Below are 57671 nucleotides of genomic sequence, written 5' to 3' on the forward strand. Positions count from 1 at the left end.
TGGTTCCACCACCGCCCCGACGGCACCATCGCCTACGCCGAGAACCCGCCGAAGAAGTACCAGGACATCTACCCCATCGCCTTCGACGCCGACATGGACGGCCTCATCGCCGAGACCGTGCGGGTGCTGCGGCACTGGATGGACAGCGGCGTGCGGATCTTCCGCGTGGACAACCCGCACACCAAGCCGGTGGTGTTCTGGGAGCGGGTCATCGCGGACATCAACCGCACCGACCCCGACGTGATCTTCCTGGCCGAGGCCTTCACCCGCCCGGCGATGATGGCCACCCTGGCCCAGATCGGCTTCCAGCAGTCCTACACCTACTTCACCTGGCGCAACACCAAGCAGGAACTGACCGACTACCTCACCGAACTCTCCGGCGAGTCGGCCAGCTATATGCGGCCGAACTTCTTCGCCAACACCCCCGACATCCTGCACGCCTACCTCCAGCAGGGCGGCCGCCCCGCCTTCGAGGTGAGGGCCGTCCTCGCCGCGACCCTCTCACCGACCTGGGGCATCTACTCCGGCTACGAACTGTGCGAGAACACCCCCCTCAGAGAGGGCAGCGAGGAGTACCTGAACTCGGAGAAGTACCAGCTCACCCGCCGCGACTGGGACGCCGCCGAACGCGAGGGCCGCACCCTCACCCGGCTGCTGACCAGGCTCAACACCATCCGGCGGGAACACCCGGCCCTTCAGCAGCTGCGCGATATCCACTTCCACGACGCGGACCAGGAGGCGGTGATCGCCTACTCGAAGCGGAAGGGTTCGAACACGGTTCTGGTGGTCGCCAACCTCGACCCCCACCACACCCAGGAGGCGACGGTCTCGTTGGACATGCCGCAACTCGGCCTGGACTGGCACGAGTCGGTGCCGGTGCGGGACGAGCTCACCGGCGAGACCTATCACTGGGGCAGGGCCAACTACGTGCGTCTCGAACCGGGCCGGAGCCCCGCGCACGTCTTCACGGTGCTGCGACCGTCCACCCCGCAGATCGGAGGGTCACCCACAACATGATCGTCAACGAACCCGTTCAGGACACCTTCGAGGACACTCCTGCCAGGGACCGCGACCCGGAGTGGTTCAAGCGCGCCGTCTTCTACGAGGTGCTCGTCCGCTCGTTCCAGGACAGCAACGGCGACGGCGTCGGTGACCTGAAGGGCATCACCGCCAAGCTCGACTACCTCCAGTGGCTCGGCGTCGACTGCCTGTGGCTGCCGCCGTTCTTCAAATCCCCGCTCCGGGACGGCGGCTACGACGTCTCCGACTACACGGCCGTGCTGCCGGAGTTCGGGGACCTCGCCGACTTCGTGGAGTTCGTCGACGCCGCCCACCAGCGCGGCATGCGCGTGATCATCGACTTCGTCATGAACCACACCAGCGACCAGCACCCCTGGTTCCAGGAGTCGCGCAAGGACCCCGACGGGCCCTACGGCGACTACTACGTGTGGGCCGACGACGACAAACAGTTCCCGGACGCGCGGATCATCTTCGTCGACACCGAGGCCTCCAACTGGACCTTCGACCCGGTCCGCAAGCAGTACTACTGGCACCGGTTCTTCTCCCACCAGCCGGACCTCAACTACGAGAACCCGGCCGTGCAGGAGGAGATGATCTCCGCGCTGAAGTTCTGGCTGGACCTCGGCATCGACGGATTCCGGCTGGACGCGGTGCCGTACCTGTACCAGCAGGAGGGCACGAACTGCGAGAACCTCCCGGAGACGCACGACTTCCTGAAGCGGGTGCGCAAGGAGATCGACGCCCAGTACCCGGACACCGTGCTGCTGGCCGAGGCCAACCAGTGGCCCGAGGACGTCGTCGACTACTTCGGCGACTACCCGAGCGGCGGCGACGAGTGCCACATGGCCTTCCACTTCCCGGTCATGCCGCGCATCTTCATGGCCGTACGGCGGGAATCCCGCTACCCGGTCTCCGAGATCCTGGCCAAGACCCCGGCCATCCCCTCGAACTGCCAGTGGGGCATCTTCCTGCGCAACCACGACGAGCTGACGCTCGAGATGGTCACCGACGAAGAGCGCGACTACATGTGGGCCGAGTACGCCAAGGACCCACGGATGCGCGCCAACATCGGCATCCGGCGCCGTCTCGCCCCACTGCTCGACAACGACCGCAACCAGATCGAACTGTTCACGGCCCTGCTGCTGGCCCTGCCGGGCTCGCCGATCCTCTACTACGGCGACGAGATCGGCATGGGCGACAACATCTGGCTCGGCGACCGGGACGCGGTGCGCACGCCGATGCAGTGGACGCCCGACCGCAACGCGGGCTTCTCCTCCTGTGACCCGGGGCGGCTGTTCCTGCCGACGATCATGGACCCGGTCTACGGCTACCAGGTCACGAACGTCGAGGCGTCGATGTCCTCGCCGTCGTCACTGCTGCACTGGACCCGGCGCATGATCGAGATCCGCAAGCAGAATCCCGCCTTCGGACTCGGCACGTACACCGAGCTGCCGTCGACGAACCCGGCGGTGCTGGCGTTCCTCAGGGAGTACGAGGACGACCTGGTGCTGTGTGTGAACAACTTCTCGCGGTTCGCCCAGCCGACGGAGCTGGATCTGAGCGCCTTCGAGGGCCGGCACCCGGTGGAGCTGTTCGGCGGGGTCCGTTTCCCGGCCATCGGCGAGCTGCCGTACCTGCTGACGCTGGGGGGCCACGGTTTCTACTGGTTCCGGCTCCGCGGCGACGCGGTGTAAGGACCCCTGAGGCCTGAAACGGGCCGCTGAGGCCTGATCCGCGGGGCAGGCCGCAAACCCCCGTGGCGGGGCGTTTCTCCCGCCCCGCCCGGGGCACGCATGAAGAACACCCCACCCGCCCGCGTGAGCCGGAGGGGCGCCGCCGGAGCCGGCCGAAGGCGACGGAGGCGCACCGAGAATGGGTGAAAGGACGCGACGCCATGTCGGAAGCCGTCACACGCACCGTCACCACCCCGCCCGGCCTTCTCGCCTCCCTCGATCCACTGCTGCGGGAATGGCTGCCACGGCAGCGCTGGTTCGCGGGCAAAGGACGTCCGGTCAGCGGATTCACGCTGGTCGAGGCCACCGAGCTGCTCCCCGCCAGTGGCAAGCTGGGGCTGTACCACCTGCTCGTCCGCGCCCATCAGCCGCTCGTGCCGTCCCACGGCGCGCCCGGCCATCCCGGCGACTGCTACCAGCTCCTGATAGGCGTGCGCGAGGCGCTGCCGCCTCGGCTGGCGCCCGCGCTGATCGGACATGTGCCGACGGGGCCGCTGGCCGGCCGCACGGTCTACGACGCCCTGCACGACCCCAGGCCCGCCGAACTGCTCCTGGAGGCGCTGCGCACCCAGGCCCGTATCGGCGGGCTCCGTTTCGAGCGGGACCTCGGCCAGGACATCCGGTCCGGGCTGGTGCCGCGCGTGGTGACGGCGGAGCAGTCCAACTCGTCGGTCGTCTACGGAGATACGTTCATCCTGAAGCTGCTGCGCCGGATCGTGCCCGGGGTCAACCCCGATCTGGAGCTGCCGCTGGCGCTGGCTCGCGAGGGCTGCCCCCGGGTGCCCGCGCCGACGGCCTGGATGGTCGCGGACATCGACCCCACGGCGGACCCGGTGATCTCGGCGGGTCCGGCGGACCCCGCCGGCCAGCCGTACGTGCTGGGAGTGCTCCAGCCGTTCGTGCAGGGCGCCTCCGACGGCTGGGAGCTGGCGCTGCGCGAACTGGCCAAAGGCGAGGACTTCGGCGCCGAGGCGCGGGCGCTGGGGCGGGCCACCGCCGAGGTGCACACCGCGCTAGCCCGCGCGCTGCCGACGGTCACGCTCGGTCACATGCAGCTCCAGCTCATGGTGGACGGCATGGTCGAGCGACTGGAGGCGGCCGTCCAGGCGGTGCCCGCGCTGCGGCCCTACGCCGACGGACTGCGGTCGGCGTTCACGGCGCTGGGCGATCTGGCCGCCGAGGGCCGCACCTGGACCGCGCAGCGCGTGCACGGCGATCTGCATCTCGGGCAGTGCCTGCGCTCACCGGCCGGCGAGTGGTGGCTGATCGACTTCGAGGGCGAGCCGGCCCGGCCGCTGCCCGAGCGGCGTATGCCGCAGCCGGCGGTGCGGGACGTCGCTGGCATGCTGCGGTCCTTCGACTACGCGGCCCGCTCGGCCGATCCGCCCCAGCCGGACTGGGCCGAGACCTGCCGGTCCGCGTACTGTTCCGGCTACGCGGAGGCCTCCGGCCGCGATCCGCGCACCGACCCGGTGCTGCTGCGCGCCTACGAGACGGACAAGGCGATCTACGAAGTGGTGTACGAGGCCCGGCACCGCCCCGACTGGCTGCCGGTGCCCCTGGCCGCCATAAGCCGGCTCTCCTCGTCCGGCCACCTGACCTGACTGACCCACCTGCGCCCAGGAGGCCCCGCCCGTGACCCCCCGCTCCGAGTCCAGCGGTTCGCATCCGAAGAAGACGGCCGGGGAGAAGATCCCCGAGCAGCCGACGGCCGCCCAGCAGAAGAGCGCCGCGAAGAAGACGGCGGTGCCGAAACAGGCGGCGAAGAAGACGACCGCCGCGAAGAAGGCTGCCGCCAAGAAGACGGCCTCCGCTCAGTCACCTGCGACGAAGGCCGCTGCCAAGAAGGCGGCCCCGGCGAAGACTGCCGCCGCCAAGAAGGCGACGTCGGCGAAGACTGCCGTCGCCAAGAAGGTGACGCCGGCGAAGACTGCCGCCGCGAAGAAGGCCGTCGCGAAGAAGGCCGCTCCCGCGAAGGCGACCGCGGCGAAGTCCACCGCCAAGAAGGTGGCCGCGACCAAGACAGCCGCCAAGAAGACGGCCACGAAGACGGCGACAGCCACGAAGACGGCCGCCAAGAAGGCCACGACGGCGAAAGCGGCGGCCACCCGGACCACCGCTGCCAAACCCCCCGCGAAAAGGGCCCCGGCCAAGAAGGCCGCCACCGGGAAAGCCCCCGCGAAGAAGGCCACCCCCGTCCAGACGGTCCCCCCGGAGATGGAGATCGCCGTCTCGCCCGCCGTCGGCGCGGCGGACCGGGACCGGCTGCTCAACGGTACGCATCACGACCCGCACGCCGTGCTCGGCGCACACCTCGTGCCCGGCGGGGTCGCGTTCCGGGCGTTCCGGCCGTACGCCCTGTCGGTGACCGTCGTCGCCGGCGAGGTGCGGGCGGAGCTGCAGGACGACGGGGAGGGGTTCTTCTCCGGACTGCTGCCGCTGCGGGAGGTCCCGGAATACCGGCTGCTCGTGGGGTACGAGGGCACGGTCCTGGACACCGAGGACGCCTACCGCTTCCTGCCCACGCTGGGCGACCTCGACCTGCATCTGATCGGCGAGGGCCGGCACGAGGAGCTGTGGACCGCGCTGGGCGCGCACCCGACGATCCACGAGGGCGTGACCGGCACCCGTTTCTCGGTGTGGGCGCCGAACGCGCGCGGCGTGCGCGTCGCCGGCACCTTCAACTTCTGGGACGGCACCGGCCACGCCATGCGGTCGCTGGGCTCGTCGGGCGTGTGGGAGCTGTTCCTGCCGGACATCGGCGAGGGCGAGCTGTACAAGTTCGAGATCACCCGCCACGACGGGTCGAAGACGCTGCGCGCCGACCCGATGGCCCGCCGCTCGGAGGTACCGCCCGCGACCTCGTCGGTCATCACGTCCTCGCGGTACGAGTGGGGCGACGCCGAGTGGCTGGACCGGCGCGCTCAGACCCCGGCGCACGAGGCGCCGTTCTCGGTGTACGAGGTGCATCTGGCCTCCTGGCGCCCGGGACTGACGTACCGGCAGCTGGCCGATCAGCTCCCCGGGTACGTGAAGAACCTGGGCTTCACGCACGTCGAGCTGATGCCGGTCGCGGAGCATCCGTTCGGCGGCTCCTGGGGCTACCAGGTCACCGGCTTCTACGCGCCGACGGCCCGGCTGGGCACTCCCGACGACTTCCGGTACCTGGTCGACGCGCTGCACCGGGCCGGCATCGGCGTACTGATGGACTGGGTGCCGGCCCACTTCCCGCGGGACGACTGGGCGCTGGCCGAGTTCGACGGGCGGCCCCTGTACGAGCACGAGGATCCGCTGCGGGCCGCGCATCCCGACTGGGGCACGCTGGAGTTCGACTTCGGGCGGCGGGAGGTGCGCAACTTCCTGGTCTCGAACGCCCTGTACTGGTGCGAGGAGTTCCATATCGACGGGCTGCGGGTGGACGCGGTGGCGTCCATGCTCTACCTCGACTACTCGCGCGAGGCGGGGCAGTGGACGCCCAACGAGCACGGCGGCCGGGAGAACCTGGACGCGGTGGCGTTCCTGCAGGAGATGAACGCGACGGTGTACCGCAGGGTGCCCGGCGTGGTCACGATCGCCGAGGAGTCGACCGCCTGGGACGGCGTCACCCGGGCCACTCACCACGAGGGCCCGAGCGGCTTCGGCGGGCTCGGGTTCGGGCTGAAGTGGAACATGGGCTGGATGCACGACTCGCTCCAGTACATGAGCCACGAGCCGGTGCACCGCAAGTACCACCACCACGAGATGACCTTCTCGATGGTGTACGCGTACAGCGAGAACTACGTCCTGCCGATCTCCCACGACGAGGTGGTGCACGGCAAGCGGTCCCTGGTGTCGAAGATGCCCGGCGACTGGTGGCAGCAGCGGGCCGGGCACCGGGCCTACCTCGGCTTCATGTGGGCCCACCCGGGCAAGCAACTGCTCTTCATGGGGCAGGAGTTCGCACAGGGCGCCGAGTGGTCGGAGGCGCACGGCCCGGACTGGTGGCTGCTGGACCCGGGCTACGGGGCCGAGCCCGACCACCGGGGCGTGCGTGACCTGGTCCGCGACCTCAACACCGTCTACCGGGCCACCCCGGCGCTGTGGCGCCTCGATACCGACCCGGCCGGTTTCGAGTGGATCGTCGGGGACGCCGCCGACGACAACGTCCTCGCGTTCCTCAGGCTGGATCCGGAGGGCACCCCGATCCTGGCGGTGTCGAACTTCGCGCCGGTCATCCGCCAGGACTACCGTCTGGGCGTGCCCGAGGACGTCCCCGCCTGGCACGAGGCCGTCAACACCGACGCGGCCCGCTACGGCGGCAGTGACGTCACCAACCCCGACCCGGTCAAGCCCGAGGCCCAGCCCTGGCACGGCCGCCCGGCCAGCATCCGCCTGACCCTGCCGCCGCTGTCGACGGTGTGGCTGTGCCCGGCGTAGGCGGCCACTGCCCGCTGTGACACCTCTGTGACGGGAGGTGTGGCTTCCGCCACAGCCCTTCCCGTCCGGCCCTGGTGGGGTGGCGGCATGCGCCGTGCCACCCCACCGGGCCGTGGGGGTCCGCCCGCGCGGGAGGGGGTGACGGCGTGCTGATCGGTCTCGGCATCTCCGCCGTCTGTGCCTTCGGCGCGCTGATCGCGGCCGCGGGAGTCGTGGCCATGGCCTTCCCGGGCCGTCCCGAACCCTGGTTGCCGCTGCTGCTGCGCCGTGCGGCGACGACGGCCGCCTGGGCGGCCGCGTCCGTCTACTCCCTGGGGTTCTTCGCCGTGCTGCAATCGGAGTGGGAGTTCGGCCAAGGCGCGTCCTCGGTCCCGGCCCGGGCCTGCCTCGACGGCTTCGCCCCGCACACGATCGAGGGCCTGTCCCACCACCGGCCCTCGTATCTGCCCCTGCGCTTCGACTGCGTCCGCGAGGACGGCACCGTCTACGCCGCCGACTCCTCCTACGTGTGGATGAACTGGGCGAGCGTGTCCTTCGCCCTGTCCGCCGCCGGGCTCGCCATCGGCGCGGGTTACGCGACCGAGCTCCGCGCGCGGAAGGCCGCGCCGGACTCATGACGCTGCTTCCCGTCTTCGTCGGCCTCGTGGTGGTCCTGGTCGCGCTGCGCGGGCTGCTGGCGCATCCGCTGCTGCCGCTGTGGGTGCGGACCGCGGTGTTCTGGGCGGTGCCGTGCGGTGCCGTCACCTGGGTACTGATCATGACGGCGGACGATCCCACCCTGTTCCCGGAGACGGCCCCCTGCCCCGCAGAGCCGATGCGGGAGGGCTTCCTCGGGAGCGGAAAGGCCTGGGGAGTCTCCACGCCGTTTCCGCCGCGGGCCTACTGTGAGTGGGAGGACGGCACCACCTACGACCTCGCGTCCGGCACCGAGTTCGTGTTCTGGGTCTTCTTCGCCCTGACCGTCGTCCCACTCGCGGCCGGGCTGTGGCACGCCCTGCGGGATCCCGAGTCGCTGTTGCGGTAGGCCCGTTCAGGCCTGAGTCCGGAACATCAGTCTCCTGAGCCCGGCCAGCAGGCCCGTGGTCTGGCGGTCCGTCTCCTTGAGGGTGTCACCGCGGTGCTGTCGTGCGGGCCGGTTCAGTTCGTAGCGCACCGGCAGCAGCCGCAGGCCCCGGACCACCGGGCCCGCCCGCCAGGGCAACTGGTCGGGCGGGAGGGCGAGTTCCACGGTCGCGAAGTGGTCGAGGATCCGGCCGACCGCGTGGGTCACGAGCAGCCCGGCGAGTTCGCGCGCGGCCGCGGGGCACTGGTGCTGGCCGGCGCCCCAGCCCAGATGGGAGCGGGCGCTGAAGGCCGGGTCGACGAGCGTGGTGCTGCCGATCGCCAGCAGGTCCTGGTGGGCCGCGGCGGCGGACGGGGAGACGGCGTCCCCGGACCTGATCCAGTAGTCACCCAGCGGGACGTCCCGCGCGGCGAAGCGGAAGCACATGTTGGCGACGGGCGGGTTGGCGAGGGCGGCCCGGTCGACCGTCTCGCCGAGCTGCCCCGCCGACACGCTGCGGCGCACGGTGGCGTTGCCCCGGATGACCTCCAGCAGGGTGTTGAGGACCATGTTGCCGGTGATGTCGTTGAGGTAGACCGCGTTCATGAACAGCTCCCGGCCGAGCTGTTCATCGGACAGGTGCGGGTCGGCCAGCAGCATGTACGAGGTGAGGTCGTCGCCCGGGCGGGCCCGGCGGTGGACGGCGAGCCGGGTGAAGGCCGCCAGCGCCCGGGCGGTGGCGGGCTCGGCGCCCAGGCCGCCGTCGAGCATCCGCCACAGGTCCATGACCAGTTCGTCGCCCAGCTCCACGGGGCAGCCGAACAGCCTGGTGGTCACCATGAGCAGCAGCGGCCGGGTGTACTGGGCGCCCAGGTCGGCGAAGCCGGCCGAGCCGGACTCGGCGGCCAGCAGCGCGACGAGGTCGTCCGCGTAACGGGAGACGGCCGCCCGCAGCTCCCAGCCCTGCGGGCCGCGCGCCTCCTGGAAGGGCCGCAGCGCCGCGTGCAGGGTCTGCCGGGCGGCGCGGTGCTCCTCGTCGTCCATGAACATCGTCTGCCGCACCTCGTACCCGGCCAGCAGCGGCCAGCCGGGCGGCAGTTCACCCTGGGCACGGGCCCGCCAGTAGCGGATGTCGCGCCGCCACTGGCCCTCGCCCCGCAGGACGTCGAGCACCTCGCGGTAGTCGAGCACCAGCCACACGGGCACGCCCATCAGCCCGACCGGTGCCACGGGCCCGTGCAGCCGGCGCAGCCGCCGGTACACCGCGCCGGGGTCGGCGTCGAACTCAGAGGTGAGCAGCGGCTCGACAGGCAGAGAGGCGAGCACCGGGCTGTCGGCCGGCGCGGCCGCGTAGGGCTGGGCTTCCATACGGCAACGCTTATCGCACCGGCCGTGCACAGGCAGTGACTACGACACGAACTGTTACCTCTCCTACACGAAGGATTCGGACAGGGCCTTCGGAAGTTCTCCGGTGTGCAGCACGCCGAGCCGCTGGGTGGCCCGGGTCAGGGCCACGTACAGGTCGCTGGTGCCGTACCGGCCGGGCTCGACCACCAGGACGGAGTCGAACTCCAGACCCTTGGCCTGGCGCGGGTCGAGGAGGACGACCGTCTGAGTGAGGTCCGGTTCGGCGCCCGCCGTCACGCCGTCCAGCCGGGCCGCGAGGCCGCGGTGGAGGTCGCGCGGCGCGATCACCGCGAGCCGTCCCTCGGCCGGGGTGAGTTCCTCGACCGCCTTGGCGACCGCGCCCGGGAGGTCGTCGGTGGCCCGTGCCCACGGCCGTACACCCGTGGAGCGGACCGAGCTCGGCGGCTCGAACTCCGGCTGCTCGGCGCGGACCACGGCCGCCGCGGCGTCCATGATCTCGGCCGGTGTGCGGTAGTTGACGCCCAGGCGGGTGTGCTCCCAGCGGTCCTCGACGTAGGGGTCGAGGATGCCCGCCCAGGAGCCGACGCCGGCCGCCTCCGCCGTCTGCGCGGGGTCGCCGACCAGGGTCATCGAGCGGGTCGGGCTGCGCCGCATCAGCAGCCGCCACGCCATCGGCGACAGCTCCTGCGCCTCGTCGACGATGATGTGCCCGAACGCCCAGGTGCGGTCGGCCGCCGCTCGCTCGGCGGCGCTGCGGTGGTCGTCCTGCTCGTGCCGCTCGGCGAACCGCTCGGCGTCGATGACGTCGTGCGCGGACAGCACCTCGCTGCCGTCGGGGTCGCTGTCCTCCTTGTCCTCGAACTCGTAGGTCCGGGAGGCGTACGACACCTCGAGCACGCCCTGCGCGTAGGCGATCTGCTCCTCCCGCTCGCGCGCGGCGCGCTCCCGGGCCAGCCGGTCGTCGTCGCCGAGGAGTTCGGCGGCCTCGTCGAGCAGCGGCACGTCCGCGACCGTCCAGCGCCGGGTCACCGGGCGGCGTACGGCCTCGGCGTCCTCGGCGGGCAGGAACTCCTCGGGCGCGGCGAGGAAGTCGGCGATGAGCCGCTGCGGGGTGAGCACCGGCCAGAGCTGGTCGATGGCGGACCAGACGTCGGGGTTGTCGGCGATGTCGTCGCGGATCTGGGTGATGTCGCTGGGGTCGAGCAGGCTGGACCCGTCGAAGGGGTCGGTGCCGATCCGCTCGGCGTAGAGGTCGGTGAGCGCGTTGAGGATGTGGCCCTCGAAGTGCTCGCGGGCCGCGTTGTGCGGCAGCTTCGCGGCGCGGGTGCGCTCGCGGGCGACGTTCACCAGACCGTCGTCGAGCATGAGGACCTCGCGGTCGTGCTCGATGGCGATCACCGGGTCGGGCAGCGCCTGCCGGCCGCTCACGACCTCGGCGAGAACATCGGCCATGTCGGCCCGGCCCTTCACGGCGGCGGCCTCGGGCTTGTCGGTCGCGGTCGCCTTCACCCCGGGGAACAGCTCGCCCACCGTCGCGAGGAGCACGCCCGTCTCGCCGAGGGAGGGCAGCACCTCGCCGATGTAGCCGAGGAACGCCGGGTTGGGTCCGACGATCAGTACCGCCCGCTTGGCGAGCAGCTCGCGGTGCTCGTACAGCAGATAGGCGGCGCGGTGCAGGGCGACGGCCGTCTTGCCGGTGCCCGGGCCGCCCTCCACCACCATGACGCCGCGGTGCGGGGCGCGGATGATGCGGTCCTGGTCGGCCTGGATGGTCTGCACGATGTCGCTCATCCGGCCGGTGCGGGCCGAGTCGAGCGCGGCGAGCAGCACGGCGTCGCCCGTCGGGTCCTCGTGGCCCGTGCGGGTCTCGTCGCCGAGGTCGAGGATCTCGTCGTGCAGGTGGGTGACCTGCCGGCCGTCGGTGGCGATGTGCCGCCGGCGCCGCAGGCCCATCGGGGTGTGGCCGGTGGCCAGGTAGAAGGGGCGGGCGACGTCGGCGCGCCAGTCGATCAGGACGGGGGTGCGCTCGGCGTCGTCGGTGCGCAGCCCGATCCGGCCGATGTGGTGGGTGACGCCCGAGGTGAGATCGATCCGGCCGAAGCACAGGGAGCCGTCCACCGCGTTCAGCGCGGCGAGCAGCCCGGAGCGCTCGGCGACGAGGATGTCCCGCTCGAGTCTGGCCTGCATGGGCGTGTTGCCCTGCGCGAGGGCGTCCGTGACGGAGTTCTCGGTGTCGCCGCGCAGCGCGTCCACGCGCGCGTACAACCCGTCGATGAATTCCTGCTCCTGCCGCAATTCATCGTCCGGAAATTCGGTGTTTGACAATTCCACTCCCGCCCGGATATACTGTGCTCACTGAACTTCGCGTGACTTCTTTTGAGTTGAAGTCGCGAACAAACAAATATACGCAAGGAAATCCCCCGAGCGCAATTGCTCGGGGGATTTCCTGTTGTCCGGGCGGGTCGCCTAGAGCACGTCGGCCAGCTCCTCCAGCAGCCGCCGCTTGGCCCGCGCGCCCACCATCGACTTCACGGGCTCACCGTCGCGGAACACCATGAAGGTCGGCATCGACAGCACCTTGTAGGCGTTGGTCGTCTCCGGGTTGGAGTCCACGTCCAGCCGCACCACCTTCAGCCGGTCGCCCTCCTCGGAAGCGAGGGCCTTCAGCACCGGGGCCATCTGCCGGCACGGCGGGCACCAGTCGGCGGTGAACTCCACCAGCACCGGAAGCTCGGCGCCGATCACCTCCGCCTCGAAGTCCGTGTCTGTCACGTCTGTCACAGCTGTCATGCCGGTCACGTCGGTCACGTCGGTCACCAGGTGTCCCCTCCCAGCTCGCACTGCGGCTCCGGACCCCCCGGAGCCTCCGCCTCGGCTGCCAGCTCGGCCCGCGCCAGTTGCCGGGCGACCGTGTCCCGGACGGTGGTCAGCTCACCGATCAGGGAGTCCAGTTCGCCCAGCTTGCGCCGGTAGACCGCGAGCGACGCCGGGCACGAGTCGCCCTCGGGGTGCCCGGCCCGCAGACACTCCACGAAGGGCCGCGTCTCCTCCAGGTCGAACCCGAAGTCCTGGAGCGTCCGGATCTGCCGGAGCAGCCGCAGATCGCTCTCGTCGTAGCTCCGGTATCCGTTGCCGGTGCGCCGCGCGGGCAACAGCCCCCGCGACTCGTAGTACCGCAGCGTCCGCGTCGTGGTCCCGGCCCGTGCGGCCAGCTCGCCGATTCGCATGCGTTCGAACGTATTCCTTGACGCCCGCGTCAAGGCAACAGCGGTTTCCGCTCCACCGGGGAGGTCAGCACGATCGACGTCGTCGTGCGCCCCAGCGCGGAGACGCCCTCCAGGACCTCCTCCAGGTGGACGGTGTCCCGGACGGCGACCTTGAGGATCCAGCAGTCCTCGCCGACCACGTGGTGCACCTCGGTGATCTCGGGCCGCTCGATCAGCTCCAGGGTCCTGGGGTGCTTCAGGTTGTAGCCGCCGTGCGGGTTGACCCGGATGAACGCCTGGATGCCGTAGCCGAGGCGGGCCGGAACGACCTGGGCTCCGTAGCCGCTGATCACGCCCGCTGCCTCCAGCCGTCGCACCCGCTCGGTGACCGCCGCCGGGCTGAGCCGGACCCGGCGGCCCAGCTCGCTGAGCTTGATCCGGCCGTCGGTCTGGAGCAGCTGGAGGATCTGCCGGTCCAGCGCGTCGAAGGCCACCGAGGTTTCATCGGTTGCGGTGCGCAGATGCCGTGGTTCTTTCGGCGTGGCGGCCTGAACTCCCATGGTTCCCCCTTCAGTACGCGGATGTGCGCCAGGAGAATTATGGCCATGGAAAAGGTCCGGAACGTACTGGTCATCGGTGGAAACCGCTACGTCGGCAAGCGCCTGATCGCACGGCTGCGGGACGAAGGGCACCGCGTCACCGTGCTGAACCGGGGATCCTCCCCGCCGCCGGCCGGGGTGGAGCATCTGGTGGCCGACCGGGACGACGAGCGGTCGCTGACCGACGCGCTCGGCTCGCGCGTCTTCGATGTCGTCGTCGACCAGGTCTGTTACACCCCGCGCCAGGCGGCACTCGCCCGCCGCGTCTTCTCCGGCCGTACCGGCCGCTATGTGATGACCTCGACGGTCGAGGTGTACGAGTACGAGGACTCCCCCGCCCTCGTGCGCGAGGAGGCCGTCGTCCCGTCCACGGTGCCCGTGGACCTCGAACTGCCCTGGGAGGACCCGGCGTTCCGGGAGGCGCACTACGGGGAGGGCAAGCGGCAGGCCGAGGCGGTCCTCGCGGCCGACGGCCCGGCGTTCCCGTACACGGCGGTGCGGGTGGCCCATGTGCTGGGCGGGCACGACGACTTCACCGGCCGGCTGGCCCACTACGCCGAGCGGATCCGCACCGGCGAGCCGATCGCCGTGCCGGTGGTGAACCGGCCCGCCACCTACGTCCACGTCGAGGAGATCGCCCGCTTCCTGGCCTGGGCGGCCGGCGAGGACTTCACCGGGCCGGTGAACGCCGCCTCGCACGGGACGCTGAGCACCGAGGAGTTGTGCGAGGCGGTGGCCGCGCACGTCCCGGGCGGCCGGACCGTGTTCCGGCCCGTGGAGGTCGGCGAGGTCTCGCCGTTCTCCTTCCGCCGCTCCTACGGCATGGACAACACCCGTGCCATCCGGCTCGGCCACACCTTCGCCGACGCCCGGCAGTGGTTGCCGCGTGCCGTCGCCGAGACGCTCGGAACGGGCGCCTGACATGCGGTACAGGACACTGGGCGGGCTGCCGGTGAGCGCGATCGGGCTCGGCGCGATGCCGCTGTCCCTCGAGGGCCGACCGGACGAGAAGCGCGCCCTGGCCACCGTGCACGCCGCGCTCGACGCGGGCGTGACCCTCCTGGACACGGCCGACTCCTACCATCTGCCGGGCGCCGAACCCGGCCACAACGAACGTCTACTGGCCCGGGCACTCGCCACGTACGGCGATGACACATCCGACGTGCTGGTGGCGACGAAGGGCGGTCGCGGCCGCCCGGCCGGCGGCGACTGGACGGTGAACGGCTCCCCGCGCCACCTCAAGGCCGCCGCAGAGGCTTCCCGCAAGCGCCTCGGTGTGGAGGCGATCGGCCTCTACCAACTCCACAAGCCGGACCCCGCGGTGCCCTTCGAGGAGTCGGTCGGCGCCCTGCGCGAGCTGCTCGACGCGGGCACGATCCGGCTGGCCGGGGTGTCCAACGCGGACGCGGACCAGATCCGCCGGGCGCGCGAGATCCTCGGCGACCGGCTGGTGTCGGTGCAGAACCGGTACTCCCCCGCCGTCCGGAGCAGCGAGCCGGAGCTGCGGCTGTGCGCGGAACTGGGGCTGGCGTTCCTGCCGTGGAGTCCGCTGGGCGGGCTGGCCCGCAGTTCCCTGGACGGGCCGTCGCGGACGGAGGGAGCGGACCGCTTCGCCGCCTTCCACGCCGTCGCGGCGGAGCGCGGTGTCAGTCCCCAGCGGGTCGGCCTGGCCTGGCTGCTGGCGCGCTCCCCGGCCGTCATCCCGATTCCGGGGGCGAGCCGGCCGGAGACGGCCGGGGACTCGGCGGCCGCGGCGGACCTGCTCCTCAGCGCGGAGGAACAGGCCCGCCTGGACGAGGCCGCCGAGCCGGGCCCGATCGCGGTCGCCCCGGGTCGCCAGTCGACCAGTTCGTGAGCACGGCGTGACGGCGCCACCTGGCCGGCCGGGGCCGTACGGGAGAGCTTCGCGCCCTCGACGTCGCGGTGAGCGTCGACTGCCCGCGGGATCGGATGTCCGGGGCACCTCGGCCATGGGCGGTTTCTTCTGCACACCCGGCCCGACGATCGGGCAGCCGCCCGGACGGCCGCCGGCCTCTGCCCCGCCGGAGCCGTCGCCCTGGACTCCCCGGGCTGACGGGACCCGGCTACTCGAAGGCGTCGTCCCCCTGCCACCCCTCGGCGTCCTCGGCGTCCTCGGCGTTCTCGGCGCCGGGCACCCCGAGCAGGCGCCGGGTCAGCCGGTCGTGGTCGGAAAGGAGTTCGTCGAGGGCGGCGCGGACGTCCTCCGCCTCCGTGCCGGGTGACTCGCGCTCGGCGGCGATCAGTACGGACCTGCGGACGAGCTCCCTGGTGAAGGACGCCGTCGTGCCCTCCGTGCGGGCCACCACCTCGTCGGTGATCTCCTTGCCCAGACCGAGGCCGGAGCCGTACAGATCGAGCAGCCGGGCGCGGCCGCCGGCGTCCGGCAGGGGGATCTCCACGGCGAGGTCGATCCGCCCCGGGCGCTGGGCCAGGGCCGGTTCCAGCAGGTCGGCGCGGTTGGTGGTGAGCAGGAAGGCGACATCGGCGTCGTCGCCGAGGCCGTCCATCTCGTTCAGGATCTGGAAGAGCAGCGGCTGCTCGCCACCGCCGTGGTCGCGGGCCTCGGCGATGAGGTCGCAGTCCTCCAGGACGACCAGCGCCGGCTGGAGCATCCGGGCCAGGGCGCAGGCCGGCCCGATGGCGTCGATGCTCGTCCCGGACAGCACGACGACCGTGAACTCGGGGAGGTGGGAGAGGAGATACCGGAGGGTGTGGGTCTTGCCGGTGCCGGGCGGGCCGTACAGCAGCAGTCCGCGCCGCAGGTGCTGGCCGGCCGCGCGCAGTCGCGCACGACGCCGGGCCACGCCCACCACCTGCCGCTCCACCCGCTCCAGCAGCCCGTCGGGGAGCACGATGTCGTCGCGGGTCAGTCCGGGCCTGCGGTGGAAGCGGAACGGTCCGAGGCCGTGGCCGAACTCCGAGCCCTCAAAGGAGAGCACCTGGCCCCGGAAGATGTTGAGTTCGCGCACGAGGGTGTCGATCTCGGCGAGCAGCCGGTCGGCGAACTCCTTCTCCCCGGCCAGCACCTCGATCTCCACCTTGTCGCGCCCGTACTCGTCCTGCGGCCCGCGCAGCAGCACGGCGAACCGCTCGTCGCCCTCCGCCCCGAGGTAGAACCCGCAGGAGACGCAGGCGAGTTCCGCGTCGGGCGAGACGGGGAGCTGGGCGTAGTCGACAGCGCCGACGGTGAACCGGTCGTACCGGTCGGCCGCTTCGAGGATGTCGCCGAGGGTCAGCTCACCGTGATGCTGGGCACCACGCATACCGACGAGCTCGTACGACCGTCCGGCCCCCTCGAACCAGCGCTCCAGGGCGAGATGCACGTTGGGCAGGTCGTACGGCGGATAGGCGGCCTTGACCACGGGCCGGTCTCCCGGGGTGGAGCCCAGATGCTCCCGGAGCCGCTCGGAGAGATCGCGGCTGCCGTCACCGTCCCGGCGCTTCGGCCGGGCGACCGCCATCAGGAACTCCTGGAACAGCTCACCGATCTGCCCCATGGACAGCGGGGACGCCTCCCGTTCGGCCCCGTACCGCGCCCGATATTCGTCCGAGCTCATGATCTCGACGTGCTGTGAATCCCCCATGCCCCGCCTCCGTGCGTGCGCGCTGCGGCCAAGGTTCCCAGCCTGTGCCCCGGCGTCCGGACGGGTCAAAGCATTTGGGCGCGCGGGTGACGAGCGCGGGCGGAAACGGCGACGCCGAGCGGGCAGGTCCCTAGGGGAGGAGGACCTGCCCGCTCGGCGTTTCACAGACCGGGCGGCTGAGCGACGGGGGGACACCCAGCCGCCCGGAGTCTCGCGGAGCGGGACGCGACCGTCAGGTCTTCGCCAGCTCCTTCTCGCCGCCCTGCTCGGGCAGCTCGACGTGCTCGTCGGTCGAGCCGCCGTGGCCGTCGTCCAGCAGCGTCTTCTCGTCGAAGGGCAGCTGGCCGGCGAGGACCTCGTTGACCCGCTCCTTGTCGATCTCCTTCGTCCAGGTACCGATCAGCACGGTGGCCACGGCGTTGCCGGCGAAGTTGGTCAGGGCGCGGGCCTCGCTCATGAAGCGGTCGATGCCGACGATCAGGCCGATGCCGTCCACCAGGGCGGGCTTGTGCGACTGCAGACCACCGGCCAGGGTCGCGAGGCCCGCGCCGGTGACACCGGCGGCGCCCTTGGAGGCGACCAGCAGGAAGAGCAGCAGCGGGATCTGCTCGCCGATGGACATCGGCGTGCCCATGGCGTCGGAGATGAACAGCGAGGCCATGGTCATGTAGATCATGGTGCCGTCGAGGTTGAAGGAGTAGCCGGTCGGGACGGTGATGCCGACCACCGGCTTGCTGACGCCCAGGTGCTCCATCTTCGCGATGAGCCGCGGCAGCGCGGACTCGGAGGAGGACGTGGACAGGATCAGCAGGAACTCACGGCCCAGGTACTTGAACAGCGTGAGGATGTTCAGGCCGGAGATGACGCGCAGCAGGACGCCGAGCACGATGAAGACGAACAGGAAACAGGTGACGTAGAAGCCGAGCATCAGCACGGCGAGGCTCTTGAGCGCGTCCACGCCGGCGGAACCGGTGACGGCGGCGATGGCACCGAAGGCACCGATCGGGGCGGCCCACATGACCATGGCGAGGATGCGGAAGACGAGCCGCTGGATGTGCTCGATACCCCGCAGGATCGGCTGGCCGGCCGAGCCCATGCCCTGCAGGGCGAAGCCTGCGAGCAGGGCGATCAGCAGGGTCTGCAGGACCGACTCGTTGGTGAAGGCGGAGACGATCGTGGTCGGGATGATGCCGAGCAGGAACTCGGTGGTGTCCTTGGCCTCGGAATCGATCTGCGCGTGACCGGCGTCCTTGATCGCGTCGGTCACCGCGAGGCCGGTGCCCGGCTCCAGGATGTTGCCGACCACCAGGCCGATGCCCAGCGCGACCAGCGACATGATCGTGAAGTAGACCAGGGCGATACCGCCGACGGCACCGACCTTGGCGGCCTTCCGTACCGAGCCGATGCCCAGCACGATCGTGCAGAAGATGATCGGCGAGATCATCATCTTGATCAGGTTCACGAACCCGGTGCCGATCGGCTTCAGCCCGACAGCGAAGTCCGGTGCGGCCAGACCAACCGCGATACCGGCAGCGACCGCGATGATCACCGCGATGTAGAGATAGTGGGTGCGGTCCCGCTTGGGTTTGCGTGCGGCAGGTGCCGTATCGGCTGCGCTGGTCACGGCGGCCCTCCTTGACGACGTCGTCGGCATCACCGGCGTGCGGCTCACGTCCGGAAAACTGGGAGCGGGGCTCCCTCAGATGCGTTATGGGGAATGCCGTGACTATGTCCTGCTCTGTGAGCGCGGTCACCCTTCCGTTCATTTAGTTCACAATCAGCCACGAGGCAGACTGACGACATGCGCTTCTCCGTCCCCCGACCCCGCAGCCTGGCGGCCCAGCTCTTCGCCATGCAGGCCGTACTGATCGCGGTCGTCGTGGCCGGATGTGCACTGTTCACCTATGTCAGCGACCGCAGTCAGGCCGAGGAGGCCGCGAAGCGCCAGGCCAGGGCCGTGGCGCGCTCCGTCGCCGACTCCCCGTCCGTGCTGGCGGCGGCCCGCACGCCCGACCCGACCGCCGAGCTCCAGCCGTACGCGCTGAAGGTCATGCAGGACACCGAGGTCGACTTCATCACGATCATGAATCCGAAGGGCATCCGCTGGACGCATCCCGACCCGGACCAGATCGGCCAGACCTTCCAGGGCCACACCGGGCGGGCCCTGAGGGGCGAGACCTTCACCGAGACCTACACCGGCACCCTCGGCCCGTCGGTGCGCGCGGTCACCCCGATCCAGGACGGCAAGCGGATCGTCGGCCTGGTCAGCGCGGGTATCCGGGTCGAGGCGATCACCGAGCGTGTGCAGAGCCAGGTCACGGCCCTGGTCGGTGTCGCGGCCGGGGCACTGGCCCTGGGCGCCGTCGGCACCTACGTTGTCAACGCCCGGTTGCGCCGCCACACCCACGGGATGAACGCGGCCGAGCTCAGCCGGATGCACGACTACCACCAGGCAGCCCTGCACGCCGTACGGGAGGGGCTGCTGATGCTGGACGGGCAGTACCGTGTGGCGTTGATCAACGACGGGGGGCGCGAGCTGCTCGGCGTGGAGGGGGACGTGGTGGGCAGGTCGGTGGCCGAGCTCGGGCTCCCCGCCCCGCTGACGGGCGCGCTGCTGGCGTCGGAGCCGCGGGTGGACGAGGTGCATCTGACGGCGTCGCGGGTCCTGGTCATCAACACTTCCCCGGTGTCGGGCGGCGAGCGGCGCGGTACAGTCGTCACCCTGCGTGATGTCACCGAACTCCAGTCGCTGATGGGCGAGTTGGACTCCGAGCGGGGCTTCACGCAGGCGCTGCGCTCGCAGGCGCACGAGGCGGCGAACCGGCTGCACACGGTCGTCTCGCTGATCGAGCTGGGCCGGGCGGAGGAGGCGGTGGAGTTCGCGACGGCCGAGCTGGAGCTGGCTCAGGCACTGACCGACCAGGTCGTGGCGGCGGTGAGCGAGCCGGTGCTGGCGGCACTGCTGCTGGGCAAGACGGCCCAGGCGAACGAGCGGGGCGTGGAGCTGATGGTGTCGGAGGACAGCAGCCTGGACGACGGCCTGCTGCCCGAGACCCTCCCGGCGCGGGACCTGGTGACCATCCTCGGCAACCTGATCGACAACGCCGTGGACGCGGCGCAGGGCAGCGTGCGGGCGCGGGTGACGGTGGCGGCGTACACCCAGGACACCGAGGACTGCCCCGAGCTGATGCTGCGGGTCTCCGACACGGGCCCGGGTGTCGACCCGGAGCACACCGAGGCGGTCTTCCAGCGGGGCTTCTCGACGAAGCCGGCGGGTCCGGGCGGACGTGGTCTCGGGCTGGCCCTGGTACGGCAGGCGGCGCTGCGGCACGAGGGGACACTGTCGGTGACGGCGGCCGACGAGGGCGGGGCGGAGTTCGAGGTACGGCTGCCGCTGCGGGAGTCCGGCGCGATCGCCGCAGGCGTGACATCCGGATGCCCGGTGTCCGAGGGCTCTGGAGGCCTCGCATGACGAGCGACACGACGCACGCGAAAGACATCCGGGTCCTGGTGGTGGAGGACGACCCGGTGGCCGCCGACGCCCACGTCATGTACGTCGGGCGGGTCCCCGGGTTCGTGGCCGTGGGCAAGGCGCACACGGGCGCGGAGGCCCGCCGGGCCCTGGAGCGCACCCCGGTGGACCTGCTCCTGCTCGACCTGCACCTGCCGGACGTGCACGGGCTGCATCTCGCGCGGTCACTGCGGGCGGCCGGGCACCACGCGGACGTGATCGCGGTGACGTCGGCGCGCGATCTGGCCGTCGTACGCGAGGGCGTCTCGCTCGGAGTCGTGCAGTACGTCCTGAAGCCCTTCACCTTCGCCACGCTGCGGGACCGCCTCGTGCGGTACGCCGAGTTCCACGCGTCGGTCGGCGAGGCGAGCGGCCAGGACGAGGTGGACCGGGCCCTGGCTGCCCTGCGCGCCCCCGGCCCGGCCGCCCTGCCCAAAGGCCTGAGCGCGCCGACGCTGGAGCGGGTGACGGTGACGCTGCGGGACAGCGCGGAGGGCCTCACGGCCGCCGGCGTGGCGGAGACCGTGGGCATCTCCCGCATCACGGCCCGCCGTTATCTCGAGCACCTGGTGGACGCGGGCCGCGCGGCCCGCCGCCCGCAGTACGGCACGGTGGGGCGCCCGGAGTTGCAGTACCGCTGGGTCACCACCCAATGACGACCCGTCAGCTCTCACCTGCCGGGATCAAACCCCCGCAGACGCATTGACCTGACTAGACCACTCAACTTAGGTTCACGACGCAGCCGTCCCGGCCACAAAGAAGTGCGCCCGTAGGAGGTCGTGCCCGTGCGCCCCACCGCCGCTCTCACACCCCTCGTCGCCCTGGCCCTCGCCGCGTCCACCCTCACCGCCTGCGGCGGGGGCTCCGGCAGCGACCCGGACACCGTGAAGATCTCCTTCAAGCAGTCCACGGACAACTCCATCAAGGTGATGGACACGTATCTCGCGGACATCAAGAAGCAGTTCGAGAACTCCCACCCCGGCAAGAAGGTCGAGCTCGTCCCGATCAAGGCCCCGGACTCGGAGTACTACACCAAGCTCCAGCAGATGCTCCGCTCCCCCAAGACCGCGCCCGACCTGGTCTACGAGGACACCTTCCTCATCAACTCGGACATCACCAGCGGCTATCTCAAGCCCCTCGACCCCTATCTCGCCAAGTGGCCGGACTGGAACGAGTTCATCGACACGGCGAAGGCGGCGGCCAAGGGCGAGGACGGCAAGACCTACGGCGTCCCCGACGGCACCGACACCCGCGGCCTCTGGTTCGACAAGGACATCTTCAAAAAGGCAGGCCTCCCCGCCACCTGGCAGCCGAAGACCTGGAACGACATCCTCACCGCCGCCCGCACCATCAAACGCGAAGTCCCCGACACGATCCCCCTCAACATCTACACGGGCAAGCCGGTCGGCGAGGCCGCCACCATGCAGACCTTCGAGATGCTGCTCTACGGCACGAACGAGGGCCGCACGGACCCGCTCTACGACAAGTCGAGCAAGAAGTGGATCGCCGGCGGCCAAGGCTTCAAGGACGCCCTCTCCTTCGTCGAAACCGTCTACAGGGACAAGCTCGGCCCGGACGTCTCCGACGCCCTCGACCCGAACGTCATGACCCGGGTCCGCGGCGAGTGGCTCCCGCAGGGCAAGCTCGGCATCGCCCTCGACGGTTCCTGGCTGCCGCAGGACTGGCTGTCGGGCAGCGGCCACGAGTGGCCCGAGTGGTCCGAGAAACTGGGCCTGGCCGCCATGCCGACCCAGAACGGCCAGGCGCCCGGCAAGGTGAGCATGTCCGGCGGCTGGACCTGGTCGATCCCGGCCAAGGCCGGCAACCCGGACCTCGCCTTCGAGTTCATCAAGACCATGCAGACCAAGGCCAACGCACAGAAGTGGTACATCGCCAACTCCGGCATCGCGGTCCGCGAGGACGTGGCGAAGGATCCGGCCTACGCCACGGCCCAGCCCGGCACCAAGTTCTTCACCGACCTGGTGCAGAGCACCCACTACCGCCCCGCCTACCCGGCCTACCCCAAGGTCTCCGTGGCCATCCAGGAGGCGATGGAGGGCGTGACGACGGGCGACGCGTCGGTGGACGAGGCGACGAGCGCCTACACGGACGCGCTGAAGGACGCGACGGACAACCAGGTGGCCGAGCGATGAGCGAGGGCCTTCAGGTATGACCGCCACAGCACCACACCCGCGGCTCACGAAGGCCCCCGAGGACACGCACCCGGCACGCGGCCCCCGCCTGCCGGTGCGGATCCTGCCCCTGACCCCCGCGGTCGTCCTCCTGCTCCTCTTCCTGGCCGGCCCGATCGCCTACTGCGTCTACATCGCCTTCACCGACCTCCAGCTCACCGGCCAGGCCCAGGAGTCGTTCGTCGGCTTCGACAACTTCACCCGGGCCTTCGGGGACGAGGCGTTCCTGAACGCCGTATGGCTGACGCTGGTGTTCACCGTCCTCTCCTCCCTCATCGGACAGAACACGCACGGCCTGGCCCTGGCGGCACTGATGCGGCGCGCGTCGAAACCGGTCCGCACGCTCACCGGCGGCATCGTCGTCACGGCATGGGTCCTGCCGGAGGTCGTCGCGGGGTTCCTCCTCTACGCCTTCTTCCGCCGCGAAGGCACCCTGAACGCCATCCTGGACTGGCTGCACCTGCCCTCCCAGAACTGGCTGTTCACCCTCCCGATCCTGGCGGTGTCGTTCGCGAACGTCTGGCGGGGAACGGCCTTCTCGATGCTGGTCTACTCGGCGGCCCTGAACGAGATCCCCCAGGAGATCACCGAGGCGGCCGAGGTCGACGGGGCGGGCGGCTGGCGCCGCCTCTGGCACATCACCCTCCCGATGATCCGCCGCTCCATCGGCACCAACCTGATGCTCAACACCCTCCAGACCCTCTCGGTCTTCGGTCTGATCTGGGTCATGACCAGGGGCGGCCCCGGCGGCAGAAGCCAGACGCTCCCCCTCTTCATGTACGAACAGGCCTTCCAGAACAGCCTGATCGGCTACGGCACGGCGGTCGCCCTGCTGCTCCTGCTGGTCGGCTCCCTGTTCTCCCTGGTCTACCTGCGCCTGCTCCGCACGGAGGTCTGACCGCACATGACCCACACCCTCTCCTCCCGCCGCACGACCCGCCGCCTGGCGGCCGACGCGGGCCTCCTGGTGGTCGCCGCGGCCTTCGTGCTCCCCCTGGCCTGGGTGGTCCTGTCCTCCCTCGACCCCGACGCGGGCCTCCGGGTGAAGGCCCCCGACGGCCTCACCCTGGACAACTTCGACGCGATCCTGACCTCCGAGATCACCTTCACCCCCCTCCTCAACAGCCTGATCCTGTGCGGCGGCGCGACCCTGCTCACGGTGGCCTCCGCCGCCCTCGCGGCCTACCCGCTCTCCCGCTTCCGCTCCCGCTTCAACCGCCCGTTCCTGCTGACGATCCTGTTCGCCACCAGCCTGCCCATCACGGCGATCATGGTCCCGGTCTACGCGCTCTTCGTCCAAGTGGACCTGATCGACACCATGCAGGGCACGATCTTCTTCTTCGCCGCGTCCCAACTCCCCTTCGCCATCTGGCTGATGAAGAACTTCATGGACGGCGTCCCCAAGGAACTCGAAGAGGCCGCCTGGACCGACGGAGCGAGCCCCCTCCAGTCCCTGCTCCGCATCGTCCTGCCCCTCATGGGCCCCGGCGTGGCCGTCGTGACGGTCTTCTCCTTCGTCATGATGTGGGGCAACTTCTTCGTCCCCTTCATGCTCCTGCTCACCCCCGACCAGATGCCGGCGTCCGTCAGCATCAACGACTTCTTCGGCAACCGGGGCATGGTGGCGTACGGGCAGCTGGCCGCGTTCTCGATCATCTACTCGACGCCGGTGATCCTGCTGTACGTACTGATCTCACGGCGCTTGGGAGGGGGCTTCGCGCTGGGCGGGGCGGTCAAGGGCTGAACGCGTTGTGGCTGGGCGGGGTGGGCGCACAACTCGGCGCGGCGAGGCCCTCGGCGTCGGTGCTGAGGCCGGGTGGATCCGCAGCCCGGCGTAGCGGGGTGCCGCTGCGCCCACCCGTGCCGCCCCCAGCGGCACGCATGCCCGCAGCTATGCGGACCCGCACCCCCCGACACGGCCCCGACCCACCACCACCGCGCAGGCGCTATGCACCTACCGCACCAGACACGGCCGCTTCCCATCGAACTCCCACCCCGGAACCAGGTACCGCATCCCCACCGCATCGTCCCGCGCCCCCAGCGCCTTCTCCCGGTAGAGCTCGTGCGCCGCGAGAAGCCGGTCCATGTCGAGCCGCACCCCCAGTCCCGGAGCATCCGGAACCGCGACCTCGCCGTCGACGATGCGCGGCGGGGAAACAGTGAGCCGCTCCAGCCCCTCCTGCCAGATCCAGTGCGTGTCCAGCGCGTTGTACTCCCCCGGAGCCGCGGCCCCGCAGTGAGTCACCATCGCCAGCGAGATGTCGAAGTGGTTGTTCGAGTGGCACCCCCACGTCAACCCCATCGCGTTGCACAACTGTGCCACCCGCACCGACCCCCGCATCGTCCAGAAGTGCGGATCGGCCAGCGGAATGGACACCGACTGAAGAGCCAGCGCATGCGCCATCTGACGCCAGTCCGTAGCGATCATGTTCGTCGCGGTCGGCAACCCGGTCGCCCGCCGGAACTCCGCGAGAACCTCCCGCCCCGAGTAACCCCCCTCCGCCCCGCAGGGATCCTCGGCGTACGCCAGCGTCCCCACCAGCGGCCGGCACAGCTCGACCGCCTCACCCAGCGACCACGCCCCGTTCGGGTCGAGCGTGATCCGCGCCTCGGGAAAGCGCGCCTTCAGCGCCCGCACCGCCGCGACCTCCTCCGAACCCGCCAGCACACCCCCCTTGAGCTTGAAGTCCCGGAACCCGTAGTGGTCGTAGGCCGCCTCCGCCTGCCGGACGATCGCCTCCGGCGACAGCGCCTCCTCGTGCCGCACCCGGTACCACTCCACCGAAGCCCCGGGCTCCCGCACGTACTCCAGGTCGGTCCGGTCCGGATCACCCACGTAGAAGAGATAGCCCAGCACCCGCACGGAATCCCGCTGCTGCCCCTCACCCAGCAGCGCGGCGACCGGCACATCGAGATGCTGCCCGAGAAGGTCGAGCAGCGCCGACTCCACCGCGGTCACCGTATGAACCGTGGTCCGCAGGTCGAAGGTCTGGGCACCCCGCCCACCGGCGTCACGGTCGGCGAACCGCTCACCGATCTCCCGCAGCACCCGCTGGTAGTCACCCAGCTTGGTCCCGACCACGAGCGACTCGGCATCCCGCAGCGTCTGCGTGATCTTCTCCCCGCCGGGCACCTCCCCCAGCCCGGTACGCCCCTCGGAGTCGGTGAGAACGACGATGTTGCGGGTGAAGTACGGTCCGTGCGCGCCGGAGAGGTTCAGCTCCATGCTGTCCCGCCCGGCGACGGGGTAGACGGCGAACTCGGTGACGGTCGGCTGACTGCTCATGCTGGTCCAGTCCTTTGCGTGATGGATGAATCGGTCTACAGCCCAAAGACGTCCAGCGCCCACTCGACCGCGAGCACGCCGCCGAGCCCGAGCACCGCGAGCACCGTCGTATAGGACGTACGCACCTTGATCGCCTCGACGACGGACAGGTTGAAGTACTCCTTGAACAGCCAGAACCCGGGATCGTTCACATGCGAGAACGCGATGGAGCCACAGGCCACGGCCAGCACCATCACCTCCGGGTGCACCCCGCTGCCCGCCAGCAGTGGCAGCGCGACACCGGAGGCCGTGACCACGGCGACCGTGGCCGAGCCGAGCGCGATCCGGAGGATGACGGCGACGAGCCAGGCGAGGACGATCGGCGAGATGGACCAGCCGTCGGTGACGTCCTTGATGTAGTCGGAGATGCCGCCCTCGACGAGGACGTTCTTGAAGGCCCCGCCCGCGCCGATCACCAGCAGGATCATCGCCATCGCCTGGGCCGCCGAGGCACAGGAGGCACCGACCTCGCTCAGGCTCCGCCCGATCCGCGGCCCGAACACCCAGATCGCCAGGCACAGGGTCAGCAGCAGGGCGATCGGCGCCGAGCCGATGAAGGCCACGGCATGCAGCACCGGGCTCTCACCGGACGCGGCCATGTCGGTCACCGCGGCGGCCACGATCAGCACCACGGGGAACAGCGCCACGAAGAGCGACCAGCCGAGGCCCGGCATCTCCTCCTCGGTGAACTCGCGCTCGCTGACCAGGCCCTTGGGGATGGCGGGCGTCAGCCTCGCGACGAACGGAAGGCGGGGCCAGGTCAGGGCGATGAGCGCCCCGGCGGGTACGGCGATGAACAGGCCGTAGAACAGCGTCAGTCCGACGGAGGCGTGGAAGGTCGCGGCGACGGCGGTGGGGCCGGGGTGCGGAGGCAGGAAGCTGTGCATGGTGGACAGGGCGATGGACATCGGCAGCCCGACCCACAGCAGCTTCGCGCCGGTGACCCTGACCAGCGTGAACGCGATGGGCACGATGATGACGAACGCGACCTCGTAGAACATGGTCACGCCGATGAGCATGGACGTGACCACCATGGCCACCTGGACCCACCGCGGGCCGAAGGCGTCGAGGAGCTTGCCGGCTATGCGCTGTGCGGCGCCCGAGTCTCCCATCACCCGGCCGACCATGGCGCCGAGCCCGATGGTCAGCATGGTGTCGCCGATCTGGTCCCCGATGCCCTCGGAGAGGACGTCCGGGATGGTCGCCACCGGAATGCCCCGGACCAGTGCGACCCCCACCGCGACGAGCAGCAGGGCCGCGAAGCCGTTCATTCTCAGCCGGGTCATGAGCAGGAGCAGGACCAGAACGCTGATCCCGACGACGAGCAGAGGCAAGGCAGTTCCCCTTTGAACTGGTGAGGCTCATCCCTGTATGCAGATGGTGTCTACGTATGCAGATGGAGGCTAAGTGCGTGAACGGAGTGGGTCAATGGCCCGGGCGATCACAGATTGATGTGCACGATCGACGCGGACCTACGATTGAGCCCATGCAGGAGAGGAGAGGCGTCCGCGGTGTGAAGTCGGCGTCCCGGACGGTCGCGCTGCTGGAACTCCTCGCGGAGCGGGGCGAACAGCCCTCGCGCCTCGACGAGCTCGCGGAGGACCTGGGCGTGCCGCGCAGCAGCATGTACCAGCTGCTCCAGACGCTCGTCGACTCCGGCTGGGTCCGCACCGACGCCACCGGCTCCCTCTACGGCATCGGGATCCGCGCGCTGCTCACCGGCACCGGATATCTCGACGGGGACCGCCACATCCGGGCGGTCCGGCCGTACCTGGACGAGGCGTCGGACGCGCTCGGCGAGACGATCCACATGGCACGACTCGACGGCCGGGACGTCGTCTACCTCGCCACCCGCGAGTCCCACGAGTATCTGCGCACCATCAGCCGGGTCGGCCGCCGCGTCCCGGCCCATGCCGGCGCGCTGGGCAAGGCTCTGCTCGCCGAGCGCGCCGACGTCGAGCTGCTTCTCGACGAAGAGCCGTTGACCGGCCTCACGGAGAACACGCACACCGACCGCGGCGCCCTGCTCGCCGACCTGGCCCGGGTGCGCGAGCGCGGCTACTCCATCGACCGCGAGGAGACGGTGCCGGGCATCGCCGGCTTCGGCTTCGCCCTGCGCTACGGAACACCGGCCGTCGATGCCATCAGCTGCTCGGTCCCGGTGGCCCGGCTGACCCCGGAGCACGAGACCCGCATCGTCTCCGTGATGAGCGACATCCGAGCAAGGATCGAGTCCCGGCTGCCACCGGCCTCGGGCGTACCGGACTGGCGTTAGGGCCTGTCGCGAAAGAGATCTGTCGCGAAAGAGATCTTCAGAACAAAAACAGGGGGCGCGGGCCGAGCCACCCGCACCCCCTCACCGCACCGCGACCGCGACCGCGATCAGCCGCTCACCCCGTCCGGCAGAACCCCCGCCCGGAACGGCTCCACACCTTCGAGCGTCCGCACGCGCGTCGGCTCGATCAGCAGCATCACCCGGCGCTCGCCGGGCAGCATCCACGGATACCGGTCCTGCCCGAGGTACTTGCGCGTCAGCCGGTCCATGCCCCGCTCCGCCTCCTCGCCCTCGACGAACCGGACGACCTTCCCCCGGATCTCCGCCCGGTCGTACGGGTTCTCCGGGTCGTGGTGAGACAGCGAAACGTACGGATTGCGCCGCAGGTTCTCCTCCTTCACCCGCCCGATCGAGGTGTTGACCATGACGTACTCGTCTTCGATGTCCGCCCACATGGGCGACACCTGAGGCGCCCCGTCCGCACCCACCGTCGCGAGATGCCAGAAGTTCGGCGCGAGAAGTCGCTCGCGAATATGCCCTTTGAGCTTGCCATTCATCTGAGTCACTGCCTTTCCGGGTCCATGATCATCGAGTCCGGGGCCATCCCTACCCCCAACCCGCCCCGACCGGCAAGCCGATCTTCAGCCCCGGCCGAACCCGCCGGTAGCCGTAGTTTCCTACAATCCGTGATCCTGGCCGAACAGACCGTAGTCAGCGCAGCCCCGTCCCCCTAGCTTGTGGCGCGTGCGCCGACCTTCAGCCCGCCCGAGCCAGCCCGCTCCCACTCCCCCTCCGCAGACCGCCCCCACGACCCCGCCCTTCAACGCTCCGGCCGCCCGCCGCCTGCGCGCGGCCCTCGGCATGACGCCCGAGCACGTCGCCCACGGCATGCGCGTCTCGTACGGACACCCCCGCATCACCCCGGACCACGTCATCGACTGGGAGCGCGGGGCCTCGGCCCCGTCGAACTCCGAACTCACCGCTCTCGCGGGCGTGTTGTGGTGCTCACCCGGCGAACTCATCGGCAGACCCCGTACCCTGCGCGAGCACCGCATCGCCCGCTGCCTCGCCCCCGAGGACGTGGCCCGGGCCGTGGGACACGAGGTCCACGCGTATCTGCGCATGGAGGAGACGGACACCTGGCGCGGCACGGACCGCCAGTCCGGCGCCCTCGCCGACGTGCTCGGCCTGGGCCTCGCCGACTTCGTCACCGTCACGGGCCGGAACGCCAGGCTCGGCGAACTGCTGCGCAGCGCGGTCAGCACCCGCTGGCAGGCCTACGTACGCCCGGTGGCCAAACTCGTACCCCTGGACCGGCCGTTCCTGGAGGGCGCCCTGCGGGCGCTGCACGAGGACTACCAGGGCCACATGGCCGCCACCCTGAGCTGGGGCGGCGGCAGCGGCGACGCGGGCGGCGCCGCCCGCGACTTCCTCGACCGGATCGTCGAGCACTTCTGGACGAGAATCCAGGAAAGCCCCGTCTAGAACCCGGTCTGGAACACCGATGGAACCCGGTCTGGAACCGATGGAAGCCGGCCTAGAACACCGACTCGGCCTCGTCCATCCGGTCCTTCGGCACCGTCTTCAGCTCGGTCACCGCCTCCGCGAGCGGCACCATCACGATGTCCGTCCCGCGCAGCGCGGTCATCCGGCCGAACCGGCCCTGATGCGCCGCCTCCACAGCGTGCCAGCCGAACCGCGTGGCGAGCACCCGGTCGTACGCGGTCGGTGAGCCGCCGCGCTGGACGTGGCCGAGAATGACCGGCTTGGCCTCCTTGCCGAGGCGCCTCTCCAGCTCATGGGCGAGTGCCGCGCCGATGCCCTGGAAGCGCTCGTGGCCGAACTTGTCGATCGCGCCCTTGCCGTAGTCCATGGTGCCGTCGGCGGGGTGGGCGCCCTCGGCGACGCAGACGACCGCGAACTTCTTGCCCCGGGCGAAGCGCTCCTCGACCATCTTGACGAGATCAGCCGGATCGAAGGGACGCTCCGGCAGACAGATGCCGTGCGCACCCGCCGCCATGCCGGACTCCAGCGCGATCCACCCGGCGTGCCGGCCCATGACCTCCACCACCATCACCCGCTGGTGGGACTCGGCGGTCGTCTTCAGACGGTCCATCGCCTCGGTGGCGACCCCCACCGCCGTGTCGAAGCCGAAGGTGCGGTCCGTGGAGGAGATGTCGTTGTCGATCGTCTTCGGGACGCCCACGACGGGCAGGCCCGCGTCACTCAGCATGCGCGCTGCCGTCAGCGTGCCCTCGCCGCCGATCGGGATCAGCGCGTCGATGCCGAACTCGTGGATCATGTCGGAGGCGTTCTCGCAGGCCTCCCGGAGCCGGTCGCGTTCCAGCCTGGACGATCCCAGGATCGTGCCGCCGCGGGCCAGGATGCCGCTGACCGCGTTCAGGTCGAGGGCGCGGTAGCGGCCGTCCAGCAGGCCCGAGTAACCGTCCTCGAAGCCGATGACCTCGTCGCCGTAGTTGTCGACCGCCCGGTGCACGACCGAGCGGATCACGGCGTTCAGGCCGGGGCAGTCGCCGCCTGCGGTGAGAACTCCGATACGCATCGTGCTGTGTCTCCTGCTCGCTGTTGACACCGGTGAGCTTCTGTCGATTGTTTCACGCTCCCCGGCCCTGCGGGGTACCCGACTCTGACGGGCGCCTTATCCATCGGCGGAGGTACTGTCAAGGCGGTTCCGCTCACCTCGATGGGCGATTTTTCGACGTCCCGCAGACATCCCGCAGAGACATCGCGAAACAGACACCCCGAAGAGACACCCCGAAGAGATACCCCGCAGAGACATCCCACAGAGACATGCCACCGAGACGAAACGGAGAGCGCGCGTGACCCGCAGCGTGTACGTGACCGGCATCGACCGCGGCGACGGCCGCCAGGTCGTCGAACTGGGGGTCATGGAGCTCCTCACCCGGCAGGTCGACCGGGTCGGCGTCTTCCGCCCCCTCGTCCACGACGGGCCCGACCGTCTCTTCGAGCTGCTGCGCGCCCGCTACCGGCTCGCCCAGGACGCGGCGACCGTCTACGGCATGGACTACCACGAGGCGTCCGCCCTCCAGGCCGAGGCCGGCACGGACGAGCTGGTGTCCACGCTCGTCGAACGGTTCCACCGGGTGGCCCGCGAGTACGACGTGGTCCTGGTCCTCGGAACCGACTTCGCCGGCACCCAGCTCCCGGACGAGCTGTCGCTCAACGCCCGGCTGGCGAACGAGTTCGGCGCGTCCGTGATCCCGGTCGTGGGCGGCCGCAAGCAGACCGTCGAGTCGGTGCTCGCCGAGACGCGCAACGCCTACCGGGCCTACGACACGCTGGGCTGCGACGTCCTGGCCATGGTCACCAACCGGGTCGCCCGCGAGGACCGCGACGAGATCGCCCGCCGGCTCGACTCCCGGCTCCCCGCACCCTGTTACGTCCTGCCCGACGAGCCCGCGCTGTCCGCCCCGACCGTCTCGCAGATCAGCCACGCGCTCGGCGGCAGAGTGGTGCTCGGCGACGACTCGGGGCTCGCCCGGGACGTGCTCGGCTTCGTCTTCGGCGGTGCGATGCTGCCGAACTTCCTCGGTGCCCTGACCCCGGGCTGCCTCGTCGTCACCCCGGGCGACCGGGCCGACCTGGTCGTCGGCGCGCTCGCCGCGCACAGCGCCGGCACCCCGCCGATAGCCGGCGTGCTGCTCACCCTGGACGAGGTGCCCGGCGCCGACATCCTCACCCTCGCCGACCGCCTCGCGCCGGGCACCCCGGTGCTGTCGGTGGCCGGCACCAGCTTCCCCACCGCCGAGCAGCTCTTCTCCCTGGAGGGGAAGCTGAACGCGGCCACCCCGCGCAAGGCGGAGCGGGCACTCGGCCTGTTCGAGCGGTTCACCGACACCGGCGAGCTCACGCGCCGGGTCTCCGCGCCCAGCAGCGACCGCGTCACGCCGATGATGTTCGAGCACAAGCTGCTGGAGCAGGCCCGCTCCGACCTGCGCCGCGTGGTGCTGCCCGAGGGCACCGAGGAGCGGGTGCTGCACGCCGCCGAGGTGCTGCTGCGCCGGGGCGTGTGCGAGCTGACCCTGCTCGGCCCGGTCGACCGGATCCGCAAGAAGGCCGCCGACCTGGGCATCGACCTCGGCGAGTCCCAGCTGATCGACCCGGCCACCTCCGACCTGCGCGACTCCTTCGCCGAGCAGTACGCGGCCCTGCGTGCCCACCGGGGCGTCACCGTGGAGCTGGCGTACGACGTGGTCTCCGACGTGAACTACTTCGGCACGCTGATGGTCCAGGAGGGCCTCGCCGACGGCATGGTGTCGGGCTCGGTGCACTCCACGGCCGCGACCATCCGCCCGGCGTTCGAGATCATCAAGACCAGGCCGGACGCCGACATCGTCTCGTCCGTGTTCTTCATGTGCCTGGCCGACAAGGTCCTCGTCTACGGCGACTGCGCGGTCAACCCCGACCCGAACGCCGAGCAGCTCGCGGACATCGCCATGCAGTCGGCGACCACGGCGGAGCGGTTCGGCGTGGAGCCGCGCATCGCGATGCTGTCGTACTCCACCGGCACGTCCGGCTCCGGTGCCGACGTCGACAAGGTGCGCGAGGCGACCGAGATCGTGCGCACGCGCCGGCCCGATCTGAAGATCGAGGGCCCGATCCAGTACGACGCCGCCGTCGAGCCGTCGGTCGCGGCGACCAAGCTGCCCGGCTCCGAGGTCGCCGGGCAGGCCAGCGTGCTGATCTTCCCCGACCTGAACACCGGCAACAACACCTACAAGGCCGTGCAGCGCTCGGCCGGCGCGATCGCCGTCGGCCCGGTGCTCCAGGGCCTGCGCAAGCCGGTCAACGACCTGTCCCGGGGCGCCCTCGTCCAGGACATCGTCAACACCGTCGCCATCACGGCGATCCAGGCCCAGTCCCCGTCCCCGTCCCCGTCCCCGTCCCCGTCCCCGTCCCCGTCCCCGTCCCCGTCCCCGTCCCCGTCCCCGAGTGAGAAGGCAACCGCCCAGTGAGTCCGTCCCGTGTCCTCGTCCTGAACTCCGGCTCCTCGTCGCTGAAGTACCAGCTGCTCGACATGGGCGACAGCCGCCGGCTGGCGGTGGGTCTTGTCGAACGTATCGGTGAGCAGTCCTCCCGGCTCAAGCACACCCCGGCGGGCGGCGAGAGCCGGGAGCGCGGCGGGGCGATCGCCGACCACGACGCCGCCCTGAAGGCCGTCGCCGAGGAGCTCGCCAAGGACGGCCTCGGACTGGACTCGCCGGAACTGGCCGCGATCGGGCACCGGGTGGTGCACGGCGGGAAGTCCTTCACCGAGCCGACCGTCGTCGACGACGACGTGCTCGCCGAGATCGAGCGGCTCATCCCGGTGGCCCCGCTGCACAACCCGGCCAACCTCACCGGGATCCGCACCGCCCAGGCGCTGCGGCCCGACCTGCCGCAGGTCGCCGTCTTCGACACCGCGTTCCACACGACCATGCCGGAGTCGGCCGCCCGCTACGCGATCGACGTGCAGACGGCCGACGAGCACCGCGTCCGGCGCTACGGCTTCCACGGCACCTCGCACGCCTACGTCTCCCGGGCCACCGCCGAGCTGCTGGGCAAGGACCCTGCCGAGACGAACGTGATCGTGCTGCACCTGGGCAACGGGGCGTCCGCCTCGGCCGTGCGGGGCGGTCGTTGCGTGGACACCTCCATGGGACTGACGCCTTTGGAGGGGCTCGTGATGGGTACGCGCTCCGGAGACATGGACCCGGCCGTCATCTTCCATTTGATGCGTGTTGGTGGAATGTCCGCCGACGAGATCGACACTCTTCTCAACAAGAAGAGCGGTCTGATCGGTCTGTGCGGCGACAACGACATGCGGGAGATCCGCCGTCGCGTCGACGAGGGCGACGAGCAGGCGGAGCTGGCGTTCGACATCTACATTCACCGCCTGAAGAAGTACATCGGCGCCTATTACGCCGTGCTGGGACGGGTGGATGCGGTCGCCTTCACCGCCGGTGTCGGCGAGAACGCGGCTCCCGTGCGGGAGGCCGCCCTGGCGGGCCTGGAGGAGCTGGGCCTGGCCGTGGACGGCGAGCGCAACGCCGTGCGCGGTGACGAGGCGCGGCTGATCTCGCCCGAGGGCTCCCGGGTGGCGGTGGCGGTGGTGCCTACTGACGAGGAATTGGAGATCGCGACGCAGACCTACGCGCTGGTAATTGGTTCGGGGAATCACACCTGAGCGGCATCCCGCCCTTTTGTATTTTCCGCCAGACGGAATATTCCGTTGCGAAACAAACCGATAGGATCGCCCCCATGCGCCGTTCGAAAATCGTCTGTACTCTCGGCCCCGCGGTCGACTCCCACGAGCAGCTTGTCGCGCTGATCGAGGTCGGCATGAACGTGGCCCGCTTCAACTTCAGCCACGGCTCGCACACCGAGCACCAGGGCCGGTACGACCGGGTCCGTGCCGCCGCCAAGGAGACCGGCCGGGCCATCGGGGTCCTCGCCGACCTCCAGGGCCCCAAGATCCGCCTGGAGACCTTCGCCGAGGGTCCCGTGGAGCTGGTGCGCGGTGACGAGTTCACCATCACCACCGAGGACGTCCCGGGCGACAAGACGATCTGCGGGACGACCTACAAGGGCCTGCCCGGCGACGTGACCAAGGGCGACCAGATCCTGATCAACGACGGCAACGTCGAGCTGAAGGTCACCGAGGTCGAGGGCCCCCGGGTGAAGACGATCGTCATCGAGGGCGGCGTCATCTCCGACCACAAGGGCATCAACCTGCCCGGCGCGGCCGTCAACGTGCCGGCGCTGAGCGAGAAGGACATCGACGACCTCCGCTTCGCGCTGCGCATGGGCTGCGACCTGGTCGCGCTGTCCTTCGTCCGTGACGCCAAGGACGTCCAGGACGTGCACCGCATCATGGACGAGGAGGGCCGCCGCGTCCCGGTCGTCGCCAAGGTGGAGAAGCCGCAGGCGGTGCAGAACATGGAGGACGTCGTGATGGCGTTCGACGGCGTGATGGTCGCGCGTGGTGACCTCGCCGTCGAGTACCCGCTCGAGAAGGTCCCCATGGTGCAGAAGCGCCTGATCGAGCTGTGCCGGCGCAACGCCAAGCCGGTGATCGTGGCGACCCAGATGATGGAGTCGATGATCACCAACTCCCGTCCGACCCGCGCCGAGGCCTCCGACGTGGCCAACGCGATCCTGGACGGCGCCGACGCGGTCATGCTGTCCGCCGAGTCGAGCGTGGGCGCGTACCCGATCGAGACGGTCAAGACGATGTCGAAGATCGTCACCGCGGCCGAGCAGGAGCTGATGTCCAAGGGGCTGCAGCCGCTCGTCCCGGGCAAGAAGCCGCGTACGCAGGGCGGTTCGGTGGCCCGCGCCGCGTGCGAGATCGCCGACTTCCTCGGCGGCCGGGGCCTGGTGGCCTTCACCCAGTCCGGCGACACCGCCCGCCGCCTGTCCCGCTACCGCGCGCAGCAGCCGATTATCGCCTTCACCACCGACGAGGGCACCCGCAACCAGATGGCGCTGAGCTGGGGTGTCGAGCCGTACGTGGTGCCGTTCGTGAACAGCACCGACGAGATGGTCGACCTCGTGGAGCAGGAGCTGGTCAAGCTGAACCGCTTCAACGACGGCGACATCGTGGTCATCACCGCCGGTTCGCCCCCCGGCGTCCCCGGCACGACCAACATGGTCCGCGTCCATCACCTGGGCGAATCCAAGTCCTGAACCGGAAAGGGCCGCGAAGGCCCCTGAACGGCACCGAGGGCGCCCCCTGGTATCCAGGGGGCGCCCTCGTCTTGCACGTGGCCATTGCCACTGAAAATCCCTCTATCCCTCTTCCGTTTCCTGTGTAATTCTTGTGAAGCCCTTGGGGAGAGGGTGCGGGGGAGCGTGCCTGACCAGCGCGCGAGCATATCCGTCCAACATGGACATCTCCTGACGGAAGTCACCTGCCGGCAGTCCGACCACGGCTGCCGCGCAGCCATGTCCGCCTGCCCTCCTCCTGGGTCGACCATTCATCCAGCAGACAGGCGACGACATGCGAAGAGCCCTGCGCTCAAGGGGGTTAGCCGGCACCGCACTGGTGGCGGCCTCCGCCGTACTGACGGGACTGGTGTACGCGGCACCCGCCCGGGCCGACGAGCCGGCCGAGGACCCGGACGCCGGACAGTTCCGCATCAGTCTCGGGGTGGACGCCCGGACGAACCGGTGCGTGGCCGGTACGGCACTGCACATCGGCGGCCCCGCCCTCAAGGCCGCGGCCGCCAAGGCCCTCAACGGCACCGACACCGAACTCACCGGGGCCCTGGAAGGGCACCAGGTGGGCCTCGGCACCCTCGGGGACGCCCGCAGCAAGGACAACGACGGCGTCATCGACTACCTGGACCAGTCCCGCAAGCGCAAGACGCGCTGGGAGACGGCCAACAAGATCTACGCGCAGACGGGCTGGTCCTCGGGCACCGAGTACCACGCTCCCGAGTTCGACGCGGACGTCGTAGCCTTCACACTCGGTCCGCAACGGGACCTGTACGGCAGGCTCGGACAGGACGGCCGCAGCGTGCCCACCAAGGCCTCGGTCGACCAGGCGAAGAAGGTCGCCGCCGACATCAAGGGCCAGGACGACTGGAACGACTTCGCGGCCGACGCGATGTTCGGGGACACCGAGGTCCGCGGCCCCTACAACTGGACCACCGCCAGCGATGTCGCGTCCTTCCTGCGCCACGGCGGTTTCGTCACCAAGCCGCTGGAGGAGGGCTCGGCCGAGTACCGCATGGAGGTCGAGGCCCTCAAGGTCGCCTGGGGCGGCTGCGACAGCTACAACCCCGTCGACGCCCGGCGGATCCTCACCCCGGCGGTCGTGACGGCACATCAGGAGTGGGAGACGGAGTACGCCGCGCAGGCCAAGCCCCGGGCCACCGTCATGGCCGCCGAGGCGACCGCGTCGGCCGAGGCCCGCAAGGCCACCGAGGCGATGATCGAGTCCATCGGGCAGGCGTGGCTGGCCGAGCAGATCCTGCTGTGGCAGAAGTACTGGGCGGGCCAGCCCAAGGACAACATCCACCGGCCCAAGGCAGCGGTGTTCACCCAGGCCAAGGCGGACCTGGCCAACGCCCAGAAGCGGGCCGCGGACCAGCTGACGCTGGCCAACAAGGCGGTGGCCGCCGCCAAGACGGCCTCCGGACAGGCCACCACGGCGCAGAACGACGCGTACGCCATCGCTGACGCGGCCAAGACGCCCCGCGGCCGGGGGCTGCTGTACACCCAGCAGTCGGTGCAGGTCGCCAAGGCCTCGTACGCAGCGGCCCAGGCGGCGGCGAAGGCCACCCAGACCGCGGTGAACGCCGCCAAGGCCACGGTTGCCGACAGCAAGGCGCTGTTCGCGCTCTCCCAGACCCAGGCGCACGCCATCAACACCGAGTTCCGGCGCATCGCCGCACAGGAGGCCGCCGCCCAGGCGAAGGCGGCCCGGGTGTCCGCGGACGCGCTGGCCAAGGAGGCCGCGGCCAACGCCACGAAGGCGAAGAACGCCCAGGCGACGGCCGAGGCGGCCGAGGAGACGGCCCGCGTCGCGGCGGGGACCGCCAAGGCGCAGCGCGCCAAGGCCGAGCAGGAGAAGGCCGTCGCCGCGAAGGAGCGTAAGACCGCGGCCGGCGAACGTGCCAAGGCGCAGGCGGCCGAGCAGCGCGCGGCCAACGAGCGCGAGACGGCCGGGTCCGCGCGCACCAAGGCGGAGGAAGCCGCCAGGACGGCCGACAAGCAACTCGGTGTGGCGCTCCTCGCCGAGGGCAAAGCCGCCGCCGCACGCGAGAAGGCCGAGCAGGCGGAGCGCGACAAGAAGGCCACCGCCGCCCGAGCCGCCGCCCTGGAGTCGGCCGCCGCGGCGGCCGTCGGCACCAGCGCCGCGGGCGAGACCCGGGAGGCGGCCACCGCCGCCCGAGCCGCCGCCGACGACGCGGCCTCCGCAGCCACCCGGGCGAACACCGCCGCCGGCGAGGCGAGCACCGCGGCGCAGAACGCCCGCGCCGCCGCCACCCGTGCCGATGCCGCGGCGCAGCGCTCCCGCGCGGCCGCCGACAAGGCGTGGTCGGCCTATCAGACGGCCGCCGCCGCGGGCGCCATCGCGCACGCCGCTGCCGCCGAGGCCATCGACGCCTCCGAGGCCGCGTCGGCGAACGCCGCCAAGGCCGAGCAGGAGGCCAAGAAAGCCCAGACCGCCGCCCTGGAGGCGAGGCAGGAGGCCGAAGCGGCCCGCACCGAGGCCGCCAAGACCAGGGCCTGGGCGGCCGTGACCGCCGGACACGCGTACGCGGCCGGCCAGGCGGCCTCCGCGGCCCGCGACTCGGCCACCGAGGTGATCAAGCCCGCCAACGAGGCCATCGCCATCGGAACTCCGTACAAGGAAACCGACAGTTCGGCCGCGTTCGCGGTGCTCGTCGGCCAGACTTCCAAGCCGATCGCGGAGCGGCAGGCCGCCGCGGCCGACGCCAAGGCCAAGGCGGCGGCCAAGGCCGCGGCCGACGCCAAGGCGCTGGCCGACAAGGCGGCCGGCGACGCCAAGCTCGCCGCGCAGGCGGCAGCGGCAGCGGCGGCCGACGCGGCGGCCGCCCTCAAGTCCGCGGCAGCCGCCCGGGCTTCGGCTGCGGAGGCGGCCGAAGCCGCCGAAGCGGCGAAGAAGGCCGACGCCAGGACCAGCGAGTACGTCGCCCAGGCAGGCACGGACTGGTTCTACGCCGACAGCGCCGCCCGTGACGCCTCGAGCGAGGCCGCCGCGGCGAACAACGAGGCCACCGAGGCCGAGAAGAGCGCCGTGAACGCCCGCGCCTCCGCCGACGCCGCCACCCGCGACGCCGGCGCCGCGGACTCGGCGGCCACCCAGGCCGAGGGGGACGCCGACACCGCGGAGAAGTCCGCGGCCAACGCCAACGAGGACGCGAAGGCGGCCGACGCCGCGGCCGACCGCGCCGAGGCCGAGTTCCTCAAGGAGCAGGAGGAAGCCCGCGAGGCGGCGATGGAGGGCCCCAAGCCCGACGCGGGGCCGGACCTCACCCAGGACGAGGAGGCCCTGCTCCTCGCCCAGTGCGGCCAGTCCTGCGTGGACGAATTCCGCAAGGCCAAGCAACTCCTGGCCATGGACGTCATCGACTGGGTGGTCGCCAACGGCGGCCAGATCCTCCTCGACGAGCTGGGCTACGACGACGCCAAGAAGTGCTTCACCAAGCGCGACGTCGAGGGCTGCCTGTGGACGCTGGTCAACGTCATCCTCGTCGGCGCGGCCGTCACCAAGGTTCCGGCGGTGGCCAAGGCGATCTACCGGGTCAGCAGCGGCATCCACTCCTTCTGGGAAGGCCTGGACAAGGCCAAGGACACCATGGACCGGCTCCGTACGGTCCTGGACCGGGTCAAGAAGGGCCAGAGCGCCGTAGCGTGCCTCGTTCCGATCGCCGAGGGCGCCGCCGCCCAGCGGGCCGCGTTCCACGGTGCCTCCGCGAAGGCCGGGGCACTCTCCGTCACGCCCGCCGGCAAGGCCCCGACTGCCGCCTCCGCCGGCAAGCCGAAGATCTGCGTGACCTCGGCGCTCGGCAAGAACAGCAGGCTCGCCAAGCTCGCCGAGAAATCCACGAAGAACCAGGCCGTGCAGCGCGAGATGAACCAGCTCATCAACAAGCTCATGGACGGCAACGACCAGCCGGGCAGGGGCTCCAAGGCGCTGTCACACGGCATCCGGTACCTTCGGGGCGACGCTGGCGCACGGCTCTTCTTCCGCGAGGTCGACGGTGGCTTCGAGATCATCGGTAAGTCCGACAAACCCAACGAGCCGAACGTCATCAAGGAGCTGCTGAAGATCTATGGCTCATGAGCCACTGGTGACCGTGGAGACGGCCGACTTCTCCGTCACCTATGTACTCGCCCTGGATGACGACGCCGACACCGTCGAGGACGTCGACGCGGTCATCCGCGCCCGTGGCGGCAAGGGGTGGACCGCGACGTTCATGACCCTTCGGAAGATCGCCGAGGTGATGGACGACCGGTCCACCACCGGCGAGTGCGCCGACGGCCTGTACCTGCGGATCCCCGACCTCGTGATCGTCCGTGAAGGCGGTCTGGACGCCATGACCAGAGCCCTGGTCGACCTCTTCGGCGAGTACGGCATGGACACCGACGTCCTGCCGCGCTTCGACGACGACGAAGAGGACGAGGAAGGCGAGGACGACTGACCCTGGGCACCCGCCCATCGGCAGAAAACGCGTCTGTGCCCCGCCGGGTCGAACCCGGCGGGGCACAGTCTGTTGCGGCTCCCGGAGAGGCCTCGGAGGCGGCGTCAGTCGGTGATGTACTGATGCAAGCCCGGCACGGTCAGCGTGCCGCCGAACTGGCCGGCCTGGGTGACCTTCACGTTGGTGAAGTAGATCTCCGGGAGGTTCAGGGGCGGCGGGTGCTCGGGGTCGAACGTGAGCGGGACCAGCCCGAGCAGGTTGCCCGAGATCTTCTCCGTGTACATCACCGTCTTGCCGTCGGTGATCGTGGACGTCGACCCCTTGGCCGCCTGGACGTGGTGAGTCTTGCCGGACTGCTTGTCCGTGACGAGCTGGTGCAGGTCCCCGATCTCGGTGCCCTTGGAGATGACGAACTTCAGGACCTTCTTGGTGGCACCACTCGCCGTCTTCACCTGCACGATGCCCTGGTAGTCGGCGCCATGCAGCTTCAGGGAGCTGGCCTCCAGGCGCCAGGGCTCGTCGGGCACGAGGAGCTCGTTGTCCACCCCGCCCTCGGCGTCCGTGGCGGCCGGGCAGTCCTCGGGGTCCACGGAGGGGCTCGCGGACGGGCTGGGAGAGGCGGTGGCCTTCCCCGCCGCGTCCTCGGCCGCCTTCTCGACGGCCTTGGTCGTGTCCCCGGCCGCCTTCGACGCCGCGTCCGTCGTGTCCTTGACGGTGTCCTCGACCGTGTCGGTCGTCTTCTTGACGGCGTCGGACGCGTCGTCCGCGCTCGTGTCCGAGGACGTCTCAGTGTCCTCGGCCTTGCTCGTGTCCCCGGACGGCGAGGCGGACGCGGAGGGCGTCGGGCTCGGGCTCTCGGTGGACTTGCCGCCGTTGAAGATGCCGCCGATCGCGTCGCCGATGTCCTCGAGGACGTTGCCGCCGCTCTCGGACGGCGACGGGCTGGGTGTCGCCTCGTCGTCCTCGCCCGACGTCCCCTCGGATGCCGAAGGGGTCGGGGTGGGCTCGGTCGTGTCGCCCTTGTCGTCGGAACCTGAATCCGACGAAGAGGACGAGTCGTCCTTGTCCGCACCCGCGTCCGAGCCGGCGGAGGCCGAGGGAGCCGGCTCGGCCGTGCCCTTGTCCTCGTCGCCCGCGGCCTCGCTCTCGCTCGCCGAGGGCGACGGGGAGGCGCCGTCCTTGTCCTTCTCCATCGCCGCGAGGCAGTCCTTGTACTCGTCGGCCTTCAGGCTGTTTGAGGTCGACGGCTGCTCGTCGGCGAGGGCGAGCGTCGGGGTGAATCCCATGCCCATGAGGACCGCGGTGGGCATCGCCGCCATGGCTATCGCCTTGCCGGCCGGCATCTGGAACCGGGTGAAGAGCGGCTTCTTGGGAGCCGCGTGACGTGGCCCCGTTCTCGCCTTCGCCTGGGCGGCGGGAGAACCGTCGCGGTGGTCAGCCGACACGATACCCCCCGTTGCGGGCCTCGGACTTGACGCCGTCCGCCGGGCCGCTGTCGCCGGTGCCGTACGGAAGGCGCGTCTCACCGGGCTCGCCGGCCGCGCTCTCGGGAGCGGGCTCCACGGCTCCTTCTCCCGTCGGGCCCTGACCGGCCGCCCGAGGCCCCTTCCCCGTGTCCTCCGTCTTGCCCGGCACCCAGGCGACGGCGAGGGCGCCGCCGAGCATCGCCAGCAGGAAGCCGATGAGGAAGCCTCCGATGTTGGAGACCACCAGCGACACCAGGGCGAGGATGATGGCCGCGACACCGGCGAAGACCCGCGTCGCATGCTGGAACCACATGGTCAGGCCCAGTGTGATCAGCAGGACCCCGATGATGAGGGAGCCGGCACCCGCGGTGGTCGCCATGGTGAGCGACATGGTCCCCAACTTGAGTGTGGCGTAGGGGAAGTAGGCGATCGGCACCCCGCCGAGGATGGTGAACAGGCCTGCCCAGAACGGCCGGGTGCCCCGCCAGTCACGGAATCGCCGACGCAACCGGGCGAAAGTCCCGGCGCTCTGGACCGGAGTCTCGGCACTCATGGAAAACAGCTCCCTCGGTCCGATGAAGGTACGTACCGGCTCGGCCCTAGGCGTGTGGAGAAGCCGGAAAGTCTAAGTCTGTGTGGTGGCCCAGCACAGGGCCGGGCCCGAGGGACGGGGAAGCGACGGCCTCCCCGCCCCTCGAAGGGGACGGGTCAGCCGCCCCCGGACACCCGTGGGACGGAGGCTGTCAGTAGCACTCCATGCCCTTGTCCATGCCGAGCTTCATCGACAGGCCGCTCAGCTTGAACGTGCCCGCCGTGGTCGCCCACGCCGTCTGCTTGACGCCGTAGAGGTCGGCCTCTCTGGCCTGCTGAGCGAAGCCGCCCGGCAGCGTGGTCTTGGTGTCCTTGACCGCAGGACCACGGGTCTTGTCCTTGACCGCGACGCCGATGTCGATGTCCTTGAACTCCGCGTCGGCGTCGAGCTGGGCGACGTCGATGTAGAGGTTCTCGGCCTTGACCGGCTTCTTGGCGTCGTTGCCCGCCTCAAGACGGAGGTAGACCGTCTTGCCTATGAGGGGGATCGGCGTCGCGACGGACTGGCACATCTTGCTGATCGTCGCGTCGTCGAACGACGAGATCGCGACGGGAACCTGCGTCTTCTTCTCACCGTCGGTCGAGGTGTAGACGCTGTCGATTCCGCCGTACTGAGCGAAACCCTCACCGTGCAGGTGACTGGCCGACACCTTGAACTGCTGCCCGGAAACGCTGAACGACGCGGCCAGCGCACCCTGCGCCAGTCCGACACCCACACATGCCGCAGCGGCGACGCTGGGCACCATCACCACAGCGAACCGCTTCCATCTGGTCCCGCCACGCACCTGGGACTCCATATTTCCTCCTTCTCGGACGTACATCTCCTGTCCTGGCTCGCCCCGAATAGCGGCTCAGCCGGGCAGGGATGGGAGAAGTGCTACGTCCTCGGGAAGGAGAGCGCCTGCACTCGGCGGCGCAACTCGCGCCCGAATCACCGGCGATCACCCCCGAGCGACAACCACTGGTCGCGCCTGACACGCATCACGCACAACCCTGCTGGACAGGCTTCGCCGGATGGGCGAAGACCCCCCTGTCCAAGAGCCGGCGCCACTGCCGCCGGCTCTGCTCGGTGGGGACCCAGGACGTCCCGCGACCCAACCGGCTGCCGGGGTACGGGAATGGACCGAGCGTGGCCGATCGTGGTGCATTCTCGCCGCCCGCACAAGGGGGTTCGTTACTGGCTAGTAACGGCCGGATAACCGAACAACGACCCATCGGTCTCGGCCGACGACACAGGGTGGCCCTCACCGGCAGTACAAAGCTGTTGATCGATGGACAGAAACCGACAGATCAACGCCCGCGACTTACTCGTAGTAACAGCGGCCGCGATTACCAAGTTTTGGTAAAGCGCGGCCGCAGTGACGTTCCGTGGGCAAATCTTTCACGTGGGCACCACAAGCCCGCGTGTTTAACGACTGGTCAGAACAGGGCGCGCGCCAGGGCCCTGCGTGCCGCGATCACCCGCGGGTCCTCGGGCCCGACCACCTCGAACAGCTCCAGCAGCCGCATCCGCAGGGTGTCCCGGTCGTCACCCACCGTGCGCGACACGGTCTCGATGAGCCGGCCGAAGGCGTCCTCGACATGGCCGCCCACCAGATCCAGGTCGGCTGCGGCGATCTGCGCCTGCACATCGGCCGGCTTGTCGGCCGCGTCCTTGCGCACCTGCTGCGGGTCGACGCCCTGCACCCGCTGGAGCAACTCGGCCTGGGCGAGACCCAGTTTGGCCTCCTCGTTGCCCGGGTCCTCGTTCAGTACGTTCTTGTACGCCTGGATGGCACCGCTCAGATCACCCGAGTCCAGCGCCTGTACGGCGGCCTCGAGGAGCGCGTCGTACGGGCCGGCCGGACGCTCGGGAGCCGCCGGGGCGCCGCCCGCCACGGCGTCGGGGTCGACGGTGAGGCCGGTCAGGCCGAAGCGCTGCTCGGCGACCTGCACGAGCTGGTCCAGGGTTCCCCGGATCTGCTCCTCGCCCGCGGCCCCCTGGAAGAGCGGCAGGGCCTGCCCCGCGACGACCGCGAACACCGCGGGGATCCCCTGGATGCCGAACTGCTGCATCAGCATCTGGTTGGCGTCGACGTCGATCTTGGCGAGCAGGAAACGGCCGTTGTACTCGACGGCCAGCCGCTCCAGGAGCGGGCTCAGCTGCTTGCAGGGCTGACACCACTCGGCCCAGAAGTCGATGACGACGGGTACTTCGGCGGACCGCTGCAGGACGTCGTTCTCGAACCCCGCCTCATCGACGTCGATGACGAGATCGGCCGGGGAGATTCCCCCCGTACCGCCGTCCCGGGCGGCTTGGGCACGTGCCTGCTCCGCCTTCGCCTTGGCCTCCTGGGCCGCCTTCACCGCGGCGAGGTCGACGACTCCGCTCATGGACATGTTCCGTGGCTGCATGCGTCTATCCTCCCCCGTACTGCGCGCGCGTGTGAAAAACGGCGTGATAGCCGGGCTGGTCGGGTCCCGTTCGGCGCCGGGTCCCCACCCCGCGCCATGTCGCCGAAGCCCGTGTACGTCCTTCACGGGCTTTCGCTACGAGACGTAGCGTAACGCCACGCCGGACCGCCGGACCACCACCCCCCGGTGATCTCCCTCACGGCCACACAGGAACCGCCGGTTATGGTCATGGCATGCAGAGCCGCAGCCCAGCCAGCCGCACGGGGCGCCCGCGCAGCGCCGCGGCGGACGCCGCGATCCTGGCCGCCACGCGGGCGGCACTGGTGGAACTGGGCTGGTCCAAACTCACCCTGGGAGACGTCGCAACTCGCGCCGGGGTTGCGAAGACGACCCTTTATCGCCGCTGGGCGGGCAAGAACGAGCTGGTCGTCGACGCGGTGGCGGAGCTCTTCGACGAGCTGGAGCTGCCGGACAGCGGCTCGCTGGCCGCGGACATCGAGGGCGTCGTCCTCCAGTTCGCCACGATCCTGGCCCGCCCGGAGGCGAAGAGCGGTCTGATGGCGGTGGTCTCGGAGGCCACCCGCGACGACGCCCTGCGCGAACGCATTCGCGAGTCGGTCGTCGAGCGCCAGAAACGACTGGTCCTGGCGGGTCGCTCCCGGGCCCAGGCGAGAGGCGAGCTGCCCCCCGAGCCGGACGCGGAAACAGCGGCACGCACGGCAGACCTGATCTTCGACATGGTCGCGGGAGCGGTGGTCCACCGCACCCTGGTCAGCGCGGAACCGGCGGACGAGGAATGGGTCCGCAGCTTCACACGGGTGCTCCTGCAGGGCCTTGCCTAGCCGCTTAGCTGCCTAGCTGCCTAGCTGCGGGCAATCGCGCCTCCCCCAGTGCCTTGAGGGCCTGGGAGGTACCCCCAGGGCGGCACGGGTGGGCGCAGCGGCGGCACCCCGCCACGCCGGGCTGCGCACCCACCCGCGCCCCAGCCCAACGCCGAGCACTCAGAACCCGGCAGGCTCGGTGTACACCCCCCACTCGTCCCGCAGCACCCCACAGATCTCCCCCAGCGTCGCCTCGGCCCGCACAGCCTCCAGCATCGGCTCGATCATGTTGGCGCCACCGCGCGCAGCGACAAGCATCGCGTCGAGCGCGGCGCGCACCCGCGCGTCATCGCGCCCGGCCTTCCGCCCGCCGAGCACCCGCACCTGCTCCCGCTCCACCTCATGGCTGACCCGCAGAATCTCCAGGTCCCCGGTCACGGACCCGTGGTGGGCGTTGACACCGACGACCCGCTTGTCGCCCTTCTCCAACGCCCGCTGGTACTGGAACGCCGACTCGGCGATCTCCCCGGTGAACCACCCGTCCTCGATCCCGCGCAGGATGCCGGAGGTGATCGGCCCGATCGGGTGCTGCCCGTCGGGGTGGGCCCGCAGCCCCCGCTCCCTTATCTGCTCGAAGATCTTCTCCGCGTCCGCCTCGATCCGGTCGGTGAGCTGCTCGACGTACCAGGAACCGCCCAGCGGATCGGCCACGTTGGCGACCCCGGTCTCCTCCATCAGCACCTGCTGCGTCCGCAGCGCGATCTCCGCCGCCTGCTCGCTGGGCAGCGCGAGCGTCTCGTCGAGGGCGTTGGTGTGCAGCGAGTTGGTCCCGCCGAGCACGGCCGCCAGCGCCTCCACGGCCGTCCGTACGACGTTGTTGTACGGCTGCTGCGCGGTGAGGGAGACCCCGGCCGTCTGGGTGTGGAAGCGCAGCCACTGCGCCTTCTCGCTCTTCGCCCCATACACGTCCCGCATCCACCGCGCCCAGATCCGGCGCGCCGCACGGAACTTGGCGATCTCCTCGAAGAAGTCGACGTGCGCGTCGAAGAAGAAGGAGAGCCCGGGGGCGAAGACGTCGACGTCCAGGCCGCGCGAGAGCCCCAGTTCCACGTACCCGAAGCCGTCCGCCAGGGTGTACGCCAACTCCTGCGCGGCCGTCGCGCCGGCCTCGCGGATGTGGTACCCGGAGACGGACAGCGGTTTGTACGCGGGGATGCCGGCCGCGCAGTGCTCCATCAGATCGCCGATGAGCCGCAGGTGCGGCTCGGGCTGGAAGAGCCACTCCTTCTGGGCGATGTACTCCTTGAAGATGTCCGTCTGGAGCGTGCCGTTCAGAACGGCCGGGTCGACGCCCTGCCGCTCCGCCGCCACCAGGTACATGCAGAAGACCGGCACGGCCGGCCCGCTGATGGTCATGGACGTCGTCACGTCGCCCAGCGGGATGTCCCGGAACAGGACCTCCATGTCGGCGGCCGAGTCGATGGCGACACCGCAGTGCCCGACCTCGCCCAGTGAGCGCGGGTCGTCGGAGTCGCGGCCCATGAGCGTCGGCATGTCGAAGGCGACCGAGAGCCCGCCCCCGCCGTTGCGGAGGATCATCTTGTAGCGCTCGTTGGTCTGCTCGGCGTTGCCGAACCCGGCGAACTGCCGGATGGTCCACGTACGCCCTCGGTAGCCGGTCGCGTACAGGCCGCGGGTGTAGGGGTACTCCCCCGGCCAGCCAATCCGGTCGAACCCCTCGTAGGTGTCTCCGGGCCGCGGCCCGTAGACCGGCTCCACGGGGTCGCCGGAGAGCGTGGTGAAGTCGGCCTCGCGCTTGCGTGCGGCGTCGTACCGGGCCTGCCAGCGGCGGCGGCCCTCCTCGATGGCGTCAGCGTCCATACCTTCGAATTTACTAGGACGTCCTAGTAAATGTCGATGGCCAACCGCCGCACGTTCGTCCGTACGGCGGTGTTGTTACGCCTTGACCGGCGCCGGCGAGTCCTCCGCGATCCGGGCCTCGAGCTCGTGGCTGATCTTGCGCTCCACGAAGAACGCGGCCGTCGGGACGGTCCCGGCGAGCAGCACCCACACCTGCTTGCCGACCGGCCACTTCGCCTTGGAGCCCAGGTCGAAGGCGAAGACCAGGTACAGGACGTACAGCCAGCCGTGCGCGATGCTGACGACGCGCGTGAAGTCGGCCGCGCCGTTCAGGTCGAGCACATACTTGCCGATCATGCCAAGGGTCAGCAGGACCAGCAGCACGCCGGTGACATAAGCCATCACGCGGTAGCGGGTCAGCACGCTCTTTTTCATGCCGTCGAGCGTAACGACCCGTTCCGGGGGATCTTGCCCCGGGTCACTGCTCCTCGAAGTCCCCCGCCGCGATCCGCAGCGGCCGCAGCATCGCGAAGATCTCCCCGCACTCCTCGGCGTCGTACGCCCCGAGCCCGAAGTCCATCGCCATCAGGTCGCGGGTGGCCGCCTCGACCACCTCGCGGCCCTTGCCGGTGATACTGGCGAGGGTGCCGCGCCCGTCGTTGGGATTGGGCCGCTTGTCGACGAGACCCGACTTCACCAGCCGGTCCACGGTGTTGGTCACGGACGTGGGGTGCACCATGAGCCGCTCGCCGATCTTGGACATCGGCAGCTCGCCGGACTTGGAGAAGGTGAGCAGTACCAGCGCCTCGTACCGCGCGAACGTCAGCTCGTACGGCTTGACGACCGCGTCGACCTCGGCGAGGAGGATCTGCTGGGCACGCATGATCGAGGTGATCGCGGCCATGGACGGCACGTTTCCCCAGCGCTGCTTCCAGCGTTCGTCGGCGCGCGCGATCGGATCGAAGGAGAGACTGAGCGGCTTCGGCACGAACCCGACCTTACCGGCCGGTCACATGGCGGTCAGCCCCGTCTCGCCCTTCGGTCCGCCGCCTCCGGCTCCGCCATCCGGGGGCAGGGCGAGGCCATGTCCTTTACATAGCGATTCATACGAGTATGTAACTATTGACAACGGCTTCATCACTGAACGTCACCTTCCTCACAGGGAGCGGCATGAGACGGCTGATCCACGCCCTCGCGGCACTCGCGGTGCTCGGTCTCGCTGGGGGCTGCTCGTCCGCTCACGGCCGCGCCGACACGGCGTCCGACACCGGCGACGACACCACGAAGGCCGGCTACGCGGCGGGCTCCCCCTTCTGGGTCGACCCGGAGAGCCCCGCGGCCCGGCAGGCGCAGCTCTGGGAGCAGCAGGAACGGGAGGAGGACGCCGAGCTGATCCGGCGGATCGCCGACCGGCCCGTCGCGCTGTGGCCGGCCGGCGAACTCGATCCGGCACCGATGGTGAGAGCGGCGGCCTCGGCCGCGAGCGAGGAGGGGAAGACGGCGGTCTTCGTCGCGTACAACATCCCGCACCGGGACTGCGGCCAGCACTCGGCGGGCGGGGCCGAGGACGCGGACACCTACCGGGACTGGATCGGGCAGTTCGCCGACGCCCTCGGCGAGGCAAAGGCCCTGGTCGTCCTGGAACCCGACGCGGTCGCGCATGTCGTGGACGGCTGCACGCCCGGTGAGTACCACGCCGAGCGCGAACAGCTGCTCAGCGAGGCGATCACCCGGCTGAAACAGCAGCCGAACACCAAGGTGTACCTGGACGCGGGCAACGCGGACTGGATCCGGGAGCCGGACAAGCTGGTGGAACCGCTGCAGCGGGCCGGGATCGAGGAGGCCGACGGTTTCGCGCTCAACGTCTCCAACTTCCAGACGAACGAGGTGACCACGGAGTTCGGCGTCCAGCTCTCCGAGGCCCTCGACGGCAAGCACTTCGTCGTCGACACCAGCCGCAACGGCAACGGACCCCTGCCCGGCGTCTGGTGCAACCCGCCGGGCCGGGCGCTCGGCACCCCGCCGACGACCTACACCGGCGAACAGGCCTTGGACGCCTACCTGTGGATCAAGCGGCCCGGCGAGTCGGACGGAGACTGCGAGGGCGGCCCGGACGCCGGACGCTGGTGGCCGGAGTACGCCCTGGAGCTGGCGCGCAACGCGAAGGACTGATCCGGCCCCCGCTCACACCACGTGGATCCACTTGGCCCGCGAGGGCGTGCCCTGGCCGTCCGTCACGAACAGCATGTACCAGCCGGGCGGGACCAGGGCCGGGTCGCGGGGCACCTCGAACGTCACCGCTCCGCCCTTCCTGGTGATGTCCAGCTCGATGGAGCGCTGCTCGACGTCCGTCGTGTGGGTGACCGCGCTGGGCCGCATCAGCCGCGCCGCGGCCACGCGTTCCGGGTGGTCCGTACGGAACGTGATGCTGTGGTCCTTGTCCAGCTTCGTCGGCCCGCCCTTCAGTACGGGGCGGTTCCGGGGGTTCTTGTGCAGCGTGGGCGGGGTGAAGACCTCCATGCGCTGCTCGAAGTGGCCCAGCTTGGTGTTCTGCTGGTTGTCGAAGAGCGGGTCGGAGCCGAAGGTGGCGATCCTGCCGTCGGGCAGCAGCAGCGCCTCGGAGTGGTAGTTGCGGCCCACCCTCGGCGCGGCGGCCTCCCGGAAGGTGTTGCTCTTCGGGTCGTAGAACTGTGCCTTGAGGATGTTGCTGGCGCTGCGGCCGCGGTAGTCCCTGGAGCCGTTGGACGTGAACACCGTGTCGTCCGGCATGATCACGCTGTTCAGGTAGCGCGTGCCCTGCGGCAGGTCGGGACCTTCCCGGAAGGCCGGGTTGTCCTTGTTCAGGTCCACGACGGCCGTGCGCGGGGTCGCCTTCCTCGACTCGCCGACGCCGCCTCCGCCCAGGATCATCACCTTCTGGTCCTGCGCCGGGGGCAGCAGCACGGAGGCCGAGGTCTCGGTCTGGTCGAGGTCCGTCAGCCCCGGCACCTTGCGGAACGTGTTCTTCTCCAGGTCCCACAGGCCCGGCTCACGGCCCCGGTCGGCGGGCCCGTAACCGGCGTTGGAGGCCGGGTAGAACAGCTTGCCTCCCTTGGTGAGGAACAGGGCGGGATACGTCGGGAAGTACCGCTTGGGCCCCGGCGACCACTTCTTGGTCTCCGGGTCGTAGATCTCGTTGTCGCCCGGGTCGATCATGCCCACGTCGTCCAGGCCGGACACCGCCAGGACCCGGCCGTCGTCGAGGCCGACGAGCGTCGGGTACCAGCGCGCCTTGTCCATCGGGTCGACGGGGATGTACTTCTCGGCCTTCGGGTCGAACTCGTAGGCGGCGCGGATGCCCTGGAAGTCCTGCTTGTCGAGGGTGATCTTCTCCGACAGGCCGTACGCGTTGTCGCGGGCCTTGCCCGTCAGGCCGACGATGTCGTACTGCGCCTGTTTCCGGGTGGCCGACAGGGGGCCCTTGTCCACGGCCTCCACCCAGACGCGGGCCTCGCTGGCGGTGACCTTGGTCTTCCAGGGCTTCATGACACCGCGGCTGTTGTACGTGATCTTCTGGCTGCGCTTGGCCTTCGGAACGGTGACGTCGAACTTGGTGACGTACTCGAAGCCGGCCGGTGAGCGGAAGCGGGTGCCCTTCTTCAGGAACACCGCCTTGTCGGGACTCTCGTTCTTCACGCGCATGCCGCCGCCGGCCCGGGTCACCTCGGCGCCGAGGCGTTCGTAGCGTGCGGTGCCGCCGGCCACCAGCAGGCGGCCGTCGGGGAGCTGGGCGTGGCCGGCGCAGAAGAAGTCCTCCGGGGTGGGGATCTTCTTGAAGGTGTTCTTCTCCGGGTCCCACAGGACGGTGTCGAACTCACCCTCGTCGAACTTGCGCTGCTCGTTGCCCGACCCGGCGACGATCAGCACCTTGCCCGTGTGCAGCAGGGCCGCGTGGATGGCGTTGGTGCGGTACTCCTCCGGGATGTCGAGCTGGGTCCAGGAGCCGTACTTCGCCATGTACTCGGGCTGGGCGATCTTGTACTCGTGGTACTGCGTGGAGACGAAGTCCAGCGCGGCCGGGGCGTTGAGGCCCACCAGGACCGCGATGCCGCCGATACCCAGGACGGTCTTCTTGGTCTTCTTCGAGAGCTGGTAGGCCATTGCCTAGCTGCCTCCTGTCGTGGTGCCGGAGACCGGGGCCGAGGGGGACGCGGTGGCGAGAGCCGGGGCGGGGGCGGGCTCGTTGCCTTCGGGCACGCGTGGGTGCGGGTGCGGGGGCACCTGCTCGTGTACCTGTTCCGGTGCCGGTGCTTGGGCGTCGGCGTCGGCGAGCCGCCGGTGCTCCCGGTGGTCCTTCCAGACCGTGGCGGCCCACACCGCGGCCGGTGCCAGGGAGATGGCCATGCCGAGCACGGCCCAGGTGCGCATCGCCGCGTGCGTGTGGTCCAGGGCCACCGAGGCGGCCAGGGACGTGGCCAGCAGGGCCGCCCAGAAGAGGTGGATACGGAACGTGGCCAGCTGGTCGGGGGAGGCGTCGTCGCCCTTGGGCGTGACGACGAACCGGCTGGGGCGCCGCATGACCGCCTCACTGAGGGACTTGAGGTAGATCGGCGCGGACAGGGCCGACATCCCCATGCCGGCCAGGCCGCCCGAGCCCTCCGGTTCGTGCGGTGAGACGTTGTGCCGGCGGTTCCACAGGTAGAGCCCGATCTGGCAGGCGGCGGCGTCGCTGTAGAGCATCATCCAGACCGACACGGCGACCTCGGTGCCGGAGGCGCCGAACCAGAGGAAGAGGAAGCAGCTGAAGATCCCGAGCAGCCAGTTGACGGCCGTCATCGGGTAGTACACGAGCATGAGCGTGTAGGACAGCAGGCGGCCCGGCGGCATGCTGAGGGGCGCTTTCCAGTACTGCGTGATGAGCGTCTCGTAGGTGCCGCGCGACCAGCGCATCTGCTGGGTGAAGAAGTCGGTCCAGGAGGCGGGGCCCTCGCCGACGGCGAGTACGTCCGGGGTGTAGACGGACTGCCAGAAGCGGTTCGTGCCCGGGTTGCGGTGCTGGTGGATCTCGAAGCCGGTGGCCATGTCCTCGGTGATGGAGTCGCAGAGCCCGCCGATCTGCTTGAGGACGGAGATCCGTACGACGTTGTTCGTGCCGACGAACATGGGGGCGCGATAGTGGTTGCCCGCGCGCTGGATCAGGGCGTGGAAGAGGAACTGCTGGGACTCGGCGGCCTTGGTGACGGGGTTGTGGTAGTTGCCGTACACCTGGGGGCCGACGACGAAGGCCACGTCGGGGTCCCTGAAGTACCCCATCGTCCGTTCCAGGAAGTTGGGCATCGGGACGTGGTCGGTGTCGACGGACGCGAAGAAGTCGTACGCGTCGCCGTGCATGGCGATCCAGGCGTTGTAGTTGCCGTGCTTGGTGCGGGCCTTGTGGACACCCGTGTCGCGGTTCCACTCGGGGATGCCGTGGCGGGTGAAGTGGCGTACGCCGAGTTTCGCGCACATGGCCTTGACCTCGGCGTCGTTGCCCTCGTCGAGGAGCCAGACGTCGAAGGGGCCGGTGTGGTGGATGCGGGTGGCCCCTTCCAGGGTCGCGCGGACCATGGCGAGGGGTTCTTTGCCGGGGACGTATGTGGTGAGGAAGGCGACGCGGGTGCCTGGTTCGGGGACGACGGGTACGGGGTCGCACGCGACCATCGTGGCGTGGGCGACGGAGGCGACGTTGACGAGCATGAAGAGTTCGATGAGGCCGATCGCCATCAGCATGGTGACGTCGAGACCGATGAGCCAGCGCTGGGCGCCCTCACGTTCCACCCAGTGGGTGGGCCAGACGAGGTAGACCAGCAGGGCACCGGTGAGCAGCGGTGCGAGGCACATCAGGAGGACGGCTCGTATTCGGCGGGGCTCGCGGGCGAGGAGCGAGGCGTACTGCACCCGGTACTCCTCACCGGACGGCTCCGTGAGCGGTCCGGCGAGTCGGCTGTAGGAGTCGTAGTCGTAGCCCTCCGGCCGCACAGTGCCCTCCAGTCATTGAGGCCTGATCGAAGCGCGCTACCTCGATACCCATACAAAAGAGGACCTTTGGGGTGCTGTCGAACTGAGGGCGTCCAGGTGGGTGGGGATACGCATATGCCTGCGGCAGCCTCAGCGGCTTCGATGTCCGGCCTCAGCACGAAAGAACCCCGGCCCGCATCGGACCAGGGTTCCCGTCGTCACTTCTGCTCTCGCGCACGCCTACTCGGCGAGATGCCGCTCCACCGTCTCGACCTTGGAGGTCAGACCATCCGTCACCCCGGGCCGGATGTCCGCCTTGAGGACGAGAGACACCCGGGGCGCCCGCCGCTCGACCGCGGCCACCGCACGCCGGACGACGTCCATGACCTCGTCCCACTCACCCTCGACGGACGTGAACATCGCGTCGGTCCGGTGGGGCAACCCCGACTCGCGAACCACCCGCACGGCGTCGGCGACGTACTCCCCCACGTCCTCACCGACCCCCAGCGGCGTCACGGAAAAGGCGACGATCACGCGCTCACGGCCCCTTCCTTGCGCGCCCGGGACGCGATGACCGCGTCCTCGGCCTCACGCCGCAGCTTGCGGTCGGCGAAGAAGCCGCCGGTCGGCAGCACCGAGAGGACGAAGTACAGCGCGGCGGTCTTCACCGGCCACTTCGTCCGGTTCCACGCGTCGGCCCAGAAGATCACATACAGGATGAACAGAACACCGTGCACCATGCCCATCACCGGCACGGCATTGAACTCCGTGGTCCGCTTCAGCACCGAGCAGGCCAGCAGGAGAAGGAAGGAGATCGCCTCGGGTGCCGAGACCAGGCGGAGGCGGCGGAGGGCGGTGGCGGTCTTGAGGTCCACGGGTCACCTTCGGTGGGAGAGACGCGGCGGTCTGAACGGGCTGGACGGGCTGGACTGTAAATGGGTTTGTGAACGCACGCACAAGCGTCTCGCCCATTGTGGCAAACGGCCGGAGGGCCCTGGGCCCGGGGTCCGGCTCCAAGGCCCCTAAGGGTGCGATCAGGGACTTTCTCCACCCACGGGCCCTGTCCACGGGACCCGGCCTGCGGCTACCTTCCCGTACGTGGCGATGTTCCGACTTCAGAGCAACAAGGTGCTCGCCGTCGACATGACCGGAGATGCCGTGAAGGCGAAGAACGGCTCGATGGTCGCGTACGACGGCGAGATGGCCTTCAAGAAGCTCAGCGGCGGCGGCGAGGGCATCCGGGGCATGGTGACCCGGCGGCTGACCGGTGAGCAGATGACGTTGATGGAGGTGAAGGGGCGCGGCACCTGCTGGTTCGCGGACCGCGCCTCCGAGATCAACCTGGTCGGCCTCCAGGGGGACAAGCTCTACGTCGAGTCGAGCAACCTGCTCGCGACCGACGGCGGGCTGCGCACGGGGACGGAGTTCACCGGCCTGCGCGGCGCCTCGCAGGGCAACGGGCTGTTCACGACGTCCGTCGAGGGCCACGGCCAGGCGGCGATCATGTCGGACGGGCCGGCGGTGGTGCTGCGGGTGAGTCCGCAGTATCCGCTGACCGTCGACCCGGGGGCCTATGTGGCGCACCAGGGCAACCTCCGGCAGTCCTTCCAGTCCGGTGTGACGTTCCGCACGTTGCTCGGGGAGGGCGGCGGCGAGGCCTTCCAGATGCGGTTCGAGGGGGACGGGCTGGTGTACGTGCAGCCGAGCGAGCGGAACACGATCGCGGGAGACGTGTGACATGGCCTTCCGGGAGATCAACGCGAAGATGGTCGAGGCGACGGTGACGCCCGGTCAGCGGCTGTTCAGTCAGCGCGGCGCGATGCTCGCGTACAAGGGCGAGGTGTCCTTCACGCCCAACACGGCGGGCGGCCAGGGCGGGGTCATGTCGATGATCGGCCGCCGGGTCGCCGACGAGGACACGCCGCTGATGACCGTGGAGGGCAGCGGCACCGTCCTCTTCGGGCACGGCGGGCATCACATCCAGGTGATCCGGCTCGCCGGCGACACGCTGTACGTCGAGGCGGACCGCCTGCTGGCCTTCGAGGGTTCGCTCCAGCAGGGCACGATGTTCCTCGGCTCGCAGGGCGGCGTCATGGGCATGGTCCGCGGCCAGGTCAGCGGCCAGGGACTGTTCACCACCACGCTCAAGGGACACGGGGCCGTCGCGGTCATGGCCCACGGCGGCGTCATCGAGCTCCCGATCACCCCGCAACGCCCGGTGCACGTGGACCCGCAGGCCTACGTCGCCCACCACGGCGACGTCCGCAACAAACTGTCGACCGCCCTGGGCTGGCGGGACATGATGGGCCGCGGCTCGGGCGAGGCCTTCCAGCTGGAGCTCAGCGGCAGCGGTGCGGTGTACGTCCAGGCGTCGGAGGAGAAGCTGTGAGCACGTACGGAACTCCGGGCGCCGGCCCCGCGGTCTTCGACCCGGCGTCGCTGCCGCCCGACGACAACGTCAATCCCTACACCTTCTGCGTGGAACTGAAGGGGAGCCAGTGGTTCCTGCAGAAGGGGAAGATGATCGCCTACTACGGCTCGATCGACTTCAACGGCGTCGGGCACGGCCGGCTGGACCGTCTCGTCCGTACGTCGTTCCATTCGCCTCTGCACGCGAGCGACTGGGTCGTGGCGGAGGGCTCGGGCAAGATGCTCCTCGCCGACCGGGCCTTCGACGTGAACTCGTTCGACCTCGAGGACGGCAACCTGACCATTCGCTCGGGCAACCTCCTCGCTTTTCAGCCAACTCTCGCGCTGAAGCAATCAATCGTGCCGGGTTTTCTGACACTCATCGGAACCGGAAAGTTCGTGGCCGCGTCGAACGGCCCGGTGGTGTTCATGGAACCCCCCATCCGGGTCGACCCCCAGGCCCTGGTCGGCTGGGCCGACTGCCCCTCGCCCTGCCACCACTACGACCACGGGTACATGACCGGCGTCATGGGCGGTCTACGTGCGCTGACGGGCCTCGGAGGGGTCTCCGGCGAGGAGCACCAGTTCGAGTTCGTCGGCGCCGGCACGGTGCTGCTCCAGTCGTCCGAGACCCTGATGGCCGAGCAGGCCACGGGGTCCGTTCCGCACCAGGCCGGTGTGCCCGGCGGCGGGGCATCCGGCGCCCCGCCCGGTCAATCCGGCGCACCGCGTCTTCCCGGACAGCTGGGGGACCTCCAGCGTCGCTTCGGGCTGTGAGCGGTAGTCTGCGGAGTGTGACATCGAACGTCTGCGCACCAATGTTCGGCAGGCGTGCGACGTCACACGAAAACCCTCACTAGTTCGCCTTTCAACCTTTTAGGTAGACTTCATTCATGGAGACCGAGACGGCCACGCGCTGGCTGACCGATGCGGAGCAGTGCGCTTGGCGCACCCACCTGGAGGTCAACAGGCTGTTGACGTACCAGCTCGAAAAGGACCTGCAGCCGTTCGGCCTGACAATGAACGACTACGAGATCCTGGTGAACCTCTCCGAGTCGGAGGACCAGCGGATGCGGATGAGCGACCTCGCCTCCGCCACCCTCCAGTCCAAGAGCCGCCTCTCGCACCAGATCACGCGTATGGAGAACGCGAACCTGGTCAGGCGGGAGAACTGCGAATCCGACCGCCGGGGGCTCTACGCGGTCCTCACCGACCACGGCATGGCGACGATGCAGAAGGTGGCGCCCCACCATGTGGCGTCCGTGCGGAGGCACTTCATCGACCTGCTGTCCCCCGAGGCCCTGGCGGAACTCGACAAGGCCCTCAAGCCCATCGCGGAGCACCTGCGCGGACAGCGCGGGCGCCCCTGACCCTGACGGCACACCCGGGCCGGTCCGGCTAGGCGAGCGGCAGGCGGAGTTCGAACAGGGCTCCGCCTGCGGGCCCCCGTCCGGCCGTGAGCGTGCCGCCGTGCCGTACGGCGACATCCCGGGCGATGGCGAGCCCCAGCCCGGCACCGCCGTCGTCCCGGCTGCGGGCGGCGTCCAGCCGTACGAACCGTTCGAAGATCCGCTCCCGGTCGACGTCGGGCACCCCGTCCCCGTCGTCCGCCACACCGACCACGGCCCGGTCACCCTCCCGCCGCACGCTCACGGTGACCGC

The 57671-nt window shown here is 70.1% G+C and carries 49 protein-coding genes (2 of these 49 only partly in view); 26 read left to right on the top strand and 23 right to left on the bottom strand.

From position 1 onward, the window contains the following. From OG542_RS12130 to OG542_RS12155, 6 genes are all read left to right on the top strand, one after another. Positions 1-1017, top strand: partial view of an alpha-1,4-glucan--maltose-1-phosphate maltosyltransferase gene (locus tag OG542_RS12130; protein ID WP_328410573.1) — the 3' end only. Its footprint begins 1104 nt before the window's first position; the window shows 1017 of its 2121 coding nt (coding positions 1105-2121); its start codon lies off the left edge, out of view; it ends in the stop codon at positions 1015-1017. Continuing rightward, the gene (treS, locus tag OG542_RS12135) at positions 1014-2714 is read left to right on the top strand and encodes a maltose alpha-D-glucosyltransferase (protein WP_311127817.1); all 1701 of its coding nucleotides are present in this window, start codon (positions 1014-1016) and stop codon (positions 2712-2714) included. The genes OG542_RS12130 and treS overlap by 4 nt, the downstream gene beginning before the upstream one ends. A 200-nt stretch (positions 2715-2914) precedes the next feature. After that, on the top strand, positions 2915-4357 hold the full coding sequence (locus OG542_RS12140; RefSeq protein WP_328410576.1) for a maltokinase N-terminal cap-like domain-containing protein: 1443 nt from the start codon (positions 2915-2917) through the stop codon (positions 4355-4357). A 31-nt stretch (positions 4358-4388) separates the two neighbouring features. Then, positions 4389-7169 carry a 1,4-alpha-glucan branching enzyme gene (gene glgB / locus OG542_RS12145; RefSeq protein WP_328410578.1) on the top strand — a complete coding sequence of 927 codons (2781 nt, stop codon included), beginning with the start codon at positions 4389-4391 and terminating at the stop codon, positions 7167-7169. Positions 7170-7315: 146 nt separating this feature from the next. Then, positions 7316-7786: a hypothetical protein gene (locus OG542_RS12150; RefSeq protein WP_328410580.1), complete on the top strand. Its 471-nt coding sequence runs from the start codon at positions 7316-7318 to the stop codon at positions 7784-7786. Further along, the gene (locus tag OG542_RS12155; RefSeq protein ID WP_328410582.1) at positions 7783-8193 is read left to right on the top strand and encodes a hypothetical protein; all 411 of its coding nucleotides are present in this window, start codon (positions 7783-7785) and stop codon (positions 8191-8193) included. The genes OG542_RS12150 and OG542_RS12155 overlap by 4 nt, the downstream gene beginning before the upstream one ends. Before the next feature lie 6 nt (positions 8194-8199). Here the strand turns inward: OG542_RS12155 and OG542_RS12160 are convergent, their stop codons facing one another. From OG542_RS12160 to OG542_RS12180, 5 genes are all read right to left on the bottom strand, one after another. Next, a complete protein-coding gene (locus tag OG542_RS12160; protein WP_328410584.1) occupies positions 8200-9579 on the bottom strand; it encodes a cytochrome P450 family protein in 1380 nt (459 codons plus the stop codon). A 63-nt stretch (positions 9580-9642) separates the two neighbouring features. Further along, positions 9643-11904, bottom strand: coding sequence for a HelD family protein (locus tag OG542_RS12165; protein ID WP_328410586.1), 2262 nt, complete (start codon positions 11902-11904; stop codon positions 9643-9645). 141 nt (positions 11905-12045) lie between these two features. Then, positions 12046-12369: a thioredoxin gene (gene trxA, locus OG542_RS12170; protein ID WP_328417877.1), complete on the bottom strand. Its 324-nt coding sequence runs from the start codon at positions 12367-12369 to the stop codon at positions 12046-12048. A gap of 23 nt (positions 12370-12392) precedes the next feature. Then, a complete protein-coding gene (locus OG542_RS12175; RefSeq protein WP_184590317.1) occupies positions 12393-12806 on the bottom strand; it encodes a MerR family transcriptional regulator in 414 nt (137 codons plus the stop codon). Between the two features lie 29 nt (positions 12807-12835). Next, positions 12836-13345 carry an Lrp/AsnC family transcriptional regulator gene (locus OG542_RS12180; RefSeq protein WP_311127810.1) on the bottom strand — a complete coding sequence of 170 codons (510 nt, stop codon included), beginning with the start codon at positions 13343-13345 and terminating at the stop codon, positions 12836-12838. Positions 13346-13390: 45 nt separating this feature from the next. Between OG542_RS12180 and OG542_RS12185 the strand changes: the two genes are divergently transcribed. Further along, a complete protein-coding gene (locus tag OG542_RS12185) occupies positions 13391-14305 on the top strand; it encodes an NAD-dependent epimerase/dehydratase family protein (protein WP_328410590.1) in 915 nt (304 codons plus the stop codon). Position 14306: 1 nt separating this feature from the next. After that, positions 14307-15239: an aldo/keto reductase gene (locus OG542_RS12190; RefSeq protein ID WP_328410592.1), complete on the top strand. Its 933-nt coding sequence runs from the start codon at positions 14307-14309 to the stop codon at positions 15237-15239. Positions 15240-15468: 229 nt separating this feature from the next. Here OG542_RS12190 and OG542_RS12195 read toward each other — a convergent pair whose 3' ends face one another. Then, positions 15469-16989, bottom strand: coding sequence for an ATP-binding protein (locus OG542_RS12195; protein ID WP_328410594.1), 1521 nt, complete (start codon positions 16987-16989; stop codon positions 15469-15471). A 232-nt stretch (positions 16990-17221) separates the two neighbouring features. Further along, positions 17222-18613, bottom strand: a complete 1392-nt coding sequence (locus OG542_RS12200; RefSeq protein WP_328410596.1) for a cation:dicarboxylate symporter family transporter — start codon at positions 18611-18613, stop codon at positions 17222-17224. 177 nt (positions 18614-18790) lie between these two features. Between OG542_RS12200 and OG542_RS12205 the strand changes: the two genes are divergently transcribed. From OG542_RS12205 to OG542_RS12225, 5 genes are all read left to right on the top strand, one after another. Next, positions 18791-20461 carry a sensor histidine kinase gene (locus OG542_RS12205; protein ID WP_328410598.1) on the top strand — a complete coding sequence of 557 codons (1671 nt, stop codon included), beginning with the start codon at positions 18791-18793 and terminating at the stop codon, positions 20459-20461. After that, positions 20458-21156, top strand: coding sequence for a response regulator (locus tag OG542_RS12210; protein ID WP_261678499.1), 699 nt, complete (start codon positions 20458-20460; stop codon positions 21154-21156). Before OG542_RS12205 ends, OG542_RS12210 begins: the two co-directional genes overlap by 4 nt. A gap of 123 nt (positions 21157-21279) precedes the next feature. Then, positions 21280-22653 (top strand): extracellular solute-binding protein, encoded by a 1374-nt coding sequence (locus OG542_RS12215; protein WP_328410601.1) that lies wholly within the window; start codon positions 21280-21282, stop codon positions 22651-22653. Positions 22654-22669: 16 nt separating this feature from the next. Continuing rightward, positions 22670-23590, top strand: coding sequence for a carbohydrate ABC transporter permease (locus tag OG542_RS12220; protein WP_328410603.1), 921 nt, complete (start codon positions 22670-22672; stop codon positions 23588-23590). 6 nt (positions 23591-23596) lie between these two features. Then, positions 23597-24436: a carbohydrate ABC transporter permease gene (locus OG542_RS12225; RefSeq protein WP_193480884.1), complete on the top strand. Its 840-nt coding sequence runs from the start codon at positions 23597-23599 to the stop codon at positions 24434-24436. Positions 24437-24646: 210 nt separating this feature from the next. Here OG542_RS12225 and OG542_RS12230 read toward each other — a convergent pair whose 3' ends face one another. Next, positions 24647-25978 carry an enolase C-terminal domain-like protein gene (locus OG542_RS12230; protein WP_328410606.1) on the bottom strand — a complete coding sequence of 444 codons (1332 nt, stop codon included), beginning with the start codon at positions 25976-25978 and terminating at the stop codon, positions 24647-24649. 35 nt (positions 25979-26013) lie between these two features. Then, complete coding sequence (locus tag OG542_RS12235; protein ID WP_311127803.1) at positions 26014-27351, bottom strand: gluconate:H+ symporter; 1338 nt, start codon at positions 27349-27351, stop codon at positions 26014-26016. A 152-nt stretch (positions 27352-27503) separates the two neighbouring features. Between OG542_RS12235 and OG542_RS12240 the strand changes: the two genes are divergently transcribed. Continuing rightward, positions 27504-28292 carry an IclR family transcriptional regulator gene (locus tag OG542_RS12240; RefSeq protein WP_328410608.1) on the top strand — a complete coding sequence of 263 codons (789 nt, stop codon included), beginning with the start codon at positions 27504-27506 and terminating at the stop codon, positions 28290-28292. 107 nt (positions 28293-28399) lie between these two features. Here the strand turns inward: OG542_RS12240 and OG542_RS12245 are convergent, their stop codons facing one another. Continuing rightward, positions 28400-28849, bottom strand: coding sequence for a PPOX class F420-dependent oxidoreductase (locus OG542_RS12245; protein WP_328417879.1), 450 nt, complete (start codon positions 28847-28849; stop codon positions 28400-28402). 187 nt (positions 28850-29036) lie between these two features. Between OG542_RS12245 and OG542_RS12250 the strand changes: the two genes are divergently transcribed. Then, positions 29037-29777 (top strand): helix-turn-helix domain-containing protein, encoded by a 741-nt coding sequence (locus tag OG542_RS12250; protein ID WP_328410610.1) that lies wholly within the window; start codon positions 29037-29039, stop codon positions 29775-29777. A 52-nt stretch (positions 29778-29829) separates the two neighbouring features. Here OG542_RS12250 and OG542_RS12255 read toward each other — a convergent pair whose 3' ends face one another. Beyond that, on the bottom strand, positions 29830-30855 hold the full coding sequence (locus OG542_RS12255; protein WP_184590344.1) for an ATP-dependent 6-phosphofructokinase: 1026 nt from the start codon (positions 30853-30855) through the stop codon (positions 29830-29832). Between the two features lie 277 nt (positions 30856-31132). On the opposite strand from OG542_RS12255, the gene pta reads away from it, so the two are divergent. From pta to OG542_RS12280, 5 genes are all read left to right on the top strand, one after another. Continuing rightward, positions 31133-33289, top strand: a complete 2157-nt coding sequence (pta, locus tag OG542_RS12260) for a phosphate acetyltransferase (protein WP_328410612.1) — start codon at positions 31133-31135, stop codon at positions 33287-33289. After that, entirely contained in the window at positions 33286-34500 is a 1215-nt protein-coding gene (locus OG542_RS12265; protein ID WP_328410614.1) for an acetate kinase, read from the top strand. The genes pta and OG542_RS12265 overlap by 4 nt, the downstream gene beginning before the upstream one ends. Positions 34501-34574: 74 nt before the next feature. After that, a complete protein-coding gene (gene pyk, locus OG542_RS12270; protein WP_328410616.1) occupies positions 34575-36002 on the top strand; it encodes a pyruvate kinase in 1428 nt (475 codons plus the stop codon). Between the two features lie 313 nt (positions 36003-36315). Beyond that, positions 36316-40134: a hypothetical protein gene (locus OG542_RS12275; protein WP_328410618.1), complete on the top strand. Its 3819-nt coding sequence runs from the start codon at positions 36316-36318 to the stop codon at positions 40132-40134. Next, complete coding sequence (locus OG542_RS12280) at positions 40124-40492, top strand: hypothetical protein (protein ID WP_311127797.1); 369 nt, start codon at positions 40124-40126, stop codon at positions 40490-40492. Before OG542_RS12275 ends, OG542_RS12280 begins: the two co-directional genes overlap by 11 nt. 104 nt (positions 40493-40596) lie before the next feature. Here OG542_RS12280 and OG542_RS12285 read toward each other — a convergent pair whose 3' ends face one another. The 4 genes from OG542_RS12285 to OG542_RS12300 all read right to left on the bottom strand — a co-directional run bounded on the left by OG542_RS12285 (position 40597) and on the right by OG542_RS12300 (position 44943). Then, positions 40597-41937, bottom strand: a complete 1341-nt coding sequence (locus OG542_RS12285) for a hypothetical protein (protein WP_328410621.1) — start codon at positions 41935-41937, stop codon at positions 40597-40599. Further along, on the bottom strand, positions 41927-42511 hold the full coding sequence (locus OG542_RS12290; protein WP_328410623.1) for a DUF6114 domain-containing protein: 585 nt from the start codon (positions 42509-42511) through the stop codon (positions 41927-41929). The genes OG542_RS12285 and OG542_RS12290 overlap by 11 nt, the downstream gene beginning before the upstream one ends. A 190-nt stretch (positions 42512-42701) precedes the next feature. Then, positions 42702-43346 carry a DUF6230 family protein gene (locus OG542_RS12295; protein WP_189723272.1) on the bottom strand — a complete coding sequence of 215 codons (645 nt, stop codon included), beginning with the start codon at positions 43344-43346 and terminating at the stop codon, positions 42702-42704. Positions 43347-43968: 622 nt separating this feature from the next. Continuing rightward, positions 43969-44943 (bottom strand): tetratricopeptide repeat protein, encoded by a 975-nt coding sequence (locus OG542_RS12300; protein ID WP_328410626.1) that lies wholly within the window; start codon positions 44941-44943, stop codon positions 43969-43971. Positions 44944-45176: 233 nt separating this feature from the next. On the opposite strand from OG542_RS12300, the gene OG542_RS12305 reads away from it, so the two are divergent. Continuing rightward, positions 45177-45785, top strand: coding sequence for a TetR/AcrR family transcriptional regulator (locus OG542_RS12305; RefSeq protein WP_311127792.1), 609 nt, complete (start codon positions 45177-45179; stop codon positions 45783-45785). A gap of 159 nt (positions 45786-45944) precedes the next feature. On the opposite strand, the gene OG542_RS12310 is transcribed toward OG542_RS12305, so the two are convergent. The 3 genes from OG542_RS12310 to OG542_RS12320 all read right to left on the bottom strand — a co-directional run bounded on the left by OG542_RS12310 (position 45945) and on the right by OG542_RS12320 (position 48612). Beyond that, on the bottom strand, positions 45945-47645 hold the full coding sequence (locus OG542_RS12310) for an acyl-CoA mutase large subunit family protein (protein WP_261678485.1): 1701 nt from the start codon (positions 47643-47645) through the stop codon (positions 45945-45947). Between the two features lie 75 nt (positions 47646-47720). Next, entirely contained in the window at positions 47721-48059 is a 339-nt protein-coding gene (locus tag OG542_RS12315) for a DUF3817 domain-containing protein (RefSeq protein WP_189723268.1), read from the bottom strand. 43 nt (positions 48060-48102) lie between these two features. Next, positions 48103-48612 (bottom strand): MarR family winged helix-turn-helix transcriptional regulator, encoded by a 510-nt coding sequence (locus tag OG542_RS12320; protein ID WP_328410629.1) that lies wholly within the window; start codon positions 48610-48612, stop codon positions 48103-48105. Positions 48613-48794: 182 nt separating this feature from the next. Here OG542_RS12320 and OG542_RS12325 point away from each other — a divergent pair, with 182 nt between their 5' ends. Continuing rightward, on the top strand, positions 48795-49796 hold the full coding sequence (locus OG542_RS12325) for a glycoside hydrolase family 6 protein (protein ID WP_328410631.1): 1002 nt from the start codon (positions 48795-48797) through the stop codon (positions 49794-49796). A 12-nt stretch (positions 49797-49808) separates the two neighbouring features. Here the strand turns inward: OG542_RS12325 and glxA are convergent, their stop codons facing one another. The 4 genes from glxA to OG542_RS12345 form a co-directional block, all read right to left on the bottom strand. Beyond that, on the bottom strand, positions 49809-51764 hold the full coding sequence (gene glxA, locus OG542_RS12330) for a radical copper oxidase GlxA (RefSeq protein WP_328410633.1): 1956 nt from the start codon (positions 51762-51764) through the stop codon (positions 49809-49811). Positions 51765-51767: 3 nt separating this feature from the next. After that, positions 51768-53621 carry a glycosyltransferase family 2 protein gene (locus tag OG542_RS12335; protein ID WP_328410635.1) on the bottom strand — a complete coding sequence of 618 codons (1854 nt, stop codon included), beginning with the start codon at positions 53619-53621 and terminating at the stop codon, positions 51768-51770. A gap of 219 nt (positions 53622-53840) precedes the next feature. After that, positions 53841-54134, bottom strand: coding sequence for an MTH1187 family thiamine-binding protein (locus OG542_RS12340; RefSeq protein ID WP_189723263.1), 294 nt, complete (start codon positions 54132-54134; stop codon positions 53841-53843). Next, entirely contained in the window at positions 54131-54475 is a 345-nt protein-coding gene (locus tag OG542_RS12345) for a DUF3817 domain-containing protein (RefSeq protein WP_184590377.1), read from the bottom strand. Before OG542_RS12345 ends, OG542_RS12340 begins: the two co-directional genes overlap by 4 nt. Before the next feature lie 229 nt (positions 54476-54704). On the opposite strand from OG542_RS12345, the gene OG542_RS12350 reads away from it, so the two are divergent. The 4 genes from OG542_RS12350 (at position 54705) to OG542_RS12365 (ending at position 57379) form a co-directional block, all read left to right on the top strand. Next, entirely contained in the window at positions 54705-55337 is a 633-nt protein-coding gene (locus OG542_RS12350) for an AIM24 family protein (RefSeq protein ID WP_184591833.1), read from the top strand. Position 55338: 1 nt separating this feature from the next. After that, positions 55339-55989, top strand: a complete 651-nt coding sequence (locus OG542_RS12355; protein WP_311127787.1) for an AIM24 family protein — start codon at positions 55339-55341, stop codon at positions 55987-55989. After that, positions 55986-56786: an AIM24 family protein gene (locus tag OG542_RS12360; RefSeq protein WP_328410638.1), complete on the top strand. Its 801-nt coding sequence runs from the start codon at positions 55986-55988 to the stop codon at positions 56784-56786. The genes OG542_RS12355 and OG542_RS12360 overlap by 4 nt, the downstream gene beginning before the upstream one ends. Positions 56787-56902: 116 nt before the next feature. Beyond that, entirely contained in the window at positions 56903-57379 is a 477-nt protein-coding gene (locus OG542_RS12365; RefSeq protein WP_328410640.1) for a MarR family winged helix-turn-helix transcriptional regulator, read from the top strand. Between the two features lie 28 nt (positions 57380-57407). Here OG542_RS12365 and OG542_RS12370 read toward each other — a convergent pair whose 3' ends face one another. Then, positions 57408-57671 carry the 3' end of an ATP-binding protein gene (locus tag OG542_RS12370; RefSeq protein WP_311127785.1) on the bottom strand. 1146 nt of this gene lie beyond the right edge of the window, so the window shows 264 of its 1410 coding nt (coding positions 1147-1410); its start codon lies off the right edge, out of view — the gene reads right to left on this strand; it ends in the stop codon at positions 57408-57410.

Origin of the sequence: Streptomyces violaceus, from assembly GCF_036014075.1 — a bacterium.
GTDB lineage: Bacteria > Actinomycetota > Actinomycetes > Streptomycetales > Streptomycetaceae > Streptomyces > Streptomyces violaceus.

Bases quoted from the DNA above. Each gene is read 5' to 3' on its own strand.
- treS (WP_311127817.1), top strand. From the start codon at position 1,014: ATGATCGTCAACGAACCCGTTCAGGACACCTTCGAGGACACTCCTGCC.
- OG542_RS12140 (WP_328410576.1), top strand. From the start codon at position 2,915: ATGTCGGAAGCCGTCACACGCACCGTCACCACCCCGCCCGGCCTTCTC.
- OG542_RS12155 (WP_328410582.1), top strand. From the start codon at position 7,783: ATGACGCTGCTTCCCGTCTTCGTCGGCCTCGTGGTGGTCCTGGTCGCG.
- OG542_RS12160 (WP_328410584.1), bottom strand. From the start codon at position 9,579: ATGGAAGCCCAGCCCTACGCGGCCGCGCCGGCCGACAGCCCGGTGCTC.
- trxA (WP_328417877.1), bottom strand. From the start codon at position 12,369: ATGACAGCTGTGACAGACGTGACAGACACGGACTTCGAGGCGGAGGTG.
- OG542_RS12175 (WP_184590317.1), bottom strand. From the start codon at position 12,806: ATGCGAATCGGCGAGCTGGCCGCACGGGCCGGGACCACGACGCGGACG.
- OG542_RS12180 (WP_311127810.1), bottom strand. From the start codon at position 13,345: ATGGGAGTTCAGGCCGCCACGCCGAAAGAACCACGGCATCTGCGCACC.
- OG542_RS12185 (WP_328410590.1), top strand. From the start codon at position 13,391: ATGGAAAAGGTCCGGAACGTACTGGTCATCGGTGGAAACCGCTACGTC.
- OG542_RS12190 (WP_328410592.1), top strand. From the start codon at position 14,307: ATGCGGTACAGGACACTGGGCGGGCTGCCGGTGAGCGCGATCGGGCTC.
- OG542_RS12195 (WP_328410594.1), bottom strand. From the start codon at position 16,989: ATGGGGGATTCACAGCACGTCGAGATCATGAGCTCGGACGAATATCGG.
- OG542_RS12205 (WP_328410598.1), top strand. From the start codon at position 18,791: ATGCGCTTCTCCGTCCCCCGACCCCGCAGCCTGGCGGCCCAGCTCTTC.
- OG542_RS12210 (WP_261678499.1), top strand. From the start codon at position 20,458: ATGACGAGCGACACGACGCACGCGAAAGACATCCGGGTCCTGGTGGTG.
- OG542_RS12220 (WP_328410603.1), top strand. From the start codon at position 22,670: ATGACCGCCACAGCACCACACCCGCGGCTCACGAAGGCCCCCGAGGAC.
- OG542_RS12225 (WP_193480884.1), top strand. From the start codon at position 23,597: ATGACCCACACCCTCTCCTCCCGCCGCACGACCCGCCGCCTGGCGGCC.
- OG542_RS12230 (WP_328410606.1), bottom strand. From the start codon at position 25,978: ATGAGCAGTCAGCCGACCGTCACCGAGTTCGCCGTCTACCCCGTCGCC.
- OG542_RS12240 (WP_328410608.1), top strand. From the start codon at position 27,504: ATGCAGGAGAGGAGAGGCGTCCGCGGTGTGAAGTCGGCGTCCCGGACG.
- OG542_RS12245 (WP_328417879.1), bottom strand. From the start codon at position 28,849: ATGAATGGCAAGCTCAAAGGGCATATTCGCGAGCGACTTCTCGCGCCG.
- OG542_RS12255 (WP_184590344.1), bottom strand. From the start codon at position 30,855: ATGCGTATCGGAGTTCTCACCGCAGGCGGCGACTGCCCCGGCCTGAAC.
- pyk (WP_328410616.1), top strand. From the start codon at position 34,575: ATGCGCCGTTCGAAAATCGTCTGTACTCTCGGCCCCGCGGTCGACTCC.
- OG542_RS12275 (WP_328410618.1), top strand. From the start codon at position 36,316: ATGCGAAGAGCCCTGCGCTCAAGGGGGTTAGCCGGCACCGCACTGGTG.
- OG542_RS12280 (WP_311127797.1), top strand. From the start codon at position 40,124: ATGGCTCATGAGCCACTGGTGACCGTGGAGACGGCCGACTTCTCCGTC.
- OG542_RS12290 (WP_328410623.1), bottom strand. From the start codon at position 42,511: ATGAGTGCCGAGACTCCGGTCCAGAGCGCCGGGACTTTCGCCCGGTTG.
- OG542_RS12295 (WP_189723272.1), bottom strand. From the start codon at position 43,346: ATGGAGTCCCAGGTGCGTGGCGGGACCAGATGGAAGCGGTTCGCTGTG.
- OG542_RS12300 (WP_328410626.1), bottom strand. From the start codon at position 44,943: ATGCAGCCACGGAACATGTCCATGAGCGGAGTCGTCGACCTCGCCGCG.
- OG542_RS12305 (WP_311127792.1), top strand. From the start codon at position 45,177: ATGCAGAGCCGCAGCCCAGCCAGCCGCACGGGGCGCCCGCGCAGCGCC.
- OG542_RS12310 (WP_261678485.1), bottom strand. From the start codon at position 47,645: ATGGACGCTGACGCCATCGAGGAGGGCCGCCGCCGCTGGCAGGCCCGG.
- OG542_RS12315 (WP_189723268.1), bottom strand. From the start codon at position 48,059: ATGAAAAAGAGCGTGCTGACCCGCTACCGCGTGATGGCTTATGTCACC.
- OG542_RS12325 (WP_328410631.1), top strand. From the start codon at position 48,795: ATGAGACGGCTGATCCACGCCCTCGCGGCACTCGCGGTGCTCGGTCTC.
- glxA (WP_328410633.1), bottom strand. From the start codon at position 51,764: ATGGCCTACCAGCTCTCGAAGAAGACCAAGAAGACCGTCCTGGGTATC.
- OG542_RS12350 (WP_184591833.1), top strand. From the start codon at position 54,705: ATGTTCCGACTTCAGAGCAACAAGGTGCTCGCCGTCGACATGACCGGA.
- OG542_RS12355 (WP_311127787.1), top strand. From the start codon at position 55,339: ATGGCCTTCCGGGAGATCAACGCGAAGATGGTCGAGGCGACGGTGACG.
- OG542_RS12365 (WP_328410640.1), top strand. From the start codon at position 56,903: ATGGAGACCGAGACGGCCACGCGCTGGCTGACCGATGCGGAGCAGTGC.